The 41,577-nt window shown below is 53.2% G+C and carries 39 protein-coding genes, 1 pseudogene and 1 riboswitch; of the genes and pseudogenes, 37 read left to right on the forward strand and 3 right to left on the reverse strand.

Annotated features, from left to right (window positions below; all coding sequences use genetic code 11):
- Positions 1–92: 92 nt before the first annotated feature.
- Positions 93–407 carry a MazG-like family protein gene (locus HMPREF0494_RS00895; protein ID WP_040458738.1) on the forward strand — a complete coding sequence of 105 codons (315 nt, stop codon included), beginning with the start codon at positions 93–95 and terminating at the stop codon, positions 405–407.
- Positions 400–537: a hypothetical protein gene (locus HMPREF0494_RS11350; RefSeq protein WP_007123014.1), complete on the forward strand. Its 138-nt coding sequence runs from the start codon at positions 400–402 to the stop codon at positions 535–537. Before HMPREF0494_RS00895 ends, HMPREF0494_RS11350 begins: the two co-directional genes overlap by 8 nt.
- Positions 538–578: 41 nt before the next feature.
- On the opposite strand, the gene HMPREF0494_RS00900 is transcribed toward HMPREF0494_RS11350, so the two are convergent.
- A complete protein-coding gene (locus tag HMPREF0494_RS00900) occupies positions 579–1,319 on the reverse strand; it encodes an amino acid ABC transporter ATP-binding protein (RefSeq protein ID WP_007123015.1) in 741 nt (246 codons plus the stop codon).
- Entirely contained in the window at positions 1,309–2,817 is a 1,509-nt protein-coding gene (locus HMPREF0494_RS00905; protein ID WP_007123016.1) for an ABC transporter substrate-binding protein/permease, read from the reverse strand. Before HMPREF0494_RS00905 ends, HMPREF0494_RS00900 begins: the two co-directional genes overlap by 11 nt.
- A 310-nt stretch (positions 2,818–3,127) precedes the next feature.
- Between HMPREF0494_RS00905 and rpsU the strand changes: the two genes are divergently transcribed.
- The 18 genes from rpsU to pepT all read left to right on the forward strand — a co-directional run bounded on the left by rpsU (position 3,128) and on the right by pepT (position 22,285).
- Positions 3,128–3,316 carry a 30S ribosomal protein S21 gene (gene rpsU / locus HMPREF0494_RS10865; protein ID WP_007123017.1) on the forward strand — a complete coding sequence of 63 codons (189 nt, stop codon included), beginning with the start codon at positions 3,128–3,130 and terminating at the stop codon, positions 3,314–3,316.
- A 65-nt stretch (positions 3,317–3,381) separates the two neighbouring features.
- A complete protein-coding gene (locus HMPREF0494_RS00910; protein WP_040458624.1) occupies positions 3,382–3,831 on the forward strand; it encodes a GatB/YqeY domain-containing protein in 450 nt (149 codons plus the stop codon).
- A 106-nt stretch (positions 3,832–3,937) separates the two neighbouring features.
- Complete coding sequence (gene bsh / locus HMPREF0494_RS00915; protein WP_007123019.1) at positions 3,938–4,915, forward strand: choloylglycine hydrolase; 978 nt, start codon at positions 3,938–3,940, stop codon at positions 4,913–4,915.
- Between the two features lie 172 nt (positions 4,916–5,087).
- A complete protein-coding gene (locus HMPREF0494_RS00920; protein WP_040458625.1) occupies positions 5,088–6,317 on the forward strand; it encodes an argininosuccinate synthase in 1,230 nt (409 codons plus the stop codon).
- Positions 6,307–7,689: an argininosuccinate lyase gene (gene argH, locus HMPREF0494_RS00925; protein WP_007123021.1), complete on the forward strand. Its 1,383-nt coding sequence runs from the start codon at positions 6,307–6,309 to the stop codon at positions 7,687–7,689. The genes HMPREF0494_RS00920 and argH overlap by 11 nt, the downstream gene beginning before the upstream one ends.
- A gap of 269 nt (positions 7,690–7,958) precedes the next feature.
- Complete coding sequence (locus HMPREF0494_RS00930) at positions 7,959–8,951, forward strand: PhoH family protein (RefSeq protein WP_040458626.1); 993 nt, start codon at positions 7,959–7,961, stop codon at positions 8,949–8,951.
- Positions 8,951–9,430, forward strand: a complete 480-nt coding sequence (gene ybeY / locus HMPREF0494_RS00935) for an rRNA maturation RNase YbeY (protein WP_007123023.1) — start codon at positions 8,951–8,953, stop codon at positions 9,428–9,430. Before HMPREF0494_RS00930 ends, ybeY begins: the two co-directional genes overlap by 1 nt.
- Positions 9,414–9,809 carry a diacylglycerol kinase family protein gene (locus HMPREF0494_RS00940; protein WP_007123024.1) on the forward strand — a complete coding sequence of 132 codons (396 nt, stop codon included), beginning with the start codon at positions 9,414–9,416 and terminating at the stop codon, positions 9,807–9,809. The genes ybeY and HMPREF0494_RS00940 overlap by 17 nt, the downstream gene beginning before the upstream one ends.
- Positions 9,810–9,818: 9 nt before the next feature.
- Entirely contained in the window at positions 9,819–10,724 is a 906-nt protein-coding gene (era, locus tag HMPREF0494_RS00945; protein ID WP_007123025.1) for a GTPase Era, read from the forward strand.
- Between the two features lie 21 nt (positions 10,725–10,745).
- The gene (gene recO / locus HMPREF0494_RS00950) at positions 10,746–11,531 is read left to right on the forward strand and encodes a DNA repair protein RecO (RefSeq protein WP_040458628.1); all 786 of its coding nucleotides are present in this window, start codon (positions 10,746–10,748) and stop codon (positions 11,529–11,531) included.
- A gap of 279 nt (positions 11,532–11,810) precedes the next feature.
- A complete protein-coding gene (gene glyQ / locus HMPREF0494_RS00955; protein WP_318635566.1) occupies positions 11,811–12,800 on the forward strand; it encodes a glycine--tRNA ligase subunit alpha in 990 nt (329 codons plus the stop codon).
- 1 nt (position 12,801) lies between these two features.
- Positions 12,802–14,877, forward strand: a complete 2,076-nt coding sequence (glyS, locus tag HMPREF0494_RS00960) for a glycine--tRNA ligase subunit beta (RefSeq protein WP_007123029.1) — start codon at positions 12,802–12,804, stop codon at positions 14,875–14,877.
- 140 nt (positions 14,878–15,017) lie between these two features.
- Positions 15,018–16,889 carry a DNA primase gene (gene dnaG, locus HMPREF0494_RS00965; RefSeq protein ID WP_007123030.1) on the forward strand — a complete coding sequence of 624 codons (1,872 nt, stop codon included), beginning with the start codon at positions 15,018–15,020 and terminating at the stop codon, positions 16,887–16,889.
- Between the two features lies 1 nt (position 16,890).
- Entirely contained in the window at positions 16,891–18,033 is a 1,143-nt protein-coding gene (rpoD, locus tag HMPREF0494_RS00970; protein ID WP_007123031.1) for an RNA polymerase sigma factor RpoD, read from the forward strand.
- A gap of 187 nt (positions 18,034–18,220) precedes the next feature.
- Complete coding sequence (locus tag HMPREF0494_RS00975; protein WP_007123032.1) at positions 18,221–19,408, forward strand: aminotransferase class I/II-fold pyridoxal phosphate-dependent enzyme; 1,188 nt, start codon at positions 18,221–18,223, stop codon at positions 19,406–19,408.
- A gap of 93 nt (positions 19,409–19,501) precedes the next feature.
- Positions 19,502–20,203: a tRNA (adenine(22)-N(1))-methyltransferase gene (locus tag HMPREF0494_RS00980; RefSeq protein ID WP_040458629.1), complete on the forward strand. Its 702-nt coding sequence runs from the start codon at positions 19,502–19,504 to the stop codon at positions 20,201–20,203.
- Complete coding sequence (locus HMPREF0494_RS00985; protein WP_007123034.1) at positions 20,196–21,035, forward strand: Nif3-like dinuclear metal center hexameric protein; 840 nt, start codon at positions 20,196–20,198, stop codon at positions 21,033–21,035. The genes HMPREF0494_RS00980 and HMPREF0494_RS00985 overlap by 8 nt, the downstream gene beginning before the upstream one ends.
- A 2-nt stretch (positions 21,036–21,037) precedes the next feature.
- Entirely contained in the window at positions 21,038–22,285 is a 1,248-nt protein-coding gene (gene pepT / locus HMPREF0494_RS00990) for a peptidase T (RefSeq protein ID WP_007123035.1), read from the forward strand.
- Positions 22,286–22,345: 60 nt separating this feature from the next.
- Here the strand turns inward: pepT and HMPREF0494_RS00995 are convergent, their stop codons facing one another.
- Complete coding sequence (locus tag HMPREF0494_RS00995; protein ID WP_040458630.1) at positions 22,346–22,549, reverse strand: DUF2929 family protein; 204 nt, start codon at positions 22,547–22,549, stop codon at positions 22,346–22,348.
- Between the two features lie 119 nt (positions 22,550–22,668).
- Here HMPREF0494_RS00995 and dnaE point away from each other — a divergent pair, with 119 nt between their 5' ends.
- The 17 genes and pseudogenes from dnaE to HMPREF0494_RS01080 all read left to right on the forward strand — a co-directional run bounded on the left by dnaE (position 22,669) and on the right by HMPREF0494_RS01080 (position 41,476).
- Positions 22,669–26,013, forward strand: coding sequence for a DNA polymerase III subunit alpha (gene dnaE / locus HMPREF0494_RS01000; protein ID WP_007123037.1), 3,345 nt, complete (start codon positions 22,669–22,671; stop codon positions 26,011–26,013).
- Between the two features lie 168 nt (positions 26,014–26,181).
- Complete coding sequence (gene pyk, locus HMPREF0494_RS01005) at positions 26,182–27,603, forward strand: pyruvate kinase (protein ID WP_007123038.1); 1,422 nt, start codon at positions 26,182–26,184, stop codon at positions 27,601–27,603.
- 216 nt (positions 27,604–27,819) lie between these two features.
- Positions 27,820–28,698: a CvfB family protein gene (locus HMPREF0494_RS01010; RefSeq protein WP_007123039.1), complete on the forward strand. Its 879-nt coding sequence runs from the start codon at positions 27,820–27,822 to the stop codon at positions 28,696–28,698.
- Between the two features lie 5 nt (positions 28,699–28,703).
- The gene (locus HMPREF0494_RS01015) at positions 28,704–29,591 is read left to right on the forward strand and encodes a tyrosine-type recombinase/integrase (protein ID WP_007123040.1); all 888 of its coding nucleotides are present in this window, start codon (positions 28,704–28,706) and stop codon (positions 29,589–29,591) included.
- Between the two features lie 13 nt (positions 29,592–29,604).
- Positions 29,605–29,963 (forward strand): annotated as a pseudogene (locus HMPREF0494_RS01020) (reductase).
- Positions 29,953–30,729 carry a segregation and condensation protein A gene (locus tag HMPREF0494_RS01025; protein ID WP_007123042.1) on the forward strand — a complete coding sequence of 259 codons (777 nt, stop codon included), beginning with the start codon at positions 29,953–29,955 and terminating at the stop codon, positions 30,727–30,729. The pseudogene HMPREF0494_RS01020 and the gene HMPREF0494_RS01025 overlap by 11 nt, the downstream one beginning before the upstream one ends.
- Complete coding sequence (gene scpB / locus HMPREF0494_RS01030; protein ID WP_007123043.1) at positions 30,707–31,312, forward strand: SMC-Scp complex subunit ScpB; 606 nt, start codon at positions 30,707–30,709, stop codon at positions 31,310–31,312. The genes HMPREF0494_RS01025 and scpB overlap by 23 nt, the downstream gene beginning before the upstream one ends.
- Positions 31,312–32,028 carry a pseudouridine synthase gene (locus HMPREF0494_RS01035; protein ID WP_007123044.1) on the forward strand — a complete coding sequence of 239 codons (717 nt, stop codon included), beginning with the start codon at positions 31,312–31,314 and terminating at the stop codon, positions 32,026–32,028. Before scpB ends, HMPREF0494_RS01035 begins: the two co-directional genes overlap by 1 nt.
- A gap of 97 nt (positions 32,029–32,125) precedes the next feature.
- A riboswitch (FMN riboswitch) is annotated at positions 32,126–32,245 on the forward strand.
- A gap of 92 nt (positions 32,246–32,337) precedes the next feature.
- Positions 32,338–32,916 carry an ECF transporter S component gene (locus HMPREF0494_RS01040; RefSeq protein ID WP_040458631.1) on the forward strand — a complete coding sequence of 193 codons (579 nt, stop codon included), beginning with the start codon at positions 32,338–32,340 and terminating at the stop codon, positions 32,914–32,916.
- A 185-nt stretch (positions 32,917–33,101) separates the two neighbouring features.
- Positions 33,102–34,142 carry a helix-turn-helix domain-containing protein gene (locus HMPREF0494_RS01045; RefSeq protein WP_225430213.1) on the forward strand — a complete coding sequence of 347 codons (1,041 nt, stop codon included), beginning with the start codon at positions 33,102–33,104 and terminating at the stop codon, positions 34,140–34,142.
- Positions 34,132–35,565 (forward strand): RecQ family ATP-dependent DNA helicase, encoded by a 1,434-nt coding sequence (locus HMPREF0494_RS01050; protein WP_007123047.1) that lies wholly within the window; start codon positions 34,132–34,134, stop codon positions 35,563–35,565. The genes HMPREF0494_RS01045 and HMPREF0494_RS01050 overlap by 11 nt, the downstream gene beginning before the upstream one ends.
- Before the next feature lie 86 nt (positions 35,566–35,651).
- Complete coding sequence (locus HMPREF0494_RS01055) at positions 35,652–36,230, forward strand: SAG1386/EF1546 family surface-associated protein (protein WP_040458632.1); 579 nt, start codon at positions 35,652–35,654, stop codon at positions 36,228–36,230.
- Positions 36,231–36,258: 28 nt separating this feature from the next.
- Complete coding sequence (gene cmk, locus HMPREF0494_RS01060; protein WP_007123049.1) at positions 36,259–36,945, forward strand: (d)CMP kinase; 687 nt, start codon at positions 36,259–36,261, stop codon at positions 36,943–36,945.
- Positions 36,946–37,017: 72 nt separating this feature from the next.
- Positions 37,018–38,259: a 30S ribosomal protein S1 gene (gene rpsA / locus HMPREF0494_RS01065; RefSeq protein ID WP_007123050.1), complete on the forward strand. Its 1,242-nt coding sequence runs from the start codon at positions 37,018–37,020 to the stop codon at positions 38,257–38,259.
- A gap of 86 nt (positions 38,260–38,345) precedes the next feature.
- A complete protein-coding gene (gene der, locus HMPREF0494_RS01070) occupies positions 38,346–39,659 on the forward strand; it encodes a ribosome biogenesis GTPase Der (protein ID WP_007123051.1) in 1,314 nt (437 codons plus the stop codon).
- Positions 39,660–39,838: 179 nt separating this feature from the next.
- Entirely contained in the window at positions 39,839–40,114 is a 276-nt protein-coding gene (locus HMPREF0494_RS01075; RefSeq protein ID WP_003711911.1) for an HU family DNA-binding protein, read from the forward strand.
- A gap of 99 nt (positions 40,115–40,213) precedes the next feature.
- Positions 40,214–41,476, forward strand: coding sequence for a tetratricopeptide repeat protein (locus HMPREF0494_RS01080; protein WP_007123052.1), 1,263 nt, complete (start codon positions 40,214–40,216; stop codon positions 41,474–41,476).
- Positions 41,477–41,577: the final 101 nt, after the last annotated feature.

Genomic DNA, 41,577 nt, shown 5'->3' on the forward strand with positions numbered 1-41,577 from the left:
GAAATATCTAGTTATAGGGGCCGTATTAGTATAAGGGGATTGCAATGATAGCAGGCCATCCCTTACAATACAGACAAAAAGGGATGATTGCGATGACTTATGAAGAATTAACTACTAAAATCATGGAATGGGCGCATGAACGGCGGATTGATGAAGCAGACCCGCGGGTGGAGTTTATGAAGATGGCGGAGGAACTCGGTGAATTGTCCTCCGCCTATAATAAGCAGAAGCGGGCTAAGCTGGTCGACAGTATCGGTGACCTCCAGATTGCACTGCTGATCTTCTCCAAACTGGTCGGCGTTGACCATCATGCTGCCGTGGAGAAGGCTTATCAGGAAATTGCTGGCCGTCATGGCAAGACGACGGTGGCTGGTGTGTTTATCAAAGAGAGTGCCCTCAATGACTAACCCAGAAAAACCGCGTTACCAGCTGACCCGGCGCGAACAACTTGCCTTTGGCGCGCTCCTCCTGCCGTTGAACGTCTTCTTCAAACTCTACTACGCTGATCAGGAGAAGGATAAACGTAAGAATAAATGACAAAAAAGCTCCCGCCGTAGCGAGGGCTTTTTGTATACAAACTATTTCAAAACCTTCTTCAAGAATTCCTTGGCCCGGTCACTAGTCGGGTGGCTGAAGAACTCATCCGGGGCCCCGGTTTCTTGGATGTAGCCGTCAGCCATAAACCAGATCTGGTCAGCCACTTCCTTGGCAAAGCCCATTTCGTGGGTGACCACCACCATCGTCATTCCGGAATCAGCCAGTCCTTGCATAACGTTCAGCACTTCGTCAACCATTTCCGGGTCGAGGGCACTGGTCGGTTCGTCAAAGAGCATCACTTCCGGGTCCATCGCCAGCGACCGGGCGATGGCAACCCGCTGCTTTTGTCCACCGGAGAGGCTGTCCGGGAAGACGTCCGCTTTATCCGCTAGGCCAACCTTGGTCAGGAGTTCCTTAGCGGTTTTCGTGGCTTCCTCATCGCTAATCCCCTTGACCTTGATCGGTGCAATCTTGATGTTGTCGATCACAGTCATGTTCGGGAAGAGGTTGAAGCCTTGAAAGACCATTCCCATCTTTTCCCGTAACTCGTCGAGCTCTTTGTCAGAAATATCAGTCAGGTCTTTACCTTCAAAGAGGACCTTGCCGCTCGTCGGCTTTTCGAGAACGTTTAAGCACCGCAAAAAGGTACTTTTCCCGGCCCCGGACGGCCCAATCACACAGATAACTTGTCCCTTATCGACCTCTTCTGAAATGTCTTTGAGGACTTCGGTGCCATTAAATTCTTTTTTCAGGTGTTGGATTTCGATCATTTTAGTGGGCATGTTTCATTCTCCCTTCGAAGTAGTTCAGGATTCTCGTCAACGTAAAGGTCAGGATAAAGTAAATCATCATGGTAATGAACAGCGGCAGGACACCCTTGTAGGTATCGGCCTGGACCAGCTGGGTTTGGTACATTAATTCGCCAACCCCAATCGTGGAAACCAGTGAACTGTCCTTTAACAGGGTGATAAACTCATTTCCTAGGGCCGGCCAAATGTTGCGCAGGGCTTGCGGCAGGACGATAAAGCGGAAGGTCTGCTTCTTCGTCATCCCCAAGCTCCGGGCCGCCTCGGTCTGTCCGACCGGCAACGATTGGATTCCGGAACGGATAACCTCAGCAACGTAGGCCCCGGAGTTAACCGATACGGCGATGATCCCGGCGACGAGGGCTGGCATCGATTGGATAATCGCCCCAATTCCAAAGTAGACAAACATAATTTGGACCAGCATTGGGGTTCCCCGGATAAATTCGATGTAGCAGATGGCAATTCCGTGGAGGAACTTGCTCTGTGACAACCGCATCAGGGCAAAGATGGTCCCGAGCAGGAAACCAAAGATTACGGAGATCACGGTAATGATCAGCGTGTACTCAACCCCCTTAGCAAAGAAGGTCCAGTAACTAGCCACAGTGTTGGCCTTCTTGTAGGACTTCATGTACTTAGAAGCTTGGGGAATCCACTGCTTGTTAATCAAGTCTTCCTTATTAATCTTGGCGACAGTTTGGTTGGCAGCTGCCTCAAGGGACGTGTCCCCCTTAGGGAAGGCCATTGCAATCCCACCAGACTGAATCTTAATGTGGGAGTCGAAGGCCATCAGGTTAGAGTTGTTATTGGCGTACGCCTTGGCAGTCGCCTTGTCCATCAGGACCCCATCAACCTTGTGTGACTGCAGCGCCAACACTAATGAAGGGATTTTGGCCAGGCCCTTTTCCTGGACGTTTGGAATGTTTTCCTTAACCAGGTTATATTCCATTGCCCCGTTTTGGGCGCCGACCTTCTTGCCGGCAAAATCTTTCGTTGATGTAAACTTGCTCTTGTCCGCCTTGTTAATCAGGAAGAACTTGGAACCCATGTAGTATGGTTTAGAGAAGTCAACGCTCTTTTGCCGTTCGGGAGTGATGTTCATCCCGGCGATCACGGTGTCAACCTTGTGGGATTCAAGGGCAACCAGCAGGGAGTCAAAGTCCATGTTTTTGATCACGAGCTTAACCCCGAGGTCCTTAGCAAACTGCTTGGCAACGTCCATTTCAAAGCCAACGTACTCAGTCTTGCCATTTTTCTTGGTAGTAAATTCGTAAGGTGGGTAGTCAGCGCTGGTTCCCACGACCAGGGTCCCCTTTTGCTTAATGCGCTGCACTGAATCATCGGCCGCCGCTGAATTGGTTGAGTCAGCGCTTGCGCTGCTGCTTGAACTAGTTGCGGCAGCGAAGGCATTCAGCGGGGCGACGACCAGTGAAACACAGAGAATTATTAGCATTAATAATGGCTTAAAGTGCTTCATAAATCAATTACTCCTTTTCAATCAATAATCTTAAATAATAACTGTAAATGAATATACACCATCGTAACTATTTATGCAATGCTTTTCTTAAAATTAGAATAAATATTCAACATCGGAGCGGGCGGCTTGGTGGTTTTAACTTTCTTCCTTCATTTAATAGGCGGTAAATTGTAAACGCCCATTAGCCGAATCGGAAAATCTCTGAAAAGAAACATTGACACTAACCGGCTTATTAGGTACAATATTTTTTGTAGTGAAAGGCTGCGATGGCCTGGTTACGTAACTTTAAGCTCGGAGGGAGGGAATCAACATGTCAAAAACAGTCGTTCGTAAGAATGAATCCTTAGACGACGCTCTTCGACGCTTTAAACGTTCAGTTTCGCGCAATGGAACATTGCAAGAATACCGGAAACGGGAATTCTACGAAAAGCCCAGTGTAAAACGCAAGTTGAAATCTGAAGCGGCACGGAAGCGCAAGAATAAGCGTGGTCGTTACTAAAAACGAATGCTCCTACCTTTCCTGGTGGGAGCTTTTTTGTTCAATATTATTAGGAGATGGATAGAATGAGTTTATTGCAAGATTTAACAAGTAACATGGTAAGTGCGATGAAGAGCCGGGACAAGGAGACCTTGGCGGTGGTGCGGATGCTCAAAGCGGCCGTGCAAAACGCCCAGATCGAAGCCGGTCACGACCTAACACCCGACGAGGAAGTGGCGGTCATGTCACGGGAGTACAAGCAGCGGAAGGAATCCCTGGCTGAATTTGAAAAGGCCGACCGGCAAGACCTGGTTGACCAGACCAAACATGAATTAACGGTAGTGGAAAAGTACCTGCCAAAGCAGCTGTCCGTTGACGATGTGAACAAGATCGTGCAGGAAACCATTGCGGCGGTTGGCGCTTCCAGTATGAAGGACTTCGGCAAGGTGATGGGAGCTGTAATGCCAAAGGTCAAGGGCCAAGCGGACGGTAAAGTCGTTAACCAGGCGGTCAAAGCGGTACTAAGCAATAAGTAGTTTTATTAGGTTACTATAAGGTAGCGACTATCTCCCAATAGTTGCTACTTTTTAGTATTACGGTCTTAAAGCCGGAGACAATTACTATAAAAGGAGCATCACACTAATGTGTACATCAATTTTATATACCGCGGGTGACTGCTATTTTGGTCGGAACCTGGACTTGGAAGTTTCATTTGGGCAGGAAGTAGTAATTACGCCACGCGATTACCGCTTTAATTTCCGCCAAATGCCTGCACTGGACCACCATTATGCCATTATTGGGATGGCCTTAGTCCAGGATAACTATCCTTTATACTTTGACGGGGCTAATGAAGAGGGGCTCGGGATGGCTGGCCTGAACTTCGCCGGGCCTGCCCACTATTTCCCGGTCGATGACCACAAGGATAATGTTTCACCATTTGAATTTATTCCGTATATTTTGGGGCAATGCAAGAATGTTGTCGAAGCCAAACAATTATTGAAGAAACTTAACCTGGTCAAAATCAATTTTTCCGACCACCTGCAGCTGTCGCCATTGCACTGGTTGATTGCCGACCGGTCTGGTAAATCGATCGTGGTTGAATCGACGGTGAGTGGCCTGCACGTTTACGACAACTCGGTCAACGTTTTGACTAATAATCCGGAATTTCCGGGTCAGTTGACTAACCTGGCCAACTACCAGAGTATCTCACCAGAGCAACCAACTAATGGGCTGGCGCCAAATATCAAGATAGGTTTTTATAGCCGGGGATTAGGCTCCCGCATGTTGCCAGGGGGGATGGATTCCCAGAGCCGTTTTGTAAAAGAAGTCTTTACCCTGCAGCACGCCCCAGCTGGTGCCAGTGAGGTAGAAAACGTTACTAACTATTTCCACTGCCTGCACGCGGTGGAGCAGCAAAAGGGTCTCGATGAGGTGGCCCCGAACACTTTTGAACACACCATTTATTCTGACGGGATCAATTTATCGACGGGAACCTTCTACTATACTACTTATGCTAATCATCAAATTAATGCGGTCAGCTTGCAACATGCAGATTTGAATAACAACACTTTGGCACCATTCCCATTGCGGGAGCAACAGTCAATTAATATGCAAAATTAATGTTTTACGAAAAACCGGTCAGGGCGACACCTCTGGCCGTTTTTATTTCCCACAATATGCAAATATCTGCATAATTTTTTGATTTTTTGCCGAAACTATTGATACATATTCGAAATTGCTGTATATTAAACTCAATTAATAAATATACAAAAAATGAATGGAGACGATTGTTATGGCAAAGGAAAAGATTGTATTGGCTTACTCTGGTGGTCTTGATACCTCAGTCGCAATTGCATGGTTAATGAATAAGGGTTATGACGTGATTGCCTGCTGCATTGACGTTGGTGAAGGTCTGGACCTGGAGGCGATCCAGCAAAAAGCGGCCGCAATCGGGGCCTGGAAGTCAGTAGTGATTGATGCCAAACGTGACTTTGCCGAACAATTTGTTTTACCCGCTTTGCAAGTTCATGCAATGTATGAGCAGAAGTATCCATTAGTTTCCGCGCTTTCCCGGCCGTTAATCGTGCAAAAGCTGGTCGGCGTGGCTAAGGAGTACGGAGCAACGGCGATTGCCCATGGCTGTACCGGGAAGGGCAATGACCAAGTCCGGTTTGAAGCGGGGATTCACGCTCTGGCTCCTGAGATGAAGATTGAGGATCCCATCCGGGACTGGCACTGGTCACGGGAAGAAGAAATTCAGTACGCTAAGGATAATAACATTCCGGTGCCGATTACCAAGGCGAGTCCGTACTCAATTGACCAAAACCTATGGGGACGGGCCAACGAATGCGGGATCTTGGAAGACCCGTGGGTGGCCGCACCTGAGGATGCTTACGAGCGGACCACCCCGATTGAAGAAACTCCCGACCAGCCAACGGTAATGGAAATCACCTTTAAGGAAGGGGTCCCGACCGCTCTGGACGGGAAAGAAATGCCATTAGACCAGCTGATTATGAAGCTGGACAAAGTTGCCGGCGAGAACGGGATTGGCCGGATTGACCATGTTGAAAACCGGTTAGTCGGGATTAAATCCCGGGAAATTTATGAATGCCCAGCGGCAACAGTTTTGTTAGCAGCCCACAAGGACATGGAAGATCTGACCCAGGAGCGGGAAGTTGCTCACTTTAAGCCAACCATTGAGTTAAAGATGAACGAATTGATTTACAATGGTCTTTGGTACTCACCGTTGATGAAGGCGATGGTGGCCTTCCTGGAAGAAACGCAGAAGGTGGTTAATGGTGTTGTCCGGGTCAAGCTTTTCAAGGGAAACGTGGTCTGCGAAGGCCGGAAGTCAGCTAATTCACTTTATGACAAGAACCTGGCAACCTATACCTCGGCTGATGAATTTGACCAGGAAGCGGCAACTGGTTTTATCAAACTCTGGGAGCTGCCGGACAAGGTTTATGCCCAGGTACAGGAAAAAGCGCAATTAAAGAAAGGAGCGGCGACTGATGCCCATTAAGAAAATGTGGGGTGGCCGGTTTGAACAGGCGGGCGACCAGCTGGTTGACCAGTTTGGGGCCTCGATTTCCTTTGACCAGGAGATGGCCAAGGAAGACATCATGGGGTCGCTAGCCCACGTCAAGATGCTCAAGGCAACCAATATTTTATCGTCCCAGGACGCTGACCAAATCATTGCCGGACTGCAGGAATTGGCAGCGGAACTAGCGGACCACGGCCTGGCCTTTGACGTGGAAAACGAAGACATCCATATGAATATTGAGGCCCTCTTGACGGCTAAAATTGGCCCGGTTGCGGGTAAATTGCATACCGGCCGGAGCAGAAACGACCAGGTGGCAACTGACTTCCACCTCTACGTCAAGGAGCGTCTGCCCCAGGTGATTACCGCGCTGAAGGGCTTGCAGGCCGCCTTGGTTAAGCAGGCGGCGCAGAATGTGGAAACCGTCATGCCAGGCTATACCCATATGCAGCACGCCCAGCCGATCTCGTATGGTCACTACCTGATGGCCTATTTTCAAATGTTTCAGCGGGATGTCGAACGTTTCCAATTTAACCAGCAGCACACTGACCTTTCCCCGTTGGGCGCCGCCGCGTTGGCCGGGACGACCTTTCCGATTGACCGTGAAATGACGGCCAACTTGCTGGGTTTTAGCGCCCCCTACGCTAATTCGCTGGACGCGGTTAGCGACCGGGACTTTGCACTGGAGTTCTTGAGCAACGCCAGCATCTTGATGGTTCACCTGTCGCGGTTATGCGAAGAACTGATTTACTGGTGCAGCTATGAGTTTGGCTACCTTGAGCTGGCCGACGCCTACTCCACCGGCAGTTCGATTATGCCGCAAAAGAAGAATCCGGATATGGCAGAACTGATTCGGGGCAAGAGCGGCCGGGTCTTTGGCAGCCTGCTGGGCCTGTTAACGACGATGAAGGGACTGCCGCTGGCCTATAATAAGGATATGCAGGAGGATAAAGAGGGAGTCTTTGATGCCGTCAAGACGATCCTGCCGTCCCTGAAAGTAATGACCGGGATGATTGAGACCCTCCAGGTTAATAAGGAGAAGATGGCCCAGGCAACTCACCACGATTTTTCCAACGCGACTGAATTAGCCGACTACTTGGCAACTAAGGGGATTCCCTTCCGGCGGGCGCACGAAATTGTGGGCGAGCTGGTCTTAAAGGGCTTAAAAACCGGGACCGACCTGGCTGACATTCCCCTAGCGGAGTTCCAGCAGATTGACCCGCGGGTGGAGGAGGATGTTTACACCGTTCTTAAACCTGCGGTGGCGGTCGAGCGGCGGAACTCGCTCGGTGGGACCGGCTTTGACCAGGTTCGCCAGCAGATTAAAGCGGCGCAGAAAATTTTACAACAATAACCTAAAGTAGGAGGCTGGGAATTAACTCAGCCTCTTTGCTATTTTAAAGATAGTCATGCGACAGCGCAGTAGCTGGCTGGCAGTTTAAACGCTGACAACCCTGCTACGGACAATTGCCGTCCCGTCCCGTACCAATGATCGTCCTAGGCCAGCCTTACTGTCCCTAACCGTGGGGGACAGCTCCTTTTGCTATTATGTCAACGGAAAGCTATGATATAATCAATTTGGTAAAAAAGCGTATCAAATCAAATAAAGGAGAATCGTGCAGTTTGGCAGAAAACACGCAAGAATACGAACAAGTTTTTCAAATTGACCAGCCGGAAGTAGAAGTTGGGATCCTCGGCCCCCAAGACAAGTTTGTCGGCTTGTTTGAACAGGGGATGGACGTAACCCTGAACCCCTTCGGCAGTGATTTAAAGGTCCGCGGCCGGGAGGAGGACGTCAAATTAACCGTGGATGTCTTCCACGCCTTGGTCGGCCTTCTTCAGCAGGGGATTCATCTTCATAGTACCGACATTGTGAGTGCCATGAAGATGGCCCACCGGGGAACGCTGGAATACTTCGCGGACCTGTATAGTGAAACCATTATTAAAGACCGCAAAGGCCAAGCGATTCGGGTAAAAAATTTTGGGCAGCGTCAGTACGTCAACGCAATCAAACATAACGATATTACCTTTGGGATTGGCCCGGCCGGGACCGGGAAGACCTACTTGGCGGTTGCCATGGCGGTTGCTGCCCTTAAGCGGGGTGAAGTCGAACGGATTATCGTGACCAGGCCCGCGGTGGAAGCTGGGGAGAGCCTCGGCTTCTTGCCGGGGGACCTCCAGGAAAAGGTCGACCCCTACCTGCGGCCGATTTACGACGCGTTGAACGCAATCCTGGGGACCGACCACACCCAACGCTTGATGGAGCGGGGAATCATTGAAATTGCTCCCCTGGCCTATATGCGGGGACGGACACTCGACGGGGCCTTTGTAATCCTGGATGAAGCACAAAACACCACTAACGCCCAGATGAAGATGTTTTTGACCCGGCTGGGCTTTGGCTCCAAGATGGTAATCAACGGTGATATTTCCCAAATTGATCTGAAACACGGGGTCCGGAGCGGGCTGGTCAGTGCCCAGCGAATCCTCAAGGAGATCCAGTCGATTCAGTTTGTTCGCTTCGGGGCAGAAGACGTGGTTCGGCATCCGGTAGTTGCCAGGATTATCACTGCCTACGAGGAGCAGACAACCCACCAGCACGCAAAGGAGGAAGAATAGTGGACCTGACGATATACGACGAAACTGCCGGCCGGGTGAGTGAAGGCCAGCTGGCCTTAATACGGGACGTCCTGCAATTTGCGGCGGGCAAATTAAGCTTGAAAGCGAACACTGAGATGTCAGTAACGCTGATGACTAACCCGGCGATTCGCAAGCTTAACCAGCAGTACCGCGGCGTTGACCGGGCAACGGATGTCCTGAGCTTTGCGGCTGAAGAGCGCGGTGACGAAACGCCGATCATCATGGCCCCCGAGCTAGCAGCTGAAATTCCAGAAAACTTGGGCGACCTCTTCGTGTCGGTTGATAAGGTGGCGGAGCAGGCGAAGTTTCTTGGTCACTCTGCTGACCGGGAACTCGGCTTCCTTGTTGTCCACGGCTTCCTTCATTTGAATGGTTACGACCACGAAGAGCCGGCCGATGAGCAACGGATGTTTGACCTGCAACGGGAGATCTTAAATGAGTATGGACTCCAAAGATAGGCGGCAGGTTGGCAAGAACCACCACCTTTATCAGGCAATGCGGCACGCGGGCGATGGGATCATCACGATGCTGCGTGAAGAACGCAATATGCGTTTCCATTGCTTAGCGGCGGTAGCGGCCCTGGGACTAGGCTGGTGGCTGCGGATCAGCAGCGGTGACTGGCTGTGGCTGCTCCTGGTGATTTTTTTGGTGTTTGCGGCCGAATTTCTGAACACGGTTACGGAAGCCGTGACGGATGTCATGGTTAGCCACCAGTATAATGTTGACGTTAAGAAGGCTAAGGACGTGGCGGCCGGCGGGGTCCTGCTAGCGGCGTGCTTTGCGGTCGTGGTGGGGCTGATTATCTTTGGTCCCCGCCTGGTGAATTTAGTTAGGTAGGAGTAAGAAATGGATAATCCAAATTATAAATCAGGGTTTGTGGCCTTAATTGGCCGGCCCAACGTTGGGAAATCAACCCTGTTAAACTACATTGTGGGCCAAAAGGTCGCCATCATGAGCAACGTTGCCCAGACGACCCGGAATAAAATTCAGGGGATCTACACGAGCAAGGACGCCCAGATCATCTTTATTGATACTCCGGGGGTCCATAAGCCGGCGACAAAGCTGGGGGACTTTATGGAACGGTCCACCCTGTCGGCGTTGGATGAAGTTGACGCCATCGTGTACGTGGTGAGTGCGACCGAAAAACGGGGCCCCGGTGATAACTTTATTATTGACCGGCTCAAGCAGGTTAAGCAGCCGGTTTACCTGGTGGTCAACAAGATCGACCAGGTCCACCCGAACGACCTGCCGGACATCGTGGCGCAGTACAAAGATGCTTTGCCGTTTAAGGGGATTATCCCGGTTTCGGCCCTGCAGGGAAATAACGTCAACGAGCTAATCAATGAATTGGTGGCTGGCCTGCCGCACGGGCCGCAGTATTATCCGGCTGATCAGATTTCTGACCACCCCGAACGCTTCGTCATTGCCGAAATGATCCGGGAAAAGGTCTTTATGCTGACCCGGGATGAAGTTCCCCATTCTGTGGCGGTGGACGTCACCTCAATCCAACGTGAGGACGCTGAACACGTGCACATTTCGGCCAACATCGTGGTGGAGCGCCCCGGACAAAAGGGGATTATCATTGGCAAGAAGGGCCAGATGCTTAAGAAGATCGGAACGATGGCCCGCCAAGACATTGAACGGTTGCTCGGCGACCGGGTTTTCCTGCAGCTGTGGGTTAAGGTCGTGCCAAAGTGGCGGGACAAATCCGCGATGCTTAAGGACTATGGTTACCGGAATAAGGACTATTAATTGTTGAAAGGGAGCGATCACGTGACCCGGGAAACAACCGACTTTCGGGGAATTATCATTTACCGGCGGGACTACCGCGAGCGTGACCTCCTGATTAAAATCCTGACGGATCGGATTGGGCCCGCGATGTTTTACGTCCGGGACGCCAAGAAACGGGGCTTTCGCTTGGCGGGCGATCTCCTGCCGTTTACCCACGGAAGCTATATCGGCTCGCTAGCTGATAACGGCCTTAGTTTTATTAATGCCGCAAGCGAAACGCACCAGTACCGGCATATTGCCGGGGACCTGAGTAAAAATGCCTACGCCACCTACATCCTGGCCCTGGCTGACCATGCCTTTGCCGATGGCCAGCCGTTGGGGGGCTGGTTTGACCAGGTGGCAGCTGCCCTGGCATTGATCGACCATGGGCAGGATGAGCAGGTGGTTACGAACGTCATTGAGACCCAGCTGCTTACGGTTTTTGGCGTTGCTCCCACCTGGGACCGCTGCGTTATCTGTGGCCGAGCCGACCGCCCATTGGATTTTTCCGAGCAGTATGGGGGGATGCTGTGCAGCCAGCATTGGTATCTCGACAGCCGGCGTTTTCACTTGGACCGGCGGACCGGGTACTACTTGCAGCAGTTTGCCCAGCTCAACCTGCAACGGGTTAACAACATCAACATTAACCCGGTTACCAAGATGCGTTTGCAGATGGTCCTTGACACGATTTATGATGACCAAGTGGGCTTGCGCTTGAGGAGCAAGCGCTTTATCCAGCAGATGCACCGCCTTGAGCAAAAGATGGGGAATTTAACCGCGGACGATTGACAAGCCCGGAAAAGTTTTCTATTATAAGACGTGTTTATTGCTAACACCTAATTGAATATCGTCGGCAATGACGGAGAAAAGCAATGGCTGGTCCTACCCAGCGAGCGGGGGAGAGTGCAAGCCCCGTTGGGATCACCATTGAAGTGGCCCTCCAGCAGCCAATTGAACTAAGCTGTTTTGCAGAAGTGCAAAAAAGCAGGGTGGAACCGCGAATTAATTTCGTCCCTGTGGTTACGGATTCGTAACTACGGGGATTTTTATATGAAGGGAAGTATTCAGATGACGACGAAGAAGCTAACTGTCCAAGAAATCATCTTTACGCTTGAGCAATACTGGGCCAAGCAGGGATGTATGCTGATGCAGGCTTACGACAATGAAAAGGGTGCCGGAACAATGAGCCCGTACACCTTTTTACGGGCAATCGGTCCCGAACCGTGGAACGCGGCCTATGTGGAACCGTCCCGGCGGCCGGCTGATGGACGCTATGGTGAAAACCCCAACCGGCTCTACCAGCACCACCAGTTCCAAGTGATTATGAAGCCCTCCCCGGACAACATCCAGGACCTCTACCTGGGCAGCTTGAAGGAATTGGGGATTGACCCGCTGGAACACGACATCCGCTTCGTCGAAGATAATTGGGAAAACCCATCGATGGGCTGTGCCGGGGTCGGTTGGGAAATCTGGCTGGACGGGATGGAAATCACTCAGTTTACCTACTTCCAAGTGGTCGGTGAACTGCCGATGAGTCCAGTGGCGTCCGAGGTTACCTATGGTCTGGAACGGCTAGCGGAATACATTCAAAACGTTGATTCAGTTTATGACCTGGAATGGGCCGATGGGGTCCTCTACGGTGACATTTTCAAGGAACCAGAATACGAGCATTCCAAGTACGCCTTTGAAGAAAGCGACCAGGATATGCTCTTGGCGGCATTCAATAATTATGAACGCGAAGCAAAGCGGCTGATTAAGCTCGGTTTGGTCCACCCGGCCTATGACTACGTCCTAAAGTGCAGCCATACCTTCAACCTGCTTGATGCACGGGGGGCTGTTTCAGTCACGGAACGGGCCGGCTACCTGCACCGGATTCGGATCATGGCTAAGTCGATTGCCAAGGCCTTCGTTGAAGAGCGGCGCAAGCGGGGCTTTCCACTAATTCATGACGAAAAGCTCCGGCAAAAAACGCTGGCGGAATACACCAAGAAGGCGGAAAAGGCTAAACAACGGGCAGCCAAACAGGCGGCCAAGAAAGCACAGAAGGGGGACAAGTAGCATGGCTAATTCATACTTACTCGAAGTCGGGGTTGAGGAAATGCCGGCCCACGTGGTAACACCAAGCATCAAGCAGTTACACCAGCGGGTGGCTGACTACCTGAAGGAAGCACGGATTTCATTTTCGGATATTCAGGAATATGCGACTCCCCGGCGGTTAGCGCTGCTGATCCATGGCTTGGCTGATAAGCAGCCGGACGTCGACGAGACCGTCAAGGGCCCCGCAAAAAAGATTGCCCAGGACAGCGATGGCAACTGGACAAAGGCTGCGATTGGCTTTACCCGGGGTCAGGGCGCAACGGTTGACGACATTGAATTCAAAGAAGTCAAGGGTGAAGAGTACGTCTTCGTTGAAAAGCATATTGCAGGAAAGCCGGTTGCAGAAGTGCTGGCGGGCTTGCCAGAGGTTATCACCGCGCTGAATTTTCCAACGCTGATGAAGTGGGGCTACAACAACCTTCAATTTATCCGGCCCATCCGCTGGCTAGTTTCCCTGCTGAATGATCAGGTCGTTCCGTTCAGCATCCTGGACGTGGAAGCTGGCCGGACGACCCGTGGGCACCGCTTCTTGGGCCATGATGTGGAATTAGCTAACGCTGACGATTACGTGACCGACCTGGAAAAGGAATTCGTAATTGTGGATCCGCAGCGCCGGAAAAAGGTGATTAGTGACCAAATTGATGCCATCGTGGAGGAACACGATTGGGTAATCGATAAGGATCCCGACCTGCTGGAGGAGGTTAACAACCTGGTGGAATGGCCGACCGCCTTTGCCGGCTCCTTCGATCCGAAGTACCTGGTTCTGCCGGATGAGGTCCTGATTACCTCGATGAAGGACAACCAGCGCTTCTTCTACCTGCGTGACCACGACGGGAACCTGCTGCCAAACTTTATTGCGGTCCGCAACGGGAATAAGGAATACTTGGAAAACGTGATCAAGGGGAACGAGCGGGTGCTGGTTCCGCGGCTGGAAGACGCCAAGTTCTTCTACGAGGAGGACCAGAAGCTGACGATCGACCAGTACGTTGAACGGCTCAAGAAGGTCAGCTTCCACGATAAGATCAGCTCAATGTATGACAAGATGCAACGGGTGGCGGTAATTGCCCGGCTGATTGGCCAGCGGCTGAACCTGTCGGCTGCCGAACTGGCTGACCTGGACCGGGCCGCCCACATCTACAAGTTTGACCTGACGACCCAGATGGTGGGTGAATTTGCGGAATTACAAGGAGTGATGGGGGAAATCTACGCCAAACTCTTTGGTGAAAAGGACGACGTGGCTGCGGCCATCCGGGAGCACTACATGCCGATCTCCGCTGAAGGGGCCCTGCCAGTCACTAAACTGGGGGCGATCCTGGCGATTGCCGACAAGTTGGACAGCATTCTGAGCTTCTTTGCGGTAGATATGATCCCATCCGGTTCCAACGATCCGTACGCATTGCGGCGGCAGGCGTTTGGAATTGTCCGGATTATTAATGACCGCGGCTGGCACCTCTCCCTGCTGGGGATTCAGCCGGTCTTGATTAAGGCCTTGGCCGACGCCGACGTCGCAATCGACTTCGACTTAAGCAAGAATGCTTCAGCGGTCCGGAACTTCTTCTTGGACCGGCTCAAGCAATTCTTTAGCGGTCGGCGGTTACGGCATGATATCATTGATGCCGTTACCGATACCGACAATGATGATATCGAAACGGTCTTTGAAGCGGCGACGGCCATTGATGAGCACAAGGACGATGCCGACTTTAAGGATGCGGTCGAGGCCTTGACGCGGGTTCTGCGGATTAGTAAGAAGGGCCACCAGGAGCTGGCTGCCCAGGTTGACCCACAGCTGTTTGAAAACCCTTCGGAGGCAAAACTATACGCGGCAGTAGATAAAGTGGCCGCTGGTGCCGTTGACCGGACCGTTGCGGAAAACTTCACCGCGTTACGGCAATTGGCACCAGTGATTACCGAATACTTCGACGAGAATATGATCATGGATAAGAACGAGGCTGTGCGGAATAACCGCTTAGCACAGTTGGCAATCATTGCCCGTCTTGCCCGGGTAATGGGGAACCTAAACGATTTAATCGTCAAGTAGTGCTTTTTGATTGTTTTTCGGCCGCCTTGTGGTATCATATATATTAAGTGAATTTTGGCTAGATGAGTAAAGGAGGGTCGCATTCCGTTGGGTTGCGGCCTTTCGTTACTGTTCACAGCTTAACTAAGTGGGGTGGTTCAATGGCAAGAATACCGCGTACGGTAATCGATGAAGTGCGCAATTCGGTTGATATTGTTGATGTGATTGGCCGTTATGTTCAGCTAAAGAAAGCCGGCAAAAACTTTACCGGTCTCTGCCCATTTCACAACGAGCAGACCCCGTCGTTTTCGGTCAATGCGGAAAAGCAGTATTACCACTGTTTTGGTTGTGGACGCAGCGGCAACGTTTTTCAGTTTTTGATGGATTATCAGCACATTAGCTTTGTGGAAGCGGTCACGGCGGTCGCTAAGGATGCGGGGATCAGCTTGCCCGACCAGTATGTTCAGTCTGCTGACCGGCCAACGACTCCGGCCGACAGTGAAAACGGCCAGCTGCTTCAGCTTCATCAGAAGGCGGCCGAACTGTATCACTATATCCTGGTCGGCACGCCGGCTGGGGAGGCCGGGTTGCGTTATTTGACCCGGCGCGGGGTTTCCCGGGAGCTGATCGACCAGTTTCAGCTGGGCTTTGCACCGGAACAGCAGGTCTTAAAGGCTTATTGTGACAAGGAGAAACTGGACTACCAGCTGCTGCGCAAGTCCGGCTTGTTTACCGAAGACCACGCGGGCCAACTCCACGACCGGTTTGCCGAGCGGGTCATGTACCCGATTAAGAACCGGCGCGGTCAGGTGATTGCCTTTTCCGGGCGCCTGCTCAGCACCGACCAGACGGACCTGCCGAAATACCTTAACAGTCCGGAAACCCCGCTTTTTAACAAGCGGCGCACCCTGTTTAACCTTGATCAGGCGCGGAAAGCGGCCCGGCAAGACGGTAAGTTGTACCTGTTTGAAGGTTTTATGGACGTGATTTCGGCCTTTGGGGCTGGTGTTCAAGCCGGGATTGCCTCAATGGGGACCAGCTTTACCGAAGAACAGGTTGGGATCATTCACCGGACGACGACCCAGCTGAATATTTGTTATGATGGTGACCAGGCGGGGCAAAATGCCATTGACCGGGCGATCAAGCTGGTGGAAAGCCAACCGACTGGCAACCTGCAGGTACGTGTGGTCCAGCTGCCGGCTGGGGTGGACCCGGATGAGTACGTACAACGCTTTGGCGCGGAAAAGTTTCGCCAGTATTTGGCTAGCCAGGAGGAAACGACGGTTGACTTCTACCTGCGTTTCTTGCGGCAGGGCCGAAACCTCGACCAGCAGGGCGACCGGATGGACTACCTGAATCAGGTTTTAAAGGTAATCGCAAAGGTACCAACCCCACTTGAACAGGATCTGTACCTGACCAAGCTTGCCCAGGAATTTTCCCTTGATAAGGCCGCGCTGCAAAGTCAGCTGACACAGCTTAGCAGCCGGTCGGGCGGCAATCAGCCGCGTTCAGGCCAAGACTACCGTGGGCGGGTAACCGATCAGCCGCCCGTTGCCGCGGTTGAAGCACGGCCCCAGATCAAAATCAGCCGTGCGGAATTGGCCGAGCAGATGCTCTTGTATTATATGCTGCACAGTCAGGAAGTATGGGCTCACGTGACGGCAACGACTGGTTTTCACTTTGTTCACGAGCGCTACCAGACCCTGTATTTGCTGGCAGCCAGTTATTTTACCGAACACGGTGATTACTCGGTCGCTGATTTTCTCAATTACCTGAACGAAGATGAGTTGCGGCTGACCTTGAGCCAGGTTGAACAGCTGCGGATTAATCCAGCCGTTCAGATGCCGGTTGTCGATGACTGTATGCGAATTATCACCCGGCAGACGCCACTGGATGACCAGATTGACCAGGTGCAAAAACAATTGCGGGAAGCCAATACATTGAACAACACTGAGCTGGTGATGAAGCTGACGGTTAAGTTGGTGAACTTGTTGAAGGAACAGCAACAGTATAAAGCAGAGGAGACTAATTAATATGGCAAAGAGTAAGAAGAAAGACCTTGTTATTTCCAATAGCGAAGATTTTGATCAACAAAAATACGATACTGCTGTTGGTAAACTAATCCGCCAGTACAAGAAGCAAAAGGAAATCCAATACGGCGTCCTGACGGATAAACTTGCCAAGCCATACGAACTGAACGCGGAGGGGATCGATAACCTCCTCCAAAACGTTGAGGATGCCGGCATTAGTGTGGTTGATGCCAACGGTGACCCGGATCCGCGGGCGCTGAAGGCTACCGAAAAGCTCTCCCAAAATGCGATGAAGGACACGTCCGCGCCAACCGGGGTCAAGATTAATGACCCCGTGCGGATGTACCTCAAGGAAATCGGCCGGGTCAACCTGCTGACGGCCGATGAAGAAGTTAAGCTGGCCCTGCGGATTGAACAGGGGGACGAAGTCGCTAAGCAGCAGCTGGCCGAGGCGAACCTACGGCTGGTGGTTTCCATTGCGAAGCGCTACGTCGGTCGGGGAATGCAGTTTTTGGACCTGATCCAGGAAGGAAACATGGGGCTGATGAAGGCCGTTGAGAAGTTTGACTACCGGCGGGGCTTTAAGTTCTCTACCTACGCGACCTGGTGGATTCGGCAGGCCATTACCCGGGCGATTGCTGATCAAGCCCGGACGATCCGGATTCCCGTCCACATGGTCGAAACGATTAATAAGCTGATCCGGATCCAGCGGCAACTCTTGCAAGACCTTGGTCGGGAGCCACTCCCTGAGGAAATCGGGGCGGAAATGGATATGCCGACGGAAAAGGTTCGCAATATTCTCAAGATTGCCCAGGAGCCGGTTTCCCTGGAAACGCCAATTGGTGAGGAGGATGACTCCCACCTGGGCGACTTCATCGAAGATCAGGACGCGACCAGCCCGGCTGACCATGCGGCTTACGAAATGATGAAAAAGCAGCTGGAAAACGTCCTGGATACCCTGACTGACCGGGAGGAAAACGTCTTGCGGCTACGGTTTGGCTTGGACGATGGCCGGACCCGGACCTTGGAAGAGGTCGGGAAGGTCTTCGGCGTAACCCGGGAACGGATTCGGCAGATTGAAGCCAAGGCACTGCGGAAACTCCGCCACCCATCCCGCTCGAAGCAGCTAAAAGACTTTTTAGAGTAGTCCCTACTAAATTAAATACGAATTAATTTCCCCAACACGTTAAATTTTTAACAATTTAGCGTGTTTTTTTGCAAGAATTAAAAACTAATTAATGATTTATCAAAGAATCCTTGACGAAAATTTATTGAAATAATAAAATTGTTTAAGTAAAGTGTTTGTTGCTTCGAGACAGAGAGGGAGTTGCAGTATGCCTGAATTATCAGCGGATTTATACGGAACCATTAGTCACAAGCTAGACGCCTTAAAGCCATCCGGGATCCGGGCCTTCGATAAGGAGGTTTCACAGATTCCAGGAATTATCAAGCTGACGGTTGGCGAGCCGGACTTTAATACACCGGAGCACGTCAAGCAGGCGGCAATTAAGAGCATTCAAAATGATGATTCCCACTACGCACCACAGGCTGGGAAGCCGGAACTGCTGGCGGCGATTAGTGATTACATTAAGCAGACTCGGCAGGTGGAATATGATCCTGCCAGTGAAGTGGTGGTAACGGTGGGGGCGACTGAGGCGCTCGATGCGACGCTGTTTAGCCTGTTAAACACAGGGGACAAGGTCATCGTGCCAACCCCGGCCTTTGCGCTTTATTTCCCGCTAATTGCGATGACCGGGGCGACGGCGGTCCAGGTTGATACCGCCGCCGATGGATTCGTCCTGACCCCGGAACGGCTGGAAGAAGTCTTGGCGCAGGAGGGGCCGGGGGTCAAAGCGGTCCTCCTCAACTACCCAAGCAACCCGACCGGCCGGGAATACCCTGCGGATGTCTTAGCCGGCTTGGCTAAGGTTATTACCGCCCACCACCTTTACGCAATTGCGGATGAAATTTACAGCGAGCTGGTGTACGGAGTGGACCATGCGTCGATTGCCAGCATAATTCCAGAACGTACCCTGCTGATTTCCGGCTTGTCCAAGTCCCACGCGATGACCGGTTACCGCCTGGGCTACATTGCCGGACCAGCAAAAATCATGAAGAGTATTTTGAAAATGCACTGTTACCTGGTGACCACCGTTACGGACAGCACCCAGGCTGCGGCCACTGAGGCGCTGACGAACGGACTGGATGACCCGCTTGTTTTCCGGCAGTCTTACGAACAGCGGCGTGATCTAGTGGTTGCTGGTCTGTCCAAACTCGGCTTTGAAGTTGCGACACCTGAGGGGGCCTTTTACATCTTTGCCAAGATTCCAGCCGCCTTTGGCAAAAACGACGAGCAGTTTGCCCGCGATCTGGCCAACCAGGCCAAGGTCGGGGTAACGCCGGGGAGCGCCTTTGGGGCCGGTGGTGAAGGCTATATCCGCTTATCCTACGCGTCCTCCGAAGCGGACATTCGTGAATGTTTGAAGCGGATCGGCGGCTTTGTTAACCAAAGCGCTAAATAAGGTGACTTCAGGGAGAATGGGGAAATTCCTCAGGCTCCCTGCTTTTTTTGGTATAATTATCCATAAATAATTGATAAAGGGAGAATGATAAACGTGGATGCGCAACACCTTTCAAAACGGCTGGCGCTGGTGGCTTCATTTGTTCCCCAGGGCGCCCGGCTAGCAGACATTGGTTCGGACCATGCTTACCTGCCGGCGGCCTTGGCACTGGCCGGGAAGATTAAGCTGGCGGTGGCGGGCGAAGTCGTCGCGGGACCGTACCAAAACATGGTAAATGAGATTCAGCAAAACGGACTTGACGGGCAAATCATTCCCCGCTTGGCGGATGGCCTTGCTGCCGTGCACCCGGAGGACCACGTCGACACCGTAGTAATTGCGGGGATGGGGGGAACCCTGATTGCTGATATTTTGGAACGGGGCCAGGAGCAATTGGCAGGCGTTCAGCGGCTAATTCTTCAGCCGAATGTTGGCGAAGCGCGCTTACGAGCCTGGCTGCAAGCACACCGCTACCAGATTATGGCCGAACGGCTGCTTGAAGAAGACGGTCATATTTACGAAATTATCGTTGCCGAACCGTCACTGGTTCCCTTCCGGTATAGTGACTATGAGCTGGAGTTCGGTCCGCTGCTGTTAGAGGAAAAGGGCCCTGTGTTTACCCAAAAGTGGCGGGACTACATTCAACGGCAGACGGCCGTATTGCGGCAGATTGAAGCGGCCAAGCAGCCCCCAGTAGCAAAGGTCAAGCAGCTCCAGTCAGCAATTAGTCTGGTTAAGGAGGCCCTTGCAGATGATTAGTGGAACAACGTTAATCCAGCGCTTTGAACAGTTTGCCAGCCCCCAGCTGGCCGAAAAATGGGACCACGTTGGTTTGCAGCTCGGCGACCCGGACCGACCGCTGCGGCGCCTAATGACCACCCTGGATGTCCGGCCCGAAATCGTTGCCGAAGCAATTGACCAGCGGGTTGACTTCATTTTTGCCCACCACCCAATAATGTTTCACCCGGCGCAGAATTTAGACACTAGGAACCCCCAGAACCAGATGTATGCAGACCTGCTCGCCCACCACATTACGGTTTACGCGGCCCATACCAACCTCGATACCGCGAACGGGGGGATGAACGATTGGCTGGCTGCTAAACTGGGGCTAACTAACTGTCAGCCGCTGCTTTCGGCCGGGACGGATCCCATTAGCGGCGAAGCGGTGGGGATGGGCCGGATTGGCAGCTTCAATGGTCAGATGACCCCCCGTGAGTTTGCTAACTACTGCTGCCGGTTGTTTGGTGTTCAAGGGCTGCGGCTGATTAACCATCCGGCCGATGAGCACAAGGAAATCCACCGGGTGGCCGTCTTAGGTGGTGCCGGCCAGGACTTTTACGCTAACGCCGTCCGGATGGGGGCGGATGCCTATGTAACCGGGGACGTTAGCTACCACTTTGCCCACGACATGGTCGCCAACCACCTCACCGTGGTGGATCCGGGTCACCACATCGAGGCGATTTGCGAGCACCAGTTGGCGGCCCTCTTCAGAAGCTGGCAAGCAGCCAATGCCGGTTGGGATTTTACGATTGTCGAAAACCGGCTTAATACGGACCCCTTCACCTTTGTAGTTGACGGAAAGGAAGATTAATAATGGAAACAGCGCAATATGACGGCTTATTGGATCGCTTCCTAAGGTATGTAAAAACTGAAACCCGTTCTAATCCAGCGGCGACGACGATTCCGTCTGACCCCAAGGAAACGGCCTTCCTAAATGAACTTGCGGAAGAGCTGCGGGAGCTGGGACTGGCAAACGTGCACATTAACCAGCAGAGTGCTTACCTGATGGCGACGATTCCAAGCAACCTCGATTACCCGGTGCCAACCCTGGGGTTGATTGCCCACGTCGATACGGCAGACTTTAATGCCCATAACGTCAACCCGCAAATTATTGAAGACTATGATGGTCATTCACCGATTAATTTGGACCGGGATGGTAACTACCAGCTGACGGTGGATGATTTTCCAGCACTCAAGAACTACCGCGGAGATACCTTAATTACGACTGATGGTTCGACCCTCCTGGGGGCGGATGATAAGTCGGGGGTCGCCGAGATTATTACCTTGGCGGCCTACCTGATGGCCCATCCCGAAGTTAAGCATGGTGAAATCAAAATTGGCTTGGGGCCGGATGAGGAAATTGGTACTGGCGCTGCACACTTTGACGTTGCCGATTTTGGTGCCGACATTGCCTATACGGTTGACGGCGGGCCGCTTGGCGAACTGGAATATGAAACTTTCAACGCGGCCCAGGCGGAAATCGAGATTGCGGGGAAGGATGTTCACACGGCGGTTGCCAAGGGAACAATGGTTAATGCCATCCAAGTTGCAATCGACCTGCACAACAGCCTGCCGGCCCATGAACGGGCTGAACGCACCGCGGGCCGGGAAGGGTTCTTCCACTTGTACAAGTTTGACGGCAGTGTTGACCATGCGTCGATGACTTACCTGATTCGAGATCACGACCGGCAGACCTTTGAGGAACGCAAGCATCTCTTAGGGCGGATCGTGGCGGGTCTGAACACTGAACTAGGGGCCGAGCGGATCAGCATGAAACTATCTGACCAGTACTATAACCTCAAGGACGCCTTGACGGGCCACATGGAAGTGGTCGAATTGGCCAAGCAGGCGATGGAAAACCTGGGAATTACCCCAAATATCTACCCGGTTCGCGGGGGCACGGATGGATCGACAATTTCCTACATGGGCTTGCCAACCCCGAACCTCTTTGCTGGCGGTGAGAATATGCACTCCCGTTATGAGTATGTTTCCCTCCAGACGATGGAACGGGCGGTTGACGTCCTGCTGGAGATTATCCGCCTTAACAGCCAGCCGAAATAAGCGAAAAAACACCAGGCCGAAAAGAATTCGGTCTGGTGTTTTTAAAATTAGTAATTAAAATTACTTTTCCTTCCGCGCTGGGTTGGCCTTCCCGGTAATCGCATTGACGGCGTTAACCGCAATCAACGCCATCACGGCACCAATGATGGCAACGGCCCGGTAATCTGGGGCCATCCCTTCCAATTGGGAAGTGATGTAGGCTAATACTTCAGCCAAAATAAGGCCCCAGATGGCAGCAACAATGTTTTTGGATAGCAGATTCATTAGTTTCATCCCCTCTGTATAATAACCATTTTAGCACAAGTGGTCGGGAAAGGCAGGGGTAAAAAGTCATCAAGCCGGGAATCTTTTGGTATAATTTGAGGGAAAGGAGGCGGCAAGCCGTGAATTATGTACCGCTAGAGGTGCACAGCAGTTATAGTTTACTCCAGAGTCCCACCCGGATTCCGGACCTGGTCAAGGCGGCCAAACAGCGCGGGTATACCGCCCTAGCGCTAACCGACGAAAATGTTTTATACGGGGCCGTAGACTTTTATAATACTGCCCGGCAGGCGGGGCTGAAGCCGTTGCTTGGCTTGCAAATCATGGCTAGCCTGGGTGACGTCGCGGGCAGCCAGCTCAAATTGACCCTGTTAGCAAAGAATGAACGGGGCTACCGCAACTTAATGGATCTCTCGACGCGGCAGCAAACTACGAACCAGCGGGCAGAACCAGCGACCATTGCGGAGCTCAGCCCGCTGCTGAAGGATTTGGTAGTAATCCTGCCGGTTCAGTTAACGGTGATCAACCTGGTCCGCCAGGGCAGCGACTGGATTGACCCGCTCAAGCAAATTGCCGGCAGCAGCCTTTACCTGGGGATCAACTTGCAATTAGACGAAGTTGAACGTGCTTCTCTCCAGCGTTTCGCGCAGGCTGCCGGGGTTTTGCTGGCAGCCACGACACCGGTTGACTACCTCAACGCCAGCGACCTGTTTGCCGCCAAAACCCTCCAGGCGATTGGCCAGGGTGCCCAGTTAACCGACCTGGATGCCCAGGTTGCCGCCACGGGGGATCACTATTTGCCAGCACGGCAACAGATAGAACAAGCGTACCAGCAGGCGGGACTCGCGGCCGCTATCGCCAACACGGCCGCCATTGCTGACCAGTGCAACGTGGAACTGAAGTTTCAGGCCCCGGTGCTGCCGCACTACCAGACGCCCCATGGGGAAGCACCGGCGGACTACCTTCACCAGCTATGCCTTGCCGGGCTAAAGGAGCGGCCCGTGGCGGCTGGCTATTCCGCGGCGGACTACCGCCAGCGCCTGGACCACGAACTGGCGGTGATCCACCGGATGGGCTTTGATGATTACTTCCTGATCGTGTGGGACGTGATGAACTTTGCTCACCGGACGAAGATTACCACAGACCCAGGGCGGGGGTCGGCGGCCGGGTCGCTAGTGGCCTACGCACTGGCGATTACGGAAGTGGACCCGCTGGAATACCAGCTCTTGTTTGAACGGTTTCTCAACCCGGAGCGGGCACAAATGCCGGATATCGACCTGGACATCCCTGATAATCGCCGGGAAGAGGTCCTTAAATATGTGCATGATAAGTATGGCCATGAACGGGTGGCCCAGATCATTACTTTCGGTACTCTGGCGGCCAAGCAGGTGCTCCGGGACGTCAGCCGGGTGTTTAATCTGACCAAGTTTGAAACGGCCAGCCTGCTAGACACCCTGCCCAAGGGCGGCTCGTTTACCCTTGAGCAGGCGCTGGGGGAGTCGCAGCGGCTGAAGAACCTCCTTAATGACCAGCCGAAACTGCGCCAGCTCTTCCGGGTCGCCCAGCAGCTGGAGGGCCTGCCCCGGCACTATTCCACCCACGCGGCGGGAATTGTCCTGTCGGCCGCCCCCCTGCACGAGATTGTCCCGTTGCAAGAGGGGAGCGAGGGGCTTTTAATGACCCAGTTTCCGAAGGATACTGTCGAGGCGCTTGGACTGTTGAAAATGGACTTCCTGGGCCTGCGCAACCTCTCGATCATGGACAACACGATCCAGATGATTCGCCAGCGGAAACCCCAGTTTAGTTTGGACCAGGTCAGCCTAGCCGATCCGGCCACCCTGCGGCTGTTTCAGCGGGGGCAAACCGACGGGGTCTTCCAGTTTGAATCGGCGGGGATTCGCAACGTGTTGACCGCCCTGCATCCCGACCAATTTGAAGACATTGTGGCGGTTAATGCCCTTTACCGTCCCGGCCCGATGGAAAACATCACCCATTTTATCGCCCGGAAGCGGGGCCAGGAGCTCATTCAGCTGCCGGACCAATCCCTGGCACCGATTCTGGCCCCCACTTACGGAATCTTGGTGTATCAAGAGCAGGTTATGCAGCTGGCGTCGGCGATGGCCGGCTTTACGCTGGGCGAGGCCGACTTGCTGCGGCGGGCCATGAGCAAGAAGAAAAAGCAGACCATGGACAGTATGCGGGCCAAGTTTATGGCCGGTGCCCAGGCAAAGGGCTACCAGCCAGCACTGGCGAGCCAGGTTTTTGACTACATCGACCAGTTTGCTAACTACGGTTTTAACCGGTCCCACGCCGTGGCTTATTCCAAAATGGCCTTTGAAATGGCCTACCTCAAGTGCCACTACCCGACGGAATTTTATACGGCCTTGCTCAACGCGGAGAGTAACGTCACCAAGCTCCGCCAGCACGTGACCAATGCGCAGAAGATGGGGGTGAAGGTCAACGGCCCGCGGATTAACCTTAGCCAGGCCCAGTTTGCGGTTCATGACCAGCAGATTTACTTTGGCCTGACCGCAATCAAGGGGCTGCGGCGGGACTTTGTTGCTGACCTGCTCCAGGAACGGGAAGCTAACGGTCCCTTTAAAGACATTCGCGACCTCATCAACCGCTTGCCGGATAAGTGGCGCAAGGAGGAAGTCCTTACCCCGCTGATCTATGCCGGGGCCTGCGATGGCCTGGGCTATAACCGGGCGGAGATGGTGGAAAGCCTGCCCAACCTCCTGTCAGGAATTGAATTACTGGCGACCTTGCCAGGACTTTCTGGCGATCCCAGTCTGCAATCCTCAATCAGTCACCGTCAGGAATACCCGCTGACGACCCGGTTGGCCAAGGAGAATGAGCTGTTAGGGGTGTACCTGTCCGGCCATCCGGTAAGTCAGTACCGGCAGCTGGCTAGTCGCCTGCGGTCCGGCCGAATCACAGAGCTGCGCCCCAACCAGCGGGTAACTTTGATAGTATTCACCAACCGGGTCAAGGTAATTCACACCAAAAAGGACCACCGACCGATGGCGTTTGTGTCCGCCTCCGACGAAAGCGGCCTGGTTGACGTAACCGTTTTTCCCCAACAGTACCAGCAGTTTCAAAAGCTGCTGGAGCGGAACCAGGTTCTGGTGATCACGGGCAAGACGGAGGAACGGGCGGGCCATGGTTTACAGGTAATCGCTCAGCAGGTTCAGGACGCTAAGGAGCTGCAGCGGCAGCTGATTCCGGCCGCCCGCTGGGTACTCAGGGTTCCTCAAGCGACCGACACCCCGGCGCTTCGGCAGGCACTGCACCGCTTTATGCAGCAGCACCGGGGGCCGGTCCCAGTACTGCTGTATTACCCCCATACTGACGCAAAACTGCTGGAGCCCAGCAGTCGGTGGATGAATACCGCTCCGGCCACCCGACAAGGCTTGGCCGACCTCCTGGGCGCGGAGAACGTTGTCCTTCAATCACTCAAAAATTAGAGGGCGATGAGAAATAAAAACATTTTTTTGATGACAGCGGTTTCTTGAGAACTTTTGCACAAAAAATAAAGACACCTATTTTGAAAAGTGCTATTATACAAGTGTGCAAATGAGGGATGCAAATGCAGACCGCAGTTGATGCATAAATGCAAAAGGAGAGATTCATTTATGAAGAAAACCAAGATTGTAAGTACCCTTGGTCCTGCAAGTACTGATGTCGATACAATCGTTAAGTTGATCCAAGCGGGTGCAAATGTTTTCCGCTTCAACTTCTCACACGGTGACCACCCAGAACACCTGGGCCGGATGCAAAACGTTAAGAAGGCCGAAGAAATCACCGGTAAGCACGTTGGTATCATGCTGGATACTAAGGGTGCTGAAATTCGGACTACTGTTCAAAAGGAAGGTAAGATCGAATACAACATTGGTGATGAAGTACGGATTTCAATGGATGACTCCATTGAAGGTACTCACGACAAGATTGCTGTTACCTACCCAGGCCTGTACGATGACACCCACGTTGGCGGCCACGTCCTCTTCGATGATGGCCTGATTGATATGCAGATCGAAGAAAAGGACGACGCTAACCGTGAGCTGGTCTGCAAGGTTTTAAACCACGGTGTTCTTGGTTCACGGAAGGGTGTTAACGCTCCTGGTGTTTCCATCAACCTGCCGGGGATTACTGAAAAGGACAGCAGCGACATCCGCTTTGGTCTGGACAACAAGATCAACTTCATCTCTGCATCCTTCGTTCGGAAGCCACAAGATGTTCAAGACATCCGTGAACTTCTTAAGGAAAAGAACATGGAAGACGTTCAAATCTTCCCTAAGATTGAATCCCAAGAAGGAATCGACAACTTCGAATCCATCATTGAAGTTTCTGATGGTCTGATGGTTCCTCGTGGTGACATGGGGGTTGAAATTCCAGCTGAAAACGTGCCAATCGTTCAGAAGCACATGATTAAGCGTTGTAACGAACTGGGCAAGCCAGTCATCACTGCTACCCAAATGCTGGACTCCATGCAAGAAAACCCACGGCCAACCCGTGCCGAAGTATCTGACGTTGCCAACGCCGTCTTTGACGGTACTGACGCTACGATGCTTTCTGGTGAAAGTGCCAACGGTGATTACCCGGTAGAATCAGTTGCAATGATGAACGCAATTGACATCAAGGCAGAAAACCACCTTTGGGAATTCGGTACTGAAACCTTTGATTGGGACAAGTCCGACGTTACCGAAACGATCGGTTCCGCTGTTTCCAACGCTGCCAAGGACTTAGACATCCACACGATCGTAGCCTACACTGCTTCTGGCTACACCGCCAAGATGATTTCCAAGTACCGTCCAAACGCCGACATCGTTGCCTTGACGCCAAACGAACGGGTTGAACGCGGCCTGATGATCAACTGGGGTGTTCAACCATACGTTGTTGACGAAATGACGAATACTGATACGATGTTCGACCTGGCAGCAAAGAAGGCCGTTGAGCTTGGCTTTGCAAAGAAGGGTGACAAGATCATCATCGTTGCCGGTGTTCCTCTAGGTGTTCCAGGCGCAACTAACATGATGCGCGTTAAGACGATCGACTAATTTAGTCATCAATTAACGCCCGACGAGGATTGACTTCGTCGCTAAAAGCATAATAGAGGTCCAGAGTTCGCTTCTTGAGCTCTGGGCCTCTATTATGTACCATGCTGCTGCGTGCTATTTGCGGCTTGCGTGATTTTCCCCTTCGGCGGTGCTGGTCAAAGCCCCGGTTGCCGTGTAAAATGTTAAGCAGGATTAATTAAGAAAACGGGGTAGAATATGAATTCAGCATTAGGAAAAGTTGTATCGGCGGTCATGATCGATGAGAACGCCCAGGACTATTTTGTTCAGCCGGACCGCAATGGTCAGACCTATCGCTTGCCAAAGGCGGAGAGTCCCCAGGAGCTGCACATTGGTGGCCAGGTGCGGGGCTTTGTGTACGAGAATGAAGACCACCAATTACAGATGACCTGCCAGCACGTTCCCACCATCCAGGTGGACCACTATGATTACGGAACGGTGGTAAGCGTTCGCCGTGATCTGGGCGTGTTTGTGGACATTGGCCTTCCGAACAAGGACATTGTTGTTTCGCTGGATGACCTGCCGGAACTAAAGCACCTGTGGCCACAGCCGGGTGACCGCCTCCTGATGGCCCTCCGGGTTGACAGCAAGGACCGGGTCTGGGGTCAGTTAGCCGACGACCAGATTTACCAGACCATCTCGACTGCTCCGTCGAAGCGGGCGTTAAACCGGGACGTGATGGCAACCGTTTACCGGCTGAAGCTGAACGGGACTCACGTAATTACCGATGATTACCAGCTCGGCTTTATTCACCCGAGCGAACGTGACCAGGAACCCCGGCTCGGCCAGCGAGTCAAGGCCCGGGTGATTGGCTTGTCATCGCACGGCAGCTTGAACCTCTCCCTGAAGCCCCGGGCGTACCAAGCGATTGACGAGGACGCGGCGATGATCTTGACGATGTTAAAGCACGACTTAAACCACCGCCTGCCGTACACGGACAAGACCGCCCCGCAGGTGATTCGGCAGGCCTTTGGCATCAGCAAGGGGCAGTTCAAGCGGGCCGTGGGGCACTTACTGAAGGCCGGACTGGTTGAGGAAACGAACGGCCAGCTGGTCCTGCTGCAGAAAGAAGAGTAGGCGGAATGGATGAACTTGTTGACAAGTATTTAGCTTACCTGAAGAGCAACCACGGCCGGTCCGCGAACACGCTACTGAGCTACCGCCGGGACCTGGACCAGGCCGTGGCCTTTTTTCGGCAGCGGGGGGTTAGCGACTGGACGGCGGTGGATCAGTACCAGCTGCTAGCCCTGGTTGCCGAGCAGAAGAAGCGGGGCCGGTCACCGGCAACGATTAACCGGCAGCTATCGGCCTTGCGCCAGTTTTACCGCTACCTGGTCCGGCACCAGCAGCTGCGCTTCAACCCGACCGAGCTGATTGATAACCAGGAACAGACGGATGACACACCGCCGGTCATCCTGACTGCGGCGGAAATTAAGCAGCTGCTGGCGGCACCCAACCCGGACCACCCGCTGGGGAAACGTGACCGGGCAATGCTTGCCGTGCTGGCGACTACCGGGATGCGGGTCAGTGAACTGGTGGCCTTGCTGCTTACTGACCTCCACCTGGATATTAAAATGCTTCGCCTTGGCAGCGGCAGTCGGCGGGAACGGCTGGTACCGGTCAGTGACCAGGCGGTCCAAGAACTGGAGCATTATTTAGCCGCAGTTCGGCCGCAACTGGCGGCGATGGGTGAACAGGCGGTGTTTGTCAATGCCCATGGCCACCAGCTGACGAGGCAGGGGATCTGGAAAAAACTGCGGGAACTGGTCCGGCGGGCTGGTATTGAGAAGACGGTTACGCCACGGACCCTGCGCTATTCCTTTGCAGTCCAGCTCTTGCAAAGCGGGGCCGATGGCCGGCTCATCCAGGAGATGCTTGGGTATAGCGAATTGCGGGCAATTAAGCCTTACTTGAAAATGACGGTCCAGGAATTAAGTGCTGACTACCGGCAGCACCAACCGAAAATTTGAGGAGTGAAAAAGTGTGCTAGTACGGTACCGAAAGGATTACGAAAAGATTGCGATGGGGCTATTGTCCCTCGCTCCCGACTTGCGAAACTACGGCCGCTTTACGGACGAACTAGCGGGGCACTGGCGGCTGACTACCCAGTATTCTTGTGGAAGGACGCTGAGGATAACCACTTTATCGCGATTGCGATTGTTGAAGAAGGGGCCGAATATGTGCTTTTGCGGCGTTTTTCTTTTACCCCGAGTGAACGGTCGGGGAAGAACGTGTTTGCCCTCTTGACCGCCCTCCAGGACCGCTATCCAGGGAAACGCCTGATGGGAACCTTGAAGACCCAGCCGTTAATTACTAATTGGGAGCAGTTCAATGAGCACTAAAGCAGTGACGGAGTATCCGTACCAGCCAACAATTAAGATCGCCGACTTTGAGGGGCCGCTGGACCTGCTCCTCCACCTCATTCGGGAAAACAAGATGGACATTTATGACATTCAGATTGTCCAGATTACCAGTCAGTACCTCGCCTTTTTGCACCAGCAGCAGGCTCACCAGCTTGAAATTGCTGGTGATTACTTTGTGATGGCGGCGACGCTGATGAATATCAAGAGCCAGATGCTGTTGCCGCAGCCCGTTGAGCCGGACGAAGAAACCGAAGTGCTGCCGGATCCCAGGGAAGAGCTGGTTGAGCAGCTGCTCGAATATCAGCGTTATAAAAAAGCGGCGGACCAGTTAAAGGATAAGGAAAGCCTCCGCCAGCAGGAGTATACCCGTCCTGCCATGCACGTTCCCCGGGACCTGATAAGCGCCAACGTGGAGCCGGGAGTGACGGTCGACCAGCTCCAGGCGGCCTTTGTGGAGGTGCTGCGCAAGCACCGGTTAGCTCAGCCAGTGGTTGAAACGGTCGCTACGGAAAAGGTCAGCGTGGCCGAACGGATGGCGGCGGTAGTTAAACGGGTAAAGGCGGGACCAATCCAATTTGCCGCGCTGTTTGCCGATGACCGCAGCCGTAACCAGTTGGTGACGACCTTTATCGCCGTCCTGGAATTAAGCAAGCACCAGCGGATTGCGGTGCAGCAGGCGGAATTATTTGGCCCAATTATTTTAGTGAAGGGAACGCGAATTGATGACGAAGACACAAGCAAGTAACCTGGCCCAAGTGGAAGGTCTTTTATTTATCAGTGGGGATGAGGGCATCACCTTGGGCGATCTTGCCAAGATCACCGGCTTTATGAAGCCCGCCCTGCGCAGGATGCTGGCGGATTTGCAAACGAAGTACGCGCAGGACCAGGATTCGGCGTTAATCCTGCTCCAGAGTGCGGATACTTACCGGCTTGCGACGAAACAGGAGCTGGCACCGGTGATTAAGCACTTTTTCGAGGTGCCGCTGACGGTCCCCCTAACCACCGCCCTGTTGGAAACACTCGCCATCATTGCCTATCGTCAGCCGATTACCCGGCTTGAAATTGACAGCATCCGGGGCGTTCAAAGTTCGGGCGGGATCCAAAAACTGATGGTGCGGGGACTGATCGACACAAAGGGCCGCCTGGATGCGCCAGGGCGCCCGTTTTTGTACGTCACGACCGACAACTTTTTGGACTATTTCGGCCTGGGTTCGCTGGACGAGCTGCCTGCTTTACCTGAACAGGTGGATGCTGATGATCCTGGATTGAGTGGTGACCTATTCCTAGCGGCGTTGCAGTCGCGGGAACGGCATGAGGAGGAAAAATAATGGAACGTTTACAAAAGGCGATGGCAGAGGCCGGAGTGGCGTCACGCCGGGCATCGGAAAAACTGATTGCGACCGGCCACGTCCAGGTTAACGGGCAGACGGTAACGACGTTAGGAACAAAGGTGGCTGCCAGGGACCGGATTGAAGTGGACGGGGTACCGCTGCACCGGGAAAAGCACGTTTACTACCTGCTGAATAAGCCGCGGGGAGTGATTTCCAGTGCCCATGACGAGAAGGGGCGGCGGACGGTTGTCGACATCCTTCGTGAGGATGAAATTGAGGAACGAATCTATCCCGTTGGCCGTTTGGACTACGATACGACCGGATTATTGCTTTTGACCAATGACGGGGCACTGGCGAACAAGCTGATGCACCCTAAGTTTGCGGTCGACAAAACGTACGTAGCCAAGGTGAAGGGGCTGGTCAGCAATGACGACCTCAAGCGCCTGCGGACGGGCGTCAAGGTCGATGGCCGCCGGACCCAACCGGCCAAGGCCCGGCTGAAGGCGACCGACCGGGAAAAACGGACGAGTATCGTGCAGCTGACGATTCACGAGGGTCACTATCACCAGGTTAAGCGGATGCTGGCTGCAGTTGGCCACCCGGTTATTAAGCTGCACCGCGAGAGCTACGGCTTCTTGACCCTGCAAGGGGTTCAGCCCGGTGATTATCGGGAGTTGCGTCCGGAAGAGGTTAAACGGCTAACCCGGCTCTAAAGGGGTGCTTGTAGGACTCGTAAAGCGGCGGCGGTAAGCCACCAACGTTGACATAGCGCGGAAATCCCGCTACAATGAAAACGTAAAATATGATCTGATTCGTCTTCAAGGCAGGGTGGAATTCCCGACCGGCGGTTACAGCCCGCAACCCGTGTGAACGGTTGAATCTGGTGCAAGTCCAGTGCCGACAGTAAAGTCTGGTATATAGAAGATTTCTATGAACTAATGCGTTGTTGACTATGGATAGTTGGCAGCGCATTTCTTTGTGGGAAGGCCAACGAAGGCAATCTCAATGGAGGTTGTTTATTTATGACAGTATCACATCAGCGGATTCAACGGATGGTCGGCGTTGCCTGCTTGGGCGCCTTGGCCTTTATCCTCATGATGTTTGAATTCCCAATTATCCCGGTCGCTTCATACCTCAAGATTGATTTTTCCGACATCCCGGTTCTGCTGGGCGGCTACCTCTACGGGCCGTTCGCGGGAGTGTCAGTAGCCCTAATCAAGTGTTTCCTGCACGCGATGGTTAATGGTTTTGCAATCGGCGACCTGATTGGGGTCGGCAGCGACTTTATTTCGTCCATGGCGTTGTTGCTCCCGTTTTGCTATGTCTGGCGGCGTACGGAGTGGTCGTTTAAGCGGCAAATGCTGACGGCGATCCCCCTTGCAACGCTTGTGCTGACGGTGGTGATGTCCCTGTTGAACCTCTGGGTAATTACCCCCCTCTACATGGCCGTCTGGCATTGGCAGTCTTCACTGCCAGTTGCCCAGCTGGTAGCGGTAGGGGTCCTGCCCTTTAACCTTATCAAGGGACTGCTGCTGTCGATCGTTTTTGCTTTAATTGCAGCCCACTTGCGGCAGTGGCTACGGCGGCACCGAATGGAATAGTGGTTGATAGTAAGCGGTGAGACTTCATCGGCACGGCAGGTGCGGGTGGGGTCTCATTCATTATTTGGCGTGCCGGCGGTCCTGACTACCGTTAGTCCGCGCTGCAGGCAATTTACCGTCGTTCGCCAACATTTTAGGAGAAATCGGCGCGGTTAACGTTTTATTTAAAGGGAGGGGGAATGGCGATGAATACGTACCTACTGCGTTTATGTAGCTACCACCAGCCGCGGCGGGAGCGGGTGATTGAAAACGTCCTTACTAATCGGCAGACGGTCGCCACCCTGTTCTGGGCCCAGCAGTACGGGATCTTAACCTGGCTGGGGGCTCGACGCCGGCTGAGCCGGGAGCAATTTGACCAGGAGGTGGCAGCGTTAATTGAGGCCCAATTGCTCGAACGGACTGAAGATGACGGGTTAAAGCTGACCGCTGCGGGGGTCAGCTACGAGGAAACTCAGCCGCCAGTTTACCAGCCCCACTTTTATTCTTGGAACTGGCTTGCCAACACGCATACCGTCCAGCGGCGCCTCCTCTTGGCCTTTCAAGTAGTTTCTGAACTTGCCCACCAGAACCGCTGCTACGCGCCCCTTGCAGTACCCTTTACGGACCAGGAAGCGGTTCGGGGCTGGTTTAAGCACGTTAATTCACCCCGGCTTGTGTGCGAGGTGTACGCCGAGCTGCACCTCCTCGCTGATTTATTATCTAAGGAGGACCAGTACCTGGGGATTGCCTTGGTTAACCGCCTGATTGGACACGACCAGGCGGGGTGGACGATTGACCAGCTGGCTGACCACCTGCACATGTCGTTAGCGGACGCCCTCGTCCTTGACCACGACCTGTGGCTGGCCGTCACCGCCTTTGCCCGGCAGACGGCGGGGCCCCTGGCTGAACTGCTGCGGCCGTTGATTGCACCAGCGCCAATCTCACGCAGCTGCCGGACGACGGTCCAAATGGTTCAGCAGGGCTTAGCCGTTGCCACGGTTGCCGACCGCCGCCGGCTGAAATTAGGAACCGTGCGTGAACACCTCCTGACCGCCGCCATTTTGACGCCCCAGCAGTTTAACTGGTCCCAACTGCTGCCGCCGGCACAACGCGCGCAGCTGGCTAGCCGCTATCACGGGGATGTTGCCCAGTGGCGTTTTCAAAGCTGGAGCGGGGATGCTAACGCTGATTTTTATTATTTCCGTCTCTACCAAATTTATAAGGAGCATTTGTCAAATGAATCGTGACCGGATCTACCAGACACTGCACCGCCGTTTTGGCTATCAGAAATTTCGTGATGGCCAGTTGGCGACAATTGAGGCGGTTCTAGCCGGCCAGGACACGCTCGCGGTTCTGCCGACTGGCGGGGGGAAGTCGTTGCTTTACCAACTCCCGGCCTACCTGACCCCGGGAATTGTCCTGGTTGTTTCGCCGCTGATCTCGTTAATGCAGGACCAGGTCGACCGCCTCCACCGGCGCGGGGAGAAACGCGTCTTGCTGCTGAGCGGCCAGGATAAGCGGGCCCGGGAGCAGCAGTTGGGGCGGCTTGGCCAGGCCAAGTTTGTTTTTGCTTCTCCAGAAATCTTAGCGAACCCGACGGTTAGCACCGCATTGCGCCGGGTGCACGTTGCAATCCTAACCATTGACGAAGCCCATTGCATTTCTCAGTGGGGACCGGATTTTCGGCCGGAATACCTGTTGCTGCGGCAGCTGCGGGAACTGCTGGACAACCCGGTAACCCTGATGCTTACCGCTACGGCACCGCCACGGGTTCAGGCGGATATTCTGGCCAAGCTTGGCCTTTCCCGGGAAGGGGTGACGTTGATCCGCCGGTCGGTTAACCGGGAAAATATTTTTCTGGCGGTGGAGCAGCTGACCTCGCCGGATGAAAAAGCGCCGCGGCTGTTGCAGCTGGTCCAAGCCCTTTCTGGTGCGGGAATCGTTTATTTTGCCAGTCGCCGGCTTGCTACTATGACTGCCGCCTGGTTGCAAAAGCAGAGCGGCATTGCCGTTGCGGCTTACCATGCGGGGATGCCAGCTGCTGACCGGTTTCGCGTTCAGCAGCAGTTTATGAATAACGACCTCCAGCTGATTTGTGCCACGAGTGCCTTTGGAATGGGGGTGGACAAGGCGGATATCCGGTTTATTATCCACTACCACCAGCCGACCAACCTGGCGGACTATGTCCAGGAAATTGGCCGGGCCGGTCGTGATGGGCAACAGAGCGCGGCCATTTTGCTAGCCAGTCCTGGCGATGGTCTCCTTGCCCGTCAGCTGACGACCATCGATTTGCCGCCCGTTTCTCTGTTGGAAAGGGTCCGGCAGGGGGAACTCGCCTCAGCCGCTTTGGGGGCCAACCATGAACTCTTCACCTTTTACTTTCGGCAGCACTATACCGTGGACCAGCTTGTCACCGCCTTTAACCGGCGTCGCCAGCAAAACCGCTGGCAGTTAGAACAGGTACAAAGCTACCTTAGCCTTGACTCCTGCCGGCGGGCCTTTTTATTAAATTATTTTGGTGAACGGCCGGTTGACCAAGACCGCTGCTGTGATCACGAGAGTCCTGACTGGTTAAGTCAGCCGCTCCTGCCGCCCCGGCCATTGCCTTCTCCGCAAGCGGGGAATGATGATTGGGATCAGCAGCTGCGCGGCTTGTTAAATCTTAGCTAAAGTGGTTTTACCAGCTAGACAAGGAGCAAATTTGTGCGCTACAATCAAAATGTTAACTTTTAATGGAGAAGGGAGGGGCACAAGCTATGAGTGAAAAACGTGAAGAAAGCCGCCGTCAAAATGATGAATTGTGGGATAAAAAGTTTACCGATAACGAAGACCTTGACCGTACCGGCCACCTATCACGGACGGAACGGCGCAAACAGGAGGCGCACAGTTCGACCATTACCACGGTTTTGGTGGTTTTAATCATCGTGCTGGCCGCTTCGCCGCTGATTTTCTGGCTAAATAATAAGCAATCGTTCAACCACCCGGCCCGGACGGAGCAGACAGCAGCCGTGAGTAGTAAAAAAAAAGCAACTCATCGGCTAGGGTCTGCGACCAGCAGCCGGTCGACCAGCAAGCCGTCAACGAGTGCCAAGACCAGCAGCTCAGCTAACGGTTATTCTCAAGAATCTGCCCGGACGAACCAGTCGGCGGCCGGGCAAACGATGAGCAACCGTCAGTCGACGGCCGCTAACCGCCAGTACGTCGTTGTCCGCCGGGGGCAAAGCGTCTACCGCATTGCCGCGCAAAACGGGTTGACGGCCCAGGAACTAGCCCGGCTGAACAACATCTCAATCAATACACCAATCCACCCTGGACAGCAGCTCCGGGTACGGTAATAACTAGGGAGTGGAAAGTACAATACTCATGAAAAAAGGAATTCAAGTAGCCATTGATGGCCCAGCGTCGGCCGGTAAGTCGACGGTCGCCAAACTCGTCGCCAAGCGTTTTCAATATGTATATTGCGATACCGGAGCAATGTACCGGGTAGTTACCCTAGCAGCTCTTAACCAGGGGCTGGACTTAACGGATACCGTGCGGGTAAGCCGGCTTGCCCAGGCAATTAAGATCAGTTTTGCTCCGGGGGAGCCGGAACAGCGGGTCTTCTTAGACGGGCAGGACGTCACGACGGCCATTCGCCAGGGCCGGATTGACCAGAACGTATCGGCGGTGGCGGCAATCCCGGCGGTACGAGAAGAAATGACTCGTCAGCAACGGCAGATCGCGGAAGAGGGGGGAATCGTCATGGACGGTCGTGACATCGGCTCAACTGTCCTGCCCAACGCTCCCGTCAAGATTTTTATGGTTGCCAGCGCTCACGAACGGGCCCGGCGCCGCTACGTTGAGAACCAGGAGAAGGGAATTGCGACCGCTTCCCTAGAAGAACTGCAAAGGGAAATTGAATTGCGGGACCAAAAAGACTCCTCGCGAAAAGTTTCACCGCTGGTTCAGGCACCGGATGCACTGCGCTTAGATACGACTTCCCTGACGATTGAGGAGGTTGTCGACCGCATCAGTGCAATTGTCAAAAAAACTCTCAACGAATTGGCTTAAACACTGGAAAAGGGTTAAGTTTTCTAGTAGAATAGTCTTCAGAGTTGATTGTTGCAAGGAGGATTTTTTTTAATGGCTGAAAACAACGAAAACAAGAACGATATGTTAGAAGCGCTTGATAGCATTGAAACTGTAAAGGTGGGCGATGTTGTCAAGGGTGAAGTTTTGGCAATCGATGATGATCGCCAAGCTATCGTTGGTATTAAGGATGCAGGGGTTGAAGGTGTCGTCCCTGCTAAGGAATTATCAACCAAGCCAGTTGAAGACATCAATGATGCAGTTAAAGTAGGTGACGAATTAGACTTAGTTGTCATCTCCAAGATTGGCAACGATAAGGAAAATGGTAGTTACTTACTTTCTCACCGTCGTCTGGAAGCCCGTAAGGTTTGGGATGACATTCAAAAGAAGTTTGACGATGGTGAAACCATCACTGCTAAGGTTACCCAGGCAGTTAAGGGTGGTTTAGTTGTTGATGCTGGAGTACGTGGCTTTGTTCCTGCTTCAATGATCACTGATCACTACGTTGAAGACTTGAACCAGTTCAAGGGTCAAAAACTTGAATTCAAGATTATCGAAATTGAACCAAGCGAAAACCGCCTGATCCTGTCCCACAAGGAAATCGTTAAGGCAGAACACGAACAAGCTGCTGAAAAGATTTTTGCTGAATTACAAGCAGGTGACGTGGTTGAAGGTAAGGTTGCTCGGATGACTAACTTCGGTGCCTTCGTTGACTTGGGCGGCGTTGACGGTTTGGTTCACGTTTCTGAAATTTCCTACGACCACGTTGACAAGCCGTCAGACGTTCTGTCTGCTGGTCAAGACGTTAAGGTTAAGGTACTGAGTGTTGACCCAGACCGTGAACGGATTTCCCTGTCCATCAAGCAAACTCTACCGGGACCATGGGATGATATCGAAGAAAAGGCGCCTGCTGGCAGCACCCTGACTGGTACCGTTAAGCGGCTGACGAGCTTCGGTGCATTTGTCGAAGTCTTCCCTGGTGTTGAAGGTTTGGTTCACATTTCCCAAATCTCCCACAAGCACATCGCTACTCCAGCCGATGTCTTGAAGCCGGGTCAGGAAGTTCAAGTGAAGGTCTTAAACGTTGACCCAGAACGGCAACGGCTTGGCCTTTCCATGAAGGCGCTGGAAGAACGGCCGAAGGGTGAAGAAAGCGACAACGGTGAAAACTACCGTGGTCGTCGTCGCTCCCGCCGGAACAACAACCGTTCCGCAATGAGCAACGCCCCTGAAGAAGAGAGTGGTTTCTCAATGGGTGACCTGATTGGTGACCAATTGAAGAACCTGCGGAACTAATTTCGCTAAATAAAAATTAACTATTAATAAGGAAGTGGCGCCGTTGGTGGTTACTTCCTTTTTATTCTTTGAAGGAAGGTGAAAGTATGACAAATCCAGTTGTTGCAATTGTCGGCCGGCCGAACGTCGGTAAGTCGACCCTCTTTAACCGGATTGCTGGCGAACGGATCTCAATCGTTGAGGACACCCCGGGGGTTACACGGGACCGGATTTACGCCCATGGCGAATGGCTGGGAAAGAACTTCAACATGATCGATACCGGGGGAATTGAACTTTCCGACCAGCCCCTGCTGACCCAGATTCGGCAGCAGGCGGAGATTGCCATTGATGAGGCGGATGTCATTGTCCTCGTCGTTGACGTCGAGAGCGGGGTTACGGATGCGGACGAACAGGTTGCACGAATCCTTTATCGTTCCAACAAGCCGGTTGTGCTGGCGGTCAACAAGGTTGATAATCCAGAGCGGCGAAACGATGTTTACGACTTCTATTCCCTGGGGCTGGGCGAACCATACCCAGTTTCCAGTGTACACGGGGTCGGCCTCGGGGACCTCTTGGATGCAGTTATCCACCACTTTCCTGAGAATGCCGCTAACGAAGCTGATGATAGTATTCGCTTTAGCCTGATTGGCCGGCCGAACGTCGGTAAGTCATCCTTAGTTAATGGTATCCTTGGGGAAAATCGGGTGATCGTTTCCAATATGGCTGGGACCACTCGGGACGCCATCAATACGCGTTTTGTGGCCCCGGATGGTCAGGAATTTACCATGATTGACACCGCGGGTATCCGTAAGCAGGGCAAGATCTACGAAAATACCGAGCGGTACGCCCTCATGCGGGCAATGCGGGCGATTGATGATAGCGACGTTGTGCTGGTGGTCTTGAACGCCGAAGAAGGCATTCGCGAGATCGATAAGCACATTGCCGGTTACGCCCATGAAGCCGGCTGCGGGGTGATCATTGCCGTAAATAAGTGGGATACGATTGAAGGCCGGGACCAGCGAACGATGACCGACTTTACCAACCTGATTCGCCATGAGTTCCAGTACCTGTCCTATGCACCGATTATCTTTGTGTCTGCTAAGACCAAGCAGCGGTTAAATAAGCTGCCGGAAATGATTGAGGAGGTTTACGCGCACCACGAACGGCGGATCAAGTCTTCCGTGCTCAATAACGTCATCATGGACGCGATTGCCGCTAACCCTACGCCGACGCAAAATGGGAAGCGCCTGCGGATCTTCTATGCGACCCAGGTGGCCACGGCCCCGCCGACCTTTGTGGTCTTTGTCAATGATCCTGAGCTGATGCACTTCTCCTACGAGCGCTATTTGGAAAATCAAATTCGCCAGGCCTTTGACTTCACGGGAACGCCCCTCCACATCATCAAGCGGCAACGGCAATAAAAAAGATTAAAAATCGCGTGAAATCTTGCCAAAACCGCTTGCCAGCAGGGTTTCACTATGCTAACCTTAACAATGAAATGATACGAACTCCTCGTAATTATTTCGTTAATTTTGGACCACTCAAAATTAACATTTGAGTGTCAGCGCAGTGCGCGTTGACTTGTGGGAGGTGAAAACAAATGGCAAACAAAGCAGAATTAGTAAGCAATGTTGCTAATGCAACTGGCTTGACCAAGAAGGATGCTACTGCAGCTGTAGACGCAGTTTTCAGTTCAATTCAAGCATCATTGGCCAAGGGGGAAAAGGTTCAATTGATCGGCTTCGGTAACTTCGAAGTACGTCAACGTGCTGCACGGAAGGGCCGTAACCCACAAACTGGACAAGAAATCCAAATTCCTGCAAGCAAGGTACCAGCATTTAAGCCTGGTAAAGCTTTAAAGGATGCTGTTAAGTAATTTGACAGCCTAAAGACGATAAAGCGAGAAGGTTTTCCTTCTCGCTTTATTTTTTCTCATGGTATAGTAGAGTAAGTAATTACATGAGGAGGGACGAGGATGACTTACTCAGAACAAATGCTGGACCAGCTTCAAAATGGGCAACTGGAAGCGGCCCGGTCAAGTTTTCGCCAGGCCCTGGCAAACGATGATGACGAGATGCTGTTCAGTCTTGGCGAAGAGCTTTACGGCCTGGGCTTTTTACAACAAGCCCGGCGGGTATACCTGACCCTGCTGGACCGCTACCCCGATGAAGACGAGCTGCGCACCAACCTGGCGGCGATCGCGATTGACGAGGGTCACAATGATGAAGCCCTTTCCTACTTGGCCCAGGTTCAGCCGAATTCGCCAGCTTATTTGGAGTCGTTGCTGGTGGCGGCCGACCTCTACCAAACGGAGGAGGAGTTTGAGGTCACTGAACAGAAGCTGCAGGAGGCTTACCAGCTGGCCCCAGACGAACCGGCAGTGGAGTTTGCTCTTGGTGAATTCTACTTTCTGATTGGCCACTATGACGAGGCGCTTCGCTACTACTTTGCGTTGATCAAGCATGGCTATACCGATTTTGCAAAGGTGGATATTGCCGGCCGTTTGGGGATGTGTTATGCCCAAAGCGGCCAGTTTAAGCAGGCACTTGGCTACCTGCAACAGGTCAAGCCGGAATACCAAACCAGTGACATTCGTTTTCAAACCGGGCTGACCGAACTGTCACTCGGGCAATTGACTGCCGCGGAAAAAGAACTGACCGCCCTGATAAAGGAGGACCCCCAGTACGCGTCGGCCTATCCGGCCCTGGCAACCGCGCTGACCAAGCAGCACAAGTACCAGCAGGCATTAACGGTCGCCCAGGAAGGGCTGGGGGTTGACCAGTACAACGAACAGCTGTATGCGCAGGCGGCCGCAATCGTCAGCCACCTGGGCAACGCTAAATTAATGAAGAAGTACCTGACCAAGGCCCATGAGCTTGCTCCGGATAACCTGACGATTACCCTCCAATACAGCAACTTCCTCCTCCACCAGCATGATGACAAGGCGAACATTGCCCTGCTGGCACCGTTGCTGGATGAGGACGAGGTGGACCCGCAGGTGTACTGGAACCTGGCGCGGTCCTACCAGCGGACGGAAGAATTTGCCCAGGCTGGCAAGTGCTACCAGGCGGCTGCCCCTGCCTATGCGGATAATCCGACCTTCTTGAGGGAGCTGGTGGGCTACTACCAGGAAACCGGCCAGCGTGACCAGCTCCTGCCGACTTTGCGCCACTACCTGGAACTAGAACCAACAGATGCTGAAATGCAGGACTTATTAGCGGAATACGAAGAGTATTAAAGCCGCCCGTCATTCCCTCGTAATTTTGGGAAGAGGGCTCGGCTGAGCAAGCAGCATCCCTATAAGAAAATGAATAGCCTAGTACCCCAATGAGCTCCAGT

This window comes from Limosilactobacillus antri DSM 16041 (genome assembly GCF_000160835.1).
GTDB lineage: Bacteria > Bacillota > Bacilli > Lactobacillales > Lactobacillaceae > Limosilactobacillus > Limosilactobacillus antri.

Coding starts and splice junctions, on each gene's coding strand:
- HMPREF0494_RS00895 (WP_040458738.1), top strand. CDS start 93: ATGACTTATGAAGAATTAACTACTAAAATCATGGAATGGGCGCATGAA.
- HMPREF0494_RS11350 (WP_007123014.1), top strand. CDS start 400: ATGACTAACCCAGAAAAACCGCGTTACCAGCTGACCCGGCGCGAACAA.
- HMPREF0494_RS00900 (WP_007123015.1), bottom strand. CDS start 1,319: ATGCCCACTAAAATGATCGAAATCCAACACCTGAAAAAAGAATTTAAT.
- HMPREF0494_RS00905 (WP_007123016.1), bottom strand. CDS start 2,817: ATGAAGCACTTTAAGCCATTATTAATGCTAATAATTCTCTGTGTTTCA.
- rpsU (WP_007123017.1), top strand. CDS start 3,128: ATGTCAAAAACAGTCGTTCGTAAGAATGAATCCTTAGACGACGCTCTT.
- HMPREF0494_RS00910 (WP_040458624.1), top strand. CDS start 3,382: ATGAGTTTATTGCAAGATTTAACAAGTAACATGGTAAGTGCGATGAAG.
- bsh (WP_007123019.1), top strand. CDS start 3,938: ATGTGTACATCAATTTTATATACCGCGGGTGACTGCTATTTTGGTCGG.
- HMPREF0494_RS00920 (WP_040458625.1), top strand. CDS start 5,088: ATGGCAAAGGAAAAGATTGTATTGGCTTACTCTGGTGGTCTTGATACC.
- argH (WP_007123021.1), top strand. CDS start 6,307: ATGCCCATTAAGAAAATGTGGGGTGGCCGGTTTGAACAGGCGGGCGAC.
- HMPREF0494_RS00940 (WP_007123024.1), top strand. CDS start 9,414: ATGGACTCCAAAGATAGGCGGCAGGTTGGCAAGAACCACCACCTTTAT.
- era (WP_007123025.1), top strand. CDS start 9,819: ATGGATAATCCAAATTATAAATCAGGGTTTGTGGCCTTAATTGGCCGG.
- glyQ (WP_318635566.1), top strand. CDS start 11,811: ATGACGACGAAGAAGCTAACTGTCCAAGAAATCATCTTTACGCTTGAG.
- glyS (WP_007123029.1), top strand. CDS start 12,802: ATGGCTAATTCATACTTACTCGAAGTCGGGGTTGAGGAAATGCCGGCC.
- dnaG (WP_007123030.1), top strand. CDS start 15,018: ATGGCAAGAATACCGCGTACGGTAATCGATGAAGTGCGCAATTCGGTT.
- rpoD (WP_007123031.1), top strand. CDS start 16,891: ATGGCAAAGAGTAAGAAGAAAGACCTTGTTATTTCCAATAGCGAAGAT.
- HMPREF0494_RS00975 (WP_007123032.1), top strand. CDS start 18,221: ATGCCTGAATTATCAGCGGATTTATACGGAACCATTAGTCACAAGCTA.
- HMPREF0494_RS00985 (WP_007123034.1), top strand. CDS start 20,196: ATGATTAGTGGAACAACGTTAATCCAGCGCTTTGAACAGTTTGCCAGC.
- pepT (WP_007123035.1), top strand. CDS start 21,038: ATGGAAACAGCGCAATATGACGGCTTATTGGATCGCTTCCTAAGGTAT.
- HMPREF0494_RS00995 (WP_040458630.1), bottom strand. CDS start 22,549: ATGAATCTGCTATCCAAAAACATTGTTGCTGCCATCTGGGGCCTTATT.
- pyk (WP_007123038.1), top strand. CDS start 26,182: ATGAAGAAAACCAAGATTGTAAGTACCCTTGGTCCTGCAAGTACTGAT.
- HMPREF0494_RS01010 (WP_007123039.1), top strand. CDS start 27,820: ATGAATTCAGCATTAGGAAAAGTTGTATCGGCGGTCATGATCGATGAG.
- HMPREF0494_RS01015 (WP_007123040.1), top strand. CDS start 28,704: ATGGATGAACTTGTTGACAAGTATTTAGCTTACCTGAAGAGCAACCAC.
- HMPREF0494_RS01025 (WP_007123042.1), top strand. CDS start 29,953: ATGAGCACTAAAGCAGTGACGGAGTATCCGTACCAGCCAACAATTAAG.
- scpB (WP_007123043.1), top strand. CDS start 30,707: ATGACGAAGACACAAGCAAGTAACCTGGCCCAAGTGGAAGGTCTTTTA.
- HMPREF0494_RS01035 (WP_007123044.1), top strand. CDS start 31,312: ATGGAACGTTTACAAAAGGCGATGGCAGAGGCCGGAGTGGCGTCACGC.
- HMPREF0494_RS01040 (WP_040458631.1), top strand. CDS start 32,338: ATGACAGTATCACATCAGCGGATTCAACGGATGGTCGGCGTTGCCTGC.
- HMPREF0494_RS01045 (WP_225430213.1), top strand. CDS start 33,102: ATGAATACGTACCTACTGCGTTTATGTAGCTACCACCAGCCGCGGCGG.
- HMPREF0494_RS01050 (WP_007123047.1), top strand. CDS start 34,132: ATGAATCGTGACCGGATCTACCAGACACTGCACCGCCGTTTTGGCTAT.
- HMPREF0494_RS01055 (WP_040458632.1), top strand. CDS start 35,652: ATGAGTGAAAAACGTGAAGAAAGCCGCCGTCAAAATGATGAATTGTGG.
- cmk (WP_007123049.1), top strand. CDS start 36,259: ATGAAAAAAGGAATTCAAGTAGCCATTGATGGCCCAGCGTCGGCCGGT.
- rpsA (WP_007123050.1), top strand. CDS start 37,018: ATGGCTGAAAACAACGAAAACAAGAACGATATGTTAGAAGCGCTTGAT.
- der (WP_007123051.1), top strand. CDS start 38,346: ATGACAAATCCAGTTGTTGCAATTGTCGGCCGGCCGAACGTCGGTAAG.
- HMPREF0494_RS01075 (WP_003711911.1), top strand. CDS start 39,839: ATGGCAAACAAAGCAGAATTAGTAAGCAATGTTGCTAATGCAACTGGC.
- HMPREF0494_RS01080 (WP_007123052.1), top strand. CDS start 40,214: ATGACTTACTCAGAACAAATGCTGGACCAGCTTCAAAATGGGCAACTG.